Source organism: Bacteroides sp. MSSM.1001136sp1_RTP21357st2_D2_RTP21359_211015, from assembly GCF_040913205.1.
GTDB classification, from domain to species: domain Bacteria; phylum Bacteroidota; class Bacteroidia; order Bacteroidales; family Bacteroidaceae; genus Bacteroides; species Bacteroides ovatus.
This window is the reverse complement of the sequence record NZ_JBDFVF010000002.1, coordinates 288358-346028: the sequence shown is the minus strand read 5'-3', so window position 1 is coordinate 346028 and position 57671 is coordinate 288358. Positions and strand designations below refer to the sequence as shown.

Here is a 57671-nt window from a genome sequence, read left to right as displayed (position 1 = left end):
GCGTAAGAAAGAGGCGCAAATCCGGGTACCATAATCAGTGGCATTACGGGTTCCTACCATATTCAGGATATGAAGGGAATTCAAATCGGTATTTCCTTTAAAGAAAAGGACAATAGGAGCATCTTCACATTCCCGCAAACGAGAAGGATAAGCCTCGTCATGGAAAGTCAGGCAGGAGATCCGGTTCTTCCGGATAAATTCATATTCCTGTTCGGCACGGATCACAGCTTGTGGACAATCCAACGCATCTACCACCCGTTGACTCACTTCAGGAATACGTTCCGGTATTTCTTTACGCAGACGGAAGACATCAACAGCATTATTCATTCCGTCTATCAGATGTTTCGCCCCTATGTGCCCGATACCGGGCACCATTGTCAGGGCGATACTATAAATCTGTTCTTCCTCGGAACTGCTCATTTCAGGTAAGGGGCAAAGACGCTATCGAATAATTCGCTGTCACTCAAACGTCCGTTTACCACACATACCGTTTCAACAGTGGATTTCACTACTACTTTATTATCACTCTTACGGAAAATATCCTGATAGAATACATATTTGATACCTTCCTTCTTCATATAGAGTTTAGAGACAAACTCGTCTCCGCTTTTCAACGGCGTTTTGAATGCCATATTAATGCGTGCCACTACCGGATCGACTCCCTGTTCGTGGAGTGCAGCAAAACTGATGCCTACCGACGTCAGAAACTCATGGCGGGTATGTTCCAAATAATGCTGATAGTTCGCATTATTAACAATCCCTTGAAGGTCGCACTCGTAATCACGCACCTTCATTTCCAATTCATAGATATAGTTCATCAATTAAAAATTGAAGATTAAAAATTAAAAGTTGAGAAATAGCAGTTAGCCTCTTTTTTGCTCAATATCGAGTCCTTTGAACTTCTTCAGTTCTTCGGTTGATACCAGTTTATACAGCTTGTCACTGGGGCGTATCTTATCTGATTTCATGGAGAAGTGCTGGCCTTTCTTCACAGTCTGCACGGATTCCAAGTCAACACGGGCTTCTTCCAAAGTCATGAATAGAGCACCTGTGGTCGGTCCGGTAATGAGAAGTTTATCGCCTACGCTAACTTCCGCAGCCTCTACCAGAAATTCGGAAACTCCAATGTTAGAGAAGTATTTGATACCTTTACCTACATATATCTTACGTTCCGTAGCTGCCGAGCCATAGTTTCTGGTCCATTCGCCTAAACGTTGTCCCAAATAATAGCCATCCCAAAAGCCGCGGTTGAATACTGTTTTCAGACGTTCGTCCCAAGCTGCAATCTTTTCATCGGTAAATGTTCCTTCCAGATAAGCTTTGATAGCCTCTTTGTAACATTCTACCACTGTACGTACATATTCAGGTCCACGGGCACGGCCTTCAATTTTGAATACACGCACACCGGCATCCAACATCTTATTCATAAAGTGGATGGTCTTCAAATCTTTCGGTGACATGATATATTCGTTATCAATATCCAGTTCCACATCCGTCTCTTTGTCACGGACTGTATAGGAACGGCGACACACCTGCATACAAGCGCCGCGATTGGCAGAATGGTTCATCTCATGCAAAGAGAGGTAACATTTACCCGATACAGCCATACAAAGCGCACCGTGACAGAACATCTCAATGCGAATCTGTTCACCGCTCGGACCACAAATATGTTCTTCCTGAATCTGGCGATAGATTTCGGCTACCTGCTCCAGATTCAACTCACGGGCCAATACTACCACATCTGCAAATTGTGCGTAGAATTTTAAAGCCTCTGCATTGGAGATGTTCAGTTGAGTGGAAAGGTGTACCTCCTGCCCTATCTGACGGGCATAGTTCATCACCGCCACATCGGCTGCAATCACCGCAGAGATTCCGGCTTCCTTGGCTGCATCGACAATGGTATGCATCAATGGAATATCTTTATCATAGATAATCGTGTTGACCGTCAAGTAACTTTTCATCCCGTGTTCATCACACGTACGGGCGATCTCCCGCAAATCATCAATCGTAAACGTATTGGCCGAACGGGCACGCATGTTCAGGTTTTCTATACCGAAATAGATAGAATCAGCACCTGCCTGAATAGCCGCAGCAAGAGATTCGCGCGAACCGACAGGAGCCATTATTTCAAAATCTTTCAAACTAAGACTCATAGAATATATACTTATTTGTATCAGTTAAGCAAATGAATGCGTACAAAGGTAGGCTTTTTTCCGTATTTTTGCAGCGAAAACAAGAAGTTACTTCAATCATAAACAGTAAATATCAGATTCATATATGAAGATAGGCCAAATAGATTTGGGTAAATATCCCATCTTACTTGCTCCGATGGAGGATGTGACTGATCCGGCTTTCCGCCTGATGTGCAAGAGGTTCGGAGCAGATATGGTATACACCGAATTTGTGTCGAGCGATGCGCTGATTCGCGCTGTCAGCAAGACTGCGCAGAAACTAAGTATCAGTGATGCCGAACGTCCCGTTGCCATCCAGATATACGGGAAAGATACGGAAACGATGGTGGAAGCTGCCAAGATTGTGGAACAGGCACAACCTGATATTCTGGATATCAATTTCGGATGCCCGGTAAAAAGAGTAGCCGGAAAAGGAGCAGGAGCAGGTATGTTACAGAATATCCCCAAGATGCTGGAGATCACCCGTGCGGTAGTAGATGCGGTGAAAATCCCCGTAACGGTCAAGACCCGCCTGGGATGGGATGCTAACAACAAAGTAATTGTAGAGCTAGCAGAACAGCTACAGGATTGTGGTATTGCTGCACTGACTATACATGGCCGCACCCGTGCACAAATGTATACCGGAGAAGCAGACTGGACATTAATAGGCGAAGTGAAGAATAATCCACGGATGCATATTCCTATTATCGGTAATGGTGACGTGACGACGCCTGAACGCAGCAAAGAGTGTTTTGACCGTTATGGAGTAGATGCTGTCATGATTGGTCGTGCCAGCTTTGGTCGTCCATGGATATTCAAAGAAGTGAAACACTATCTGGAGACTGGTGAAGAATTACCACCGCTAAGTTTCGACTGGTGCATGGAAGTGCTTCGCCAGGAAGTGGTCGACAGCGTAAATCTACTTGATGAGCGCAGAGGTATTCTGCACGTACGTCGTCATCTGGCTGCGAGCCCATTATTCAAAGGAATCCCTAATTTCCGTAATACGCGTATTGCCATGTTACGGGCAGAAACAAAGGAAGAGCTTTTCCGCATATTTGAAGAAATCACTTCCCAACGTAAAGAGAATCCGGAAGTTTAATCTACTATAGATCATAATCTTCATCCGCAAACTCTGATTCCTGCGGATGGAGATTACCTGTTTCAAAATACAGAAGTATATTCCAATTTTCTACTTAAACATCGGTTGTGCAAACCACTTCTTAAACATCCAGGTCACAACCACATACAATAGGAATGCAGAGAAAAACCCTACAATGGCATCAATCACATAATGTGCCTGAATATATACGGTAGCCCCGCAAAGCAACATATAGAAAGGTATCAGACAAGCAAACAATTTCTTGCTGCCACGCCATGCCATAATCATCAAAATAGTAGAAATACCGACGTGTGAACTGGGGAATGCTGCCGTAGGACGTTCGCCTACCTGCTGTGAGCCTTCCACTAAGCTATAAAAGAATCCATGCTGATAACCCGGTCCGGGAAGTAATTCCTGATTATGATTGAAATAGTCACCGATAGCAGGGAAAATACCTTTAGATACATTATCAATCCCGATGGCAGGGAAATAGAATTGAGGCCCCGCGACAGGAACGAATATATAAATCAGATAATAGATAAAGAAGGAAGTGACGAGAACAAAAGACATCTTTTCGAACCACTCAAACTTATAAATGAAATAAAACAATGCCACAATCAGCATCATCGGATAATAAAAGAAATATCCCATATTAAATGCTTCACTGACGATAAGGTGCGGAAACGTATGGCAAAACCAGATAGCAGGCTGACCATTGAAAATAAACTCCTCGGCAGTTGCAAATACATGGTCTAAATTCGGAAAGAAACGATTGAACTCGAAAGTATCCGGATACCAGTAAGACAATAGACTCATCTGGATAACAATGCGCACAAACGCTGAAAACTTACAGGGGGCAAGACGATAAAGATACATCAACAAAAAGGTCATCGCCGCGATCATAGCCCTATCCAGCAACATGTGCCATGGATGATCCATTCGCTGAAACAGGAATAGAATCAATATGGAAGTCAACAGATTATAAATCAGTGTAATCTTTTCCACAGCAAACAACCCTTTCCGGGTTTCTACGCGCTTAAATAAGTCTAAAGCCATCCTTCATTTTTATACCAGGCAATGGTTTCACGAACTCCCTTTTCCAAATCATATTCGGGTACATACCCAAGTTCTTTCATTACCGGGGATATGTCGCATTGCCAGTTGCGTTGTTTCATTATCTTATATTTATCCGAATTCAGGGTACTGCTCCTCCCGGAACGTGTAGCAATGAATTCAGCGAACAAAGATATAACTTTTAGCACAATTAATGGACATTTCAAGTGAAGAACAAACGGATTGCCCAATTCTTTTTGTATCAGATCCGAAAAGGCACGACTTTTATAGATTTTCCCATCTGTCAGGAAATACGCCTTTTGAACCACTTTTTTCTCCATTCCCAGAAAAATCGCCTGCACAATGTCCTTCACATAAACAAAAGTCAAGTCCTGGCGTCGAAAACCGACCGAAAAGTCTACATGCTTCTGAATGGACTTGGCCATCAGGAAATAGTCTGACTCACGGGGACCATAGACTCCCGTAGGACGATAAATGACATAAGGAAAACCGGGAATACTCTGAATATATAATTCCGCTTTCAATTTACTCAATCCATAAGCCGTATTAGGCATCGGAGTATCTTCTCCGCTTATCGGAGTATAATCCTTCTCACGTACAGGTCCGAATACACTCAACGTGCTAATATATATAAACTGCTTCGGAACCATATTCAATTCCTTCAGCGTGTCTATAAAATATTTAGTCTGAAGATAATTCACATAATCAAAGGTCTTTTTATCAGAACACTTTGTCACACCGGCGCAATGGATGATATAATCAAATTTGCTGTAAGTACCTTTATGCCCGGAGAGTTGGGCGCGAAGCTCATTGGGATGTGCAAAGTCCAGTTCCAGAAAGTGAATTTTCCGGTTCTTTAAATACCGCTTGCTACTCGTGGGGCGAATTCCGGCCCACACACCAAACTTTCGTTTCAACGCTTCTTCCACGATGAAACTTCCTATAAAACCACTTGCACCTGTAATTAAAACACTCTCCATTATTACTTCCCTGGTTCTACATGAATATTGATTCAAAAAATATGATGCCACAAAGATACGATAAATATAAAATAAAAGCCATTTTGCTTTTCTCAATTATTATTTGTTTATTTGCAATGCGATTTATTTACTATTCAACACTTTTAAAGCACGTGGAAGATAAGGCCGATTTTGATTTTCTTTTTAAAGAGTACTATCCTCAACTTTATTATTACGCATTTCATTTGATTAATAATATGGAGGCTAGTAAGGATATTGTCAGCGACGCCTTCGAATTTATTTGGGCCAATTATGCTAAAATAGATAAAGCCACAGCTAAATCTTATCTATATGTCTACGTTCGCAACAAAAGCATTGATTTCCTGCGGCATCAGAATACACACGAACAATACGTACAAATCTATTCCGAACTGACCAAAAGTTATGTTGAGACGGAGTATCAGGAGCAGGATGAAAGAATGATGCATATCAGTAAGGCGATGGAAAAACTGACTCCACATACCAGGCATATTTTAGAAGAATGTTATATTCAACGCAAAAAATATCAGGAAGTGGCAGAGGAATTAAATATTAGTGTCAGTGCAGTCAGGAAGCATATTGTGAAAGCATTACAGGTGATACGTGAAGAATGTGCAAAAAAATCATAAAGCAGGTGTCTTTATTTTATGATTAAACGTAATATAAATAAGTATGATACAGTCGAACAGTGATGAATAAAGATATTGACAATATAGATAGTACAGATAAATCTGTAGAGAAGGCACTCGACATTATGGAGAGCTCTTCAGAAATAAACGTCGAACAACTGCAGGAAATGCTTAAAGATGAAGAAACCCTGCAGGCTTGTCGCGACATCATGGATAGCAGCCTCTTCCTACAACAAAAAAGTGGAATGGAACTACCCAATATAGAGATGGAGCTAGAACGATTCAAGAAAAAACAATACACGGCAAGAATGCGTTCCAACTTCTGGAAAGTAAGTATGGGAATAGCCGCCATGATTGCCGTTCTATTTGGAACTTACTATCTTATCAATACCCTGACGACCCCTGCCCTGGAGCCAATCACAGTATTTACTGCGGATGCTGCCCCTCAACATATCACTCTGCAAAAAGATAACGGAGAAAAGATTGTATTAGACGAACCGCAATCAAACAATCAAACCTTACCACAGAAAATGATCTCAAAGTCCGAAAAGAAAGAATTGGATTACAGGCAAGTCATTTCAACGACCACTCAAACACATGTACTCACTGTTCCACGCGGTGAAAGTTTCAAGGTAGTGTTATGTGACGGCACGGAGGTCTGGCTCAATGCCAATAGTAACTTTGTCTATCCAACGGCCTTTATTGGCGACGAACGTATCGTCACTTTAGAAGGTGAGGCTTATTTTAAAGTGGCCAAAGATCCGGAGCGACCTTTCATCGTAAAAACCAAAACTGTGCAAACCCGCGTTCTCGGTACTGAATTTAATATACGCAGCTATACTCCTGAAGATACTCATGTAGTGCTTATTAATGGAAAAGTAGAAGTCAGCAATACCAAAGGAGGATCATATACCAGACTATATCCGGGAGAAGATGCACATCTGCAATCTGATGGCAACTTTATCCTGGCAGAAGTAGATCTAGACTCCTATGTTTATTGGAAAGACGGCTATTTCTACTTTGACAATGTCACATTGAAAGATATTATGCAAAATTTGGGACGTTGGTACAATGTAAACATAGAGTTCAGAAACAAAGAAGCGATGGAGTATAAAATGCACTTTATATCCGATCGTACCAAAGACCTGGAACATACGATCTCATTACTTAATAGAATGAAAAAAGTGACAGTCACCTTGCAAGGCAATACGCTTACTGTAGACTAGATTTTTATTGCATAAGTATAACTAATCTATGCAAAATACAACAAAATATCACTTTTATTAAAAAATAAATCGCAAAAGGGGTATCCATTTTTTCTTCTCATACGCACTAGTTATATAAACATGTTCAAAATAGTGTTATTAAAGACAAACGTATGAGAAATAATTGGAACCTACTTATTGTGTGTTTTCTATGCGTATTATGTTTCCGGCCCTACCAAGTAAATGCTCAGGTGCAATCGCAAAAGAAAATCACGATTGAAATTAGCAACGAACGGTTGCCGTCCGTACTAAAACGTTTAGAAAAACTATCCGGATATAAGATCCTGTTTACGTATGACGATGTCAAGAAATTCACCGTTTCTGGCTCCGTCAAGGATAAGAGTATAGAGCAGACTCTCGATATAATCTTAGCCAATAAGCCACTGGAATATCATATTGAAGACCAATTTATCACAATTACTATCAAAGGTCCTTCCAAACAGGCGAAAGTATTCAATGTGAAAGGAGTGGTTATTTCCGGTGATGACGGACAGCCGCTCATTGGTGCAACCGTTGTCATCAAAGGAAGTAAGTCCGGTGTATTAACAGATATAGATGGAAAATTCTCGATAGAAAATGTATCCAATAAATCCCTGTTACAATTTTCCTATATAGGAATGAAACCGCAAGACCTGACTCCTGCTCCAAATATGAATGTTACATTAATGCCTGATGTACAAACATTATCTGAAGTAGTAGTAACAGGTATGCAGAAAATGGACAAACGTCTGTTTACAGGAGCAACTAAACAATTGTCCGCAGATGAGGTCAAACTAGATGGTTTGCCTGATATCAGCCGGGGACTTGAAGGACGTGCCGCAGGCGTATCTGTACAAAATGTTTCCGGTACATTTGGTACTGCCCCAAAAATCCGGGTACGTGGCGCTACATCTATTTTCGGTAGTTCAAAGCCACTATGGGTGGTAGATGGAGTCATCATGGAAGATGCTATCGACGTAGGTCCGGATGACTTATCCTCAGGAGATGCCGAAACATTGATTAGTTCAGCTATTGCCGGATTGAATTCAGATGATATTGAAAGCTTTCAAATATTGAAAGACGGATCAGCAACCTCTATCTACGGTGCGCGAGCCATGGCAGGGGTTATTGTAGTAACCACCAAAAAGGGAAAAGCCGGTGTCAGCAAAATCAGCTATACCGGTGAATTTACAACTCGTATGATTCCCAGTTATAAAGAATTCAATATCATGAATTCACAGGAACAAATGGGAATCTATAAAGAAATGGAACAAAAAGGATGGCTCAACAATAGCGATACTTACCGTGCAAAAGATAGCGGAGTGTATGGACGTATGTATCAGTTAATCAATCAATACAATCCGGTTACAGGACAATTCGGACTTGCCAACACTCCGGAAGCGCGTAACGCTTACTTGCGTGAAGCGGAAATGAGAAATACCGACTGGTTTGATACTTTATTTTCCAACAATATCACACAAAATCATTCTGTCAGTATCACTTCCGGAACAGAAAAATCTTCATTCTATGCTTCATTAAGTGCCATGTCAGACCCGGGGTGGTACAAGCAAAGTGAAGTAAAACGTTATACAGCTAATTTAAATACAACATATAATATATATAAGAATTTATCTATAAATTTAATATCCAGTGCTTCCTACCGTAAGCAGAAAGCGCCCGGAACACTAAGTTCTGAAGTGAATGCAGCTAGTGGAGAAGTCACCCGTCAATTTGACATCAATCCATATTCGTATGCACTAAACACATCACGCGCATTGGATCCGGCAGTCAACTATACAGCTAACTACGCACCATTCAATATCCTCCATGAATTGGATAACAATTATATGGACTTAAACGTAGTTGACGTTAAATTCCAAGGAGAAGTAAAATGGAAAGCACTTCCAGAATTAGAGCTTAGCGCATTAGGAGCAGTCAGATATCAAGCTTCTTCGCAAGAACATAATATTAAAGACCACTCGAATCAGGCAACAGCATATCGCACAGGAATGGATGACGCCACTATTCGTGACAACAATAATTTACTCTACACCAACCCCGACAATCCTTATGCTTTACCCATCAGCATACTGCCGGAAGGCGGTATTTACCAGCGTAAGGACTATCGCATGCTGGGAGTAGACTTTCGTGCCACAGCATCCTGGAATCATTTATTTGCAGAAAAGCATATAACCAATCTTTTCGCTGGTATGGAGGTGAATGATTTAAAACGCATGCAGAATTATTTTCAAGGATGGGGAATGCAATATACAATGGGCGAAATTCCATCGTACGTATATGAATTTTTCAAGAAAGGTATTGAGTCCGGTGAAAATTATTATGGATTAAACCATACCACAACAAGGAGTGTAGCAGGTTTTGCCAATGCAACCTATTCGTATGATGGCCGTTATACAGTAAACGGAACATTCCGCTATGAAGGCACCAACCGCATGGGAAAAAGCCGTTCTTCCCGCTGGTTACCTACATGGAATATTTCAGGAGCATGGAATGTACATGAAGAAAATTTCTTCGAAACACTCAGCTCCGTGCTGTCACATTTGACATTCAAAGCATCCTACTCTTTAACAGCCGACAGAGGTCCGGAATATGTAACAAATTCACATGCCATAATCACCAGCTATTCACCATTCCGCCCTTTCACCAGCGGACAGGAAACCGGACTTTATGTATCCGACCCCGAAAATAGCGAATTGACTTACGAAAAGAAGCATGAATTAAACATCGGTGCTGATATGGGATTCTTAGACAACCGGATCAATTTCTCAATCGACTGGTATAAACGCAACAACTATGACCTGATTGGTATAACTCCGACACAAGGAGTAGGTGGTTCTATTTATAAATATGCCAATATAGCCTCCATGAAGTCACATGGTATTGAATTCACCATCTCAAGCAAGAATATCCAATCGAAAGACTTCTCATGGAATACAGATTTCATCTTTTCCAAAGCAAAAAATGAAGTGACCGAGCTTAACGCCCGTTCCAGCGTGATGGATCTGGTTTCAGGCTATGGTTTTGCGCGTCAGGGCTACCCGGTGCGTGGTTTGTTCTCTATCCCATTTGTCGGCCTAAGTTCAAATGGTATCCCAATGTATAATATCAATGGAAAAATAACCAATACTGATATTGATTTCCAAACACGTGACAATATAGACTATCTAAAATATGAAGGTCCCACTGATCCTACTATAACAGGTAGCTTTGGTAATATCTTCACCTATAAAGCATTCAAGCTAAATGTATTTATCACCTATTCATTTGGTAATGTAGTACGTTTAAATCCGTGCTTCAATTATCAATACAGTGACTTATCCTCTATGCCCCGTGAATTCAAAAATCGCTGGACAGTTCCGGGTGATGAGAAACATACCAATATCCCTGCCATCATTTCCAAACGTCAATATGAAGATAATAAAGATTTGATGTATGCATATAATGCCTATAATTACTCTACAGAACGAATTGCCAAAGGAGACTTTATTCGTATGAAAGAAATTTCCTTGTCCTATGATTTTCCAAAATCATGGATTACATCAGCAAAGATATCCAATTTATCTTTGAAACTTCAGGCTACCAATTTATTCCTAATCTACGCAGATAAGAAGCTAAACGGACAGGACCCGGAATTCTTCAATACCGGTGGAGTTGCCTCCCCTGTACCCCGTCAGTTCACATTAACTCTTAGATTAGGATTTTAACCATTCAGATAATTATAAAAATGATGAAATATAAAAACGTATTATATACAGCAGTCATTTCAACCTTATGCCTGGGAATAACCTCCTGTAGCGATTTTTTGGATGAAATGCCGGACAACCGAACTGAACTAACTACCGAAGAGAGCATTACCAAAGTATTGGTATCTGCATACCCAATGACCACCAACTGTCATATAGGCGAATTCTACAGTGACAACATTGATGAAAATAGTAAAGCATACAGCTATCTTTTCCGGTTAAACGAGCACTTGTATCGCTGGCAGCAAACCACTGAAGAGAATCAAGACTCACCTCATGCCTTATGGAATGATTGTTATAACTCGATTGCATCGGCCAACCAAGCCCTGGCAGCCATCGAGCAAATGGGAAACCCTCAATCATTGTCAGCACAAAGAGGTGAAGCTCTAATATGTCGCGCATATAATCATTTCGTACTAGCTACCACATTCTGCAAAGCGTATGGTACAAATGCAGATAAAGACCTAGGTATACCTTACATAAAGGAACCGGAAACATCTGTAAATCCACAATACTCACGCGGAACTGTTGCTGAAGTCTATCAAAATATCGCAGCCGATTTAGAAGAAGGATTGCCTCTAATCGACGACAATATTTACTCACGAGTGAAATATCATTTTAATAAAAAGGCTGCCTATGCATTTGCTGCCCGCTTTTATCTATATTACACACAGCCGGATTTTTCTAACTGCCAGAAGGTTATCAATTATGCCAATATAGTACTCGGCACGAATGCTTCCCAATATTTACGTGACTGGGCTGCATTAGGAGCTTTATCTCCCAACAAGAACATACAGCCGAACGCTTATGTAGATGCAGATAATCGGGCAAATCTACTGGTAATATCAGCAGCTTCATATTGGCCATTGGTTTCCGATCCGGGTTATGCCAACTGTGAAAGATACTGCATGAATAATATTACTGCCTCGGAAAGTTGTAAATCCGAAGGTCCATGGGGAGACCAGTCAAGCTACCACCAAATCCCATTTGCGCCTGGTGGCTCTATCAAGAACGGATTCCGCCGTTTAGTCATCTATCAGCAGTTCACATCGGGCAACAGCTGGGTCGGTTATATGCTGTATCCTGCTTTCACTACCGATGAAGCATTACTTTGCCGGGCTGAAGCTTACACATTACTAAAACGTTACGACGAAGCTGCAGCCGATATAGACGCCTGGCAGAAAGCCTTTACGAAAAATACACAAACCTTGTCCAAAGAGACAATCAATGATTTTTATGCTCAATTAAAATATTACACACCGGAAGCCCCGACAGTAAAAAAGGAATTGCATCCGGATTTTATAATAGAAAAAGGAATGCAAGAGAATCTGATACACTGTATTCTACATGCGAGACGCCTGTTAACTTTAGAAGAGGGACTTAGATGGCAAGATATAAAGCGCTATGGCATTGTAATCTACCGCCGCTATTATGAAGGTTATACCTTGGTGAATATCACCGACAAGATGGACACGAATGACCCCAGACGTGCAATTCAGCTACCGGCCAGTGTCATTACGGCAGGTATGCAACCAAATCCAAGAAATGACTAACTAACTTAAGGAGGGAAAAATATGAAGAAATACATCATATATAGTTTAATCATAACATTAACCTGCGGACTGGGAGCTTGCAACAACGACGAGGGCGTGGACAAAGCAAACAGCATCTTCTCTACAGAAGAAGTAGAACGCAGCCCATTCGACAACTGGATATTGGGTAATTACACCCATCCGTACAACATTGCATTGAAATATCGCATGGAAGATAACGAGAGCGATATGACACATGTATTAGCTCCTGCCGACTATAAAAAATCCGTAGTACTGGCTAAAATTATCAAACATGTATGGCTGGAAGCATACGATGAAGCGACCGGTAATCCGGACTTCTTACGTCAATACATCCCCAAGACCATTCACTTTATCGGCTCTCCTGCCTATGAAGACAATGGCACCATGGTATTGGGAACGGCAGAAGGTGGTATGAAAATTACATTATACAATGTAAATGACATCAATCCTGATAAAATAGATATCAATCTGCTAAACGAATACTATTTCCAGACAATGCATCATGAGTTCGCCCACATCCTGCATCAAACCAAAAACTATGATCCGGCATTTGATCGTATCACAGAAAATGCCTATATCGGCAGCGACTGGTATATGGTGGGAGCTAACCGCAATGCATGGCAACAAGGATTTGTCACTTCCTACGCAATGAGTGAATCACGTGAAGATTTTGTGGAAAACATCGCAGTGTATGTCACAAATACCAAAGACTACTGGAATAACATGCTGCAGAATGCCGGTGAAAACGGCCGTGCACTCATAAAGCAAAAATTCGAAATAGTCTATAGTTACATGGAACAAACCTGGGGAATCAATCTGGACGAATTACGCGACATCGTTCTACGCCGCCAAGATGATATAGCAAACGGCAATGTAGACTTAAGTATTATTGAATAAACTATGAAAATTATGAAGAAATATCTATCAATATACACACTTCTGGCATTGATTTGCATTGTATTACAATCTTGTCTTTTCTCTGAAGAAGAAATATTCGACGAATCATCCGCCAACAGAGCTACAGCCGATGTAATAAAATGTCAGGAGATTCTTAAAGATGTTCCGAACGGATGGAAACTGGAATATTACATAGGAAGCAACTATTCTGCAGGTGCAGTCACCCTACTAATGAAATTTGATGGAAAACAGGTAGAAATGGCGTCGGAAGCAGGAGCAGAAGGTTACAAGCCGGGTACCATAATAACCTCCCTGTATCAAGTTAAATCGGAACAAAGCACTATGCTCACTTTCGACTCATACAACCAGCTGATCCACATGTTTTCAGGTCCTTTAGGCCTGAACATGAACGTGGGAGGAGATTATGAGTTTATTATCATGAGCGCAACTCCCGACAAGGTTATTCTACAAGGAAAAAAATATAAAAATATAATGGAAATGACGCCTATGCCCAAAGATATACCATGGCGTATCCAGCTTGAGGATATCATTAACATCGAGAAAGATGCTTTTCTGAATACATATCGCATGGAGAAAGGGGGCCAAGTACTGAACTACTTTATACGTGACAATGGCACAATGTCTACATTCTCCGTTTACAGTACCGATTATAGCAGTGCAGAAAGTTTACCATATATTTATACAGAAAAAGGGCTGAAGTTACAGTCTCCATATAATGTCAACGGAGTTGAAGTCCAGCACTTCAAATGGGATAAAAAGTTCAGGCTATTTGTTTGTACCGATGCAGATGCAACGGATATTGTATTAAAAGAGTATTATCCCGAAAACTATCTGCAATATGAAGACTATATCGGTACCTACACTGCAACGGTTGACGATTACGATGAAGGTCCAACTTCACAATCTGTAACCATCACTCCTAAAGTCAGAGGAGAAAGTTATACTCTGAAAAGTATTGGCGGATTCAACTTCACTCTTCTGTATGACAAAGCCAGCGGAAAACTGATCTTAGATTCACAAAGTATAAGTCCGGTTTCTTCATCGTCTTACTACTTTGCGTGTGCGGCAGGTGTAGAAGGATATGCTCACACAGAATTAAGTTTGCCTTCACGCTTACGCAGCGGATTAGTAAATGTTACGGTGAAAATCAATCCTTTCACTTTCTACTTCGCGGATAAAGCAAGCCAAGAAAATACGTCATTGATAATCTGGGCTTATTCATCCGATGAATATTCAACTTCAGGACTAATGGGTTACTGGAGTTGGTATAACTCAATCTTAATGGAAAAAGAAAACGAAGGTAATTAATACAATTATGAGAAAGCTTTTTAATATATTCTTATTTGTACTTTGCACCATAGCAATAGCGGGATGCAATGATACGGAAAGCAGCGAATCCAGGTTAGAGATCAAAGCTGTAAATACTAATTTCCAAGCGACTGGAGGAAAAGGCTACATACAACTTCAGGCAACAGGCAATATAACAGCAGATGTTAATGCCGACTGGTGTGTGCTGAAAGAAGTAAACCCCAATGAAGTAGTATTCGAAGTAAAAGAAAACACCGGATACTCTGGTAGAAATGCTTTATTGACAATCAGTAACGGAGTAGAAAAAAAGGCGTTCAATATCAATCAATCCGGAGCTGTTTTCATCTTCGGTAAAGACGAGTGGATGCTCCGCACCGACAATAAAGCAGCTACGCTACCTATAAAATTACAAAGTTCTTTCGATTATACAATAGACATACCCGCAGAAGCTCAAGAATGGTTGTCATTTGAACAGAATGCGAAGGGAATAAATTTCAAGGTAAAAGAAAATACCTCCGGAAAAATGAGAGGAGCTATTGTCAATGTGGCAGCAAAAGACAGATCGGCTTCTTATCAGGTAATACAATATGATGTTGACGAACTTACCGGAACATGGCAAGGCATGTTTTCAGACGGGCAAATGAATTACGGCTTGAAAGATGTCATCATTGAAAAACAGGAAGACGGAACATACCTGCTTTCAAACATTCTAACCGGATTGCCTTACAAACTGAAAGCAAAAGCCATAGACAATTGCCTGGCTTTTGGGGCCGGTCAAAACCTAGGAGTCTTCGAGGACAATTTATATCTCTCATTCGAAATTCTTAGCTCTGACCTATATTATGTAAAAGATCCTTCTGTAACAATCTCATTAGGCCCCGTAATGTTAACAGACGGAACATTCGTTTTCGCTTTTTCCGGAATAAAAGAGAGTGATCCTTTCGGTTTTGTTTTCCGGGTATATGAAGATGCAAAACTACAGAAGGTTATAGACAATCTGTCCATTTTTATTAATTGTATTCTATTTAAAGAAGACATAATCCAATAACATATGAAAAAGATACTATTAACTAGCTTTATCGTGGCATTAGGATTACTTGGTGCAAGCTGTAAAGATGACAACAGCACCGCAGGCGGAGGAGGAGAAATACTTCCAGACCAACAGGTAAGCTGTGAGATATTTATGCCGACTAACGGAGAAACCGTTATAATATCAGACAAACTGATTATCAGAGGAGAAGGAACGACTAACTATGGTAAAATTATCTCCGCTGAACTTAAAGTAGGAGGAGAAGTTATTACCGACATAAGTTCGGTTCCATTCTATTATGAATATACTTTCCCCAAGGAAGCTGAACCAGGAGAGTTGAAAATTGAATTAGCAGTCAAAGGAGATCATGAAGGCAGTGCTTTGGCAACTATTACTGTCACAACAGAACTCGGTGACAGGCCTGCACCACCTCAATATGGAGAAGACCTCACAGATACACGTGATGGAAATGTATACAAGACGATACAACTTGCAGAACAAATCTGGATGGCAGAGAATTTACGTTATTTACCGGAACAGAATTTTGATATATCTTCAACAGCGCCCAAATATTATGTTATGTTCGACAGTGATATCAAAACAGACTTGGGAAAAGCTTATTTAAAAGCTTATGGAGCCTACTATAACTTACCTGCAGCACTTCAAGGTGAAACAGCATTAGGAGAAGATGAAACACGGAATATAAAAGGTGTTTGTCCTGACGGATGGCATATTCCTTCACAAAAAGAATGGCAGACATTATCTAAATATGTTTTAGACTCCGGCATGGCCGCTATCATGAATGATGGTCAGGTAGACGAAACAGCAATAGCAAAAGCTTTAGCTTCAACAACAATGTGGATGCTGCCGGAATATACAGAAATAGAACCTCAACCAACTTGGGTTGGCGTAGAAATGGAAAAGAATAATGCAACCTTATTCAACGGTCTACCCATCGGATTCCGTGCATGTGCAGGTGACGAAGACTGGATGCATTCCTGCTACAGTGCCGGCTGGTGGAGTTCGACAGCTGGAGTACAAATGGGACCTGAATTCGGTATCACCGTACGTTTATGGTCAGACCTCCACACATTTGTAACCAATGCAGAATTCAATCCGGGAGTAGGTCTTCCTGTCCGTTGCATCAAAGATTAACGATTATATTATTACTCACTAAATATAAATACATTTATGAAAAAATTTGGATTCTTTTTATTCGCAGTCTTAGGACTAATTGCTTGTGGTGACGACAACAATGATCCCGCTCCAGAACAACATGTAACATGTGCCATATCTTCTCCTACCGAAGGGGCAATGATAGACATAGCTGAAAAGATGACAATCAAAGGAGAAGCAACTGTTGACATTGGTCAAATATCGAATGTTACTCTTAAAATCGGAGACAAACAAATTTCAGAAGTAACTTCTGTTCCATTTAGTTATGAATACACATTCGAAGCCAGTCAAGCCGTAGGAGCACTAAAAATTGAACTGACCGTCAAAGGCAATCAAGGTGCCATGGCGACAAGTGAAGTAAATGTCACACTAAAAAAGACCGAACCAACCCCAGAACCGGAAGAAGGAAAGATGATTGACCCACGGGATAATCATGAATACAAAATTGTTACAATTGGTGAACAAATATGGATGGCAGAGAACTTGGCTTATTTACCATCAGTTAGCAAACCGGAAGATGCCGCTACCAGTGATGGAGATCCGCTCTATTTTGTTTTCAACTATGATGGCAAAGATGTAAATGCAGCTAAAGCTACGAAAGAATACAAGACATACGGAGTCTTGTATAATTGGTATGCCGCTATGAACCAAAAGAACGCAACCGGTGGAAATGCGGATGCCATACCAAGTGGCATTCAAGGAATCTGTCCTAACGGATGGCATCTACCCAGCAAAGCAGAGTGGAAAAAACTAGAAAGTTTTGTTGCAGATGAATTAGCACCAGTTGAAGGTAATGTATGGACAGATGATGAAGGAAATAAATACTCCGATAAAGACTGTAAAAACGTCTGGTCAGCATTGACAGGAAAACTGGATGCTGACGGTTGGGGAGAATCCGGCATGATAGATGAAAATCCTGATCTCGCTAAAGGTCCACGTGACACCTATGGCTTTAATGTTATACCTGCCGGACAATGTTATCAGAGCGGAAGTTTTGAAACGCCTAAGTCACAGAGTAGAACAGACTTTTGGAGCACAGACCAAGCTACTTATGGAGCAGGAACTGTATATTTCAGTAATATGAGTTATGGGTTAGGTTATTCTTCTGATAAAGGAGGAATACAAGTAAAACGTGGCCTTTCAGTACGTTGCGTAAAAGATTAACTATATTGTAGATAAACATTTATCAATTAGTTCATTACAGAATTAATAAATTCTCTCTTAAAGATAAGGGAAGTATGTCGGGAGATATGCCTCCCTTTTAATATATCTTTTTACACCTAGTTATCAACTCACTCAAACATATAATTAGTCGATATCCAATATCACGAAATAAAACAAATTCTGAATGTTCTTCCATTTTATTATATATCTTTGTAACTAGATATTTTAAAAGACTACATTATGGCAAAAAAGAAAGAAAAGAAAGAGAAAAAGGCCGGCAAGAGAATGAGTAAGAAAGAGCTGGCAGCGTTATTAATAGACTTTTTCCATGCCAAATCCAGCGAGACCTTAAGTATGAAATATATTTTTTCAGAACTGCGTCTCACTACCCATCCGCAAAAAATGTTATGCGTCGATATATTACATGACCTTTTAGCTGACGATTATATTTCTGAAATAGAAAAAGGAAAATTCCGTCTCACCAATCATGGAACAGAGATGGTAGGCACTTTCCAACGGAAAAGCAATGGCAAGAATTCCTTTATTCCTGAAGGAGGAGGCGAGCCGATATTTGTAGCCGAACGCAATTCGGCACATGCCATGAACAATGACAAAGTAAAGATCACCTTCTATGCCAAACGGAAAAACAGAGAGGCAGAAGGAGAAGTGATAGAAATACTGGAGCGTGCAAACGATACTTTCGTCGGCACACTGGAAGTAGCTAAGTCATACGCATTTCTGGTGACAGAGAATCGTACATTAGCCAATGATATCTTCATCCCGAAAGATAAGCTGAAAGGCGGAAAGACCGGAGATAAAGCCATTGTGAAAGTAACCGAATGGCCGGACAAAGCAAAGAATCCTATCGGACAAGTAATAGATATATTAGGTCAGGCTGGCGACAATACCACAGAGATGCACGCAATTCTTGCGGAGTTCGGTCTGCCGTATGTATATCCGAAAGCAGTAGAGACAGCAGCGGATAAGATTCCTGCCGAAATTTCAGCAGAAGAGATTGCCAAACGCGAAGATTTTCGTAAAGTAACAACTTTCACCATCGACCCGAAAGACGCCAAAGATTTTGACGACGCACTTTCCATCCGCAAGCTAAAGGACGGATTGTGGGAAGTAGGTGTACACATTGCCGACGTGACACATTACGTAAAAGAAGGCAGCATCATCGACAAGGAAGCAGAAAAGCGGGCAACTTCCGTTTATCTGGTAGACCGTACCATCCCGATGCTTCCCGAACGGCTGTGTAACTTCATTTGTTCACTCCGCCCGAACGAAGAAAAACTAGCTTTCTCCGTTATCTTCGATATTACGGAAAAAGGAGAAGTCAGAGACTCACGTATCGTACATACGGTTATCAACTCCGACCGTCGCTTCACCTACGAGGAGGCACAACAAATCATAGAAACAAAAGAAGGAGACTTCAAAGAAGAAGTACTCACATTAGATACGATTGCCAAAGCACTGCGCGAAAAACGCTTCTCTGCAGGAGCCATCAACTTCGACCGCTACGAAGTGAAGTTCGAAATTGACGAAAAAGGAAAACCAATCAGCGTTTACTTCAAAGAGTCAAAAGATGCCAATAAACTGGTGGAAGAATTCATGTTGCTCGCTAACAAGACCGTAGCAGAAAAGATAGGATGTGTGCCGAAGAACAAGAAAGCCAAAGTGCTTCCTTACCGTATCCACGACCTGCCCGATCCGGAGAAGTTGGAGAACTTGTCACAGTTCATCGCCCGCTTCGGCTACAAAGTGCGTACAAGCGGAACGAAGACTGATATTTCAAAATCCATCAACCATTTATTGGACGACATACACGGAAAGAAAGAAGAGAACCTGATAGAAACCGTATCCATCCGCGCCATGCAGAAAGCACGTTACTCAACCCATAACATCGGTCACTACGGACTAGCTTTCGAATATTACACTCACTTTACTTCTCCCATCCGCCGTTTCCCGGACATGATGGTACACCGTTTGGTGACGAAGTATATGGACGGAGGACGTAGCGTATCCGAAGCCAAGTACGAAGACCTCTGCGACCACAGCTCGAACATGGAACAAATTGCAGCCAATGCCGAGCGTGCTTCCATCAAATATAAACAGGTGGAATTTATGAGCGAACGTCTGGGGCAGATTTACGACGGTGTAATCTCCGGCGTAACCGAGTGGGGACTTTATGTAGAACTGAACGAAAACAAATGTGAAGGTCTGGTCCCTGTTCGTGATCTGGATGATGACTACTACGAATTCGACGAGAAGAACTATTGTCTTCGTGGACGCCGCAAAAACAAAATATACAGTTTGGGAGACGCTATTACTGTTCGGGTAGCTCGTGCCAATCTGGAAAAGAAACAATTGGATTTTGAATTAATAGAAAAGTAATATTCACCACAGAGGACACGGAGTACGCAGAGGAAAATTAATTTGAAGACTCTGTGTCCTCTGCGTCCTCTGTGGTAAAACCATGAAAACTACAACATCACCATGAAAACCCTTATTATCGAAGACAAACAACAAATCGAGTCTATTATCCTCCATTGCGATGCCTGTTTTGTAGGCATTACTGATTTGGAAGGTAATCCCTACGTAGTTCCGATGAACTTCGGTTATGAGAATGGCATCATATATCTTCATTCGGGTCCTGAAGGCAGCAAGTTGGAGATGCTGGAACATAATAATAATGTATGCATCACTTTCAGCGTTGGACATAAACTTGTCTACCAACACGAAAAGGTAGCCTGCAGTTACAGTATGCGTTCGGAAAGCGCGATGTGTCGGGGGCAAGTAGAATTCATCGAAGAGATAAACGAAAAACGCCGTGCATTGGATATTATCATGCGTCATTACACGGATAGTGAGTTCAACTATTCCGATCCTGCCGTGCGCAATGTAAAAGTATGGAAAGTAGCTGTCAGACAGACGACAGGAAAAGTCTTCGGTTTGCGAGCCAACGAAAAGCCATAAACCGGTTTCCGGCTTTCTGCCTATTCGCTTTCTTCCTCCTGTTGCCTGCTTTTTCTATTTTCGCACAATCAGAAAAGCAGGTAAACAGTAAATGTAACAAACTACAGCCTCTTCGGAGAAGATATCATTGTAGACGGAGCCAGACGCATGATTTACCTGGTCAAGCTCAAATCAATCCAAAAGTGATACATTGTAAAAACTCCTTCATGATTTACATAAGTATGTACAGATGTATATTCATTCGTATTATCTGTTAAAATCAATGGGGAATCCTGTGGAAATTCTTTCGTTATCTTATTATTAACAATCTGAAGCCACTCCTTGACAGACTTATTTTCAATATATGCAAGCATTCCGTTGTTTCGCAAATTCTTATTGCCATGTATCCCTAGTTTATAGCGTTCAATGCCACCTGAAGGATTGTTCGTTGAACTTTTACCAACCACATATTCTTCTTCACTTTCCGTTTTATACTTCGGCAATCTTTTAGCCTCTGCAAAGAATATACGTGTATAACTGTCGTCATTCAGATAGAAATAGATATCTTCCTTCCCTCTGCCGTCTTCGCGTTCGTGTTCCTTCTGAGCCCCAATCAAAGTTTCACACATAGTAACGCCAATCATATTGAACGTGTCTACTAATGATTGAGTATTCAACACTTCACGCTTATTCCTGCACAACTTATTCCGTTTCTGGATACCCAGCCGGATGATATAAAGAATCTCTTGTATATATTTATTTGAATAATCTATATGGTCAAAATGCATAGCTTTTAATATCCGTTTTTAAACATGTCGCTTTTAACATTTTCCGCATCCCGGTAAGCAATGGTACGCATCCAATATTTAAGTTTATTCGGTTTGATAAAATTTATTTGATTGTCTATTTTATAGTATGTGATAATTCTATTTATTGTTAATGCATTATTGGAAATATTATCATACAAGATTTCCGACAATATAGTTTCATTACGTCCTGTAACATCATTTTCTACAGTCACAGCAGACTGGTTTGTATGTTCAAAAGTAACCCAAACATAATCGTCAGTAATAATTTGACGAACAGATTTAAATCCGTATCCCTCTTTTCCGTATGTACGATTAAGAATATCACAAAACACATCACAGTATTTGTCCAATAGTCCGGCATCAATTCCTTTAAATATAACCGGATCGGAATTATTCAGATTATTAGCCAAAAGCATAGTGTCTTCTATTATCATGCAATCCAAACGATCCATCCGTCCAAAGGAAACAGGATAACCTTTTTCATCCGTATTTATCGGTAACCTTAAGATATCCTGCGCATCAACGGTATATGCATCACTCTGTTGCACAAATGCTTTCGCCGACATAACCTTTATTAAAAAAGCATATAACCATCTGTTTTCCTTAAATACAGACACAAATTTCTTCATTAATTCTTCACTTTCATCTTTCAAACCTAATATTCCTTTTGGAAATAGTATATTCTGCTCATTATAAATAATAGGCAGATTAAGATTTAAGTTCAAACGCAGTAGAACATTTGGAGGGGTACTTATATATTCGGGAATCCTCACCCAATCTTTTTTTGATATGATTTTAGTCATCCCATCTGTATAAATATCACAGTTAAAGAGTTTAGAATCCATCACTCTCCTCCCATTCAAGTCAACAACTCTTTTGCCTTCTTCCCTTAATTTTATATCATCAATAGTCGATTTATCCCTTTGATAACCGCCCCCGTTTCCTTTTCCCTTAAAAATTTGTGCTATTTTAGGATATTGAATCTCATATTTCTCCATCAGTTGTTTTAAATATCCTCCACCGAGCAAGTTTGTTTTCCAAGTATAATCTTTGGAAAATGCCACATCAACAGGAACGCGATACCTATCATATTGATCAATCTGAAAACGAATAGCTCCTTTCTCGTTGGCGGATGAGTTACGGATGACAATATGCTCGATGACAGAGTTACGGACGAAACATCCATTAGATATCTTAACAGCAATGGTTGCTATATTTATGTTCCCCCATAAACGGTCCATTAAAGGAGTAAAATCATATATTTTTTCAATATTCCAATAATGGATCAGACTTTTTCTATATCGGATAGAAGAAGGCATATATAAGAAAGTGGATGAGGGCATGATCATAAATACCACGCCTTCATTCTCAAGTAAAAGATTATTCAAACACCGATATAAAAATATCAGAGCCGGATTCTTGTTGGGAAATGGGCATAGCTTTCCAACGTAGTCATTATATTTTTCTGAAAAGAATTCATCATCTATTCCAGCCTCTATGTTCTTTAATTGCTCTTTTTTCGAAATATTAAAAGGGGGATTCCCTGCTATAATATCAAATCGCAAAGACGTTCTTTTATACCATTTGAAGAAACCTTGATTAACAAGATTACCATGCTCCACTAAATTATCAAAAGTCAGTTTCTCCCAAATTTCTTTTGGACGGATATGGCTCGACAGTTCTATTTGCAAAGAAGTAGCAGTTATAGACAGTGCATCTTTGTTTATATCAACGCCATAAATACATTTGGACAATATTTTTTTTATTTCCTTTATATCTTCCTCCCCTTCTATAATCTGCTTATTATTGTTCAGCATCCATAAGGTTATTAATCTTTTGTATGCCAAAACCAAAAAAATACCCGAGCCACACGAAGGATCCAGAATTTTGAAATTCTCGAAATCAATTTCTTTATTAAAAGGAAGTAATTCATCAATTAGCAATCGTGCCAAATGAGGAGGAGTATAAAACGCTCCGGTACTCTTCTGCTTTCCGTCAACAGATGTGACAAAACGTTCGTATAACCGACTAATAAACTCAATAGGTAATAAATTGAAGTCATAGTAGCGCCAAATAGATATCTGTCCATCAAAATCCTTGTTTCCATCAAGAGCATCGGCTATAATATGAAAATCGATTGCCTTAATTTCCATTTCCTCCTTTGGAGATATTTTGAATATTCCTCCATTGAACTTGACATTAAGAGCTGATAGAAGCCCAACAATATCATTCCCCCTAAGCACATCACAGAATGTATATTCTTTATCAAAAAGAGTAGTATTGCTTTCTTTGTCAACTATGAATTTTTTGAAGAATCCGGAATCAAAAACACTGTTACCATTATGATCTACCTGTTCTTCCAGATATTTTATCAGGATGAATTTAACAAGAAGTTTCTTCAGAAGCTCCAACTCACAACCGATCTGCTTATTTTTGTTTAATACATATTTCTCTATATGATCTAAAAGTTTCTGATAAGGAGATACACTAATATAGTCTGCAGGAGATTCCTCTAATATACGACCTTCAAAAATTCGTTTTTTGAGGCATGAGTCGATTTCCCGAATTACTGATATTCCGTCCAAGAAAGAAGGTTCCGGTTTCTTTTTGACGCTTTTTATTGGATTTCTTGTATCTAATATTTTGAAACCATCTTCATATATAATAACTGCTAATGCGATTTCCCCTAGAGTCCACAATTGCTTGTTTATCTCTACCAAATTAATAGTATCTTTATTATTGCACTCGTGCCTATCGTATATATAGATATATGGAACAGGTCGATTTTCTATCAAATTATTGAAACAATAAAAATAATCAGCATTGACTCTATTTGCTTGCATTCTGTAGTATTCCAGCAGCTTGTCCGCATAAGAATCTTTGACTGAATACAGATTATGTTTATATCCAGCCAAGTCTAATGCTTGCAATACTGATTCTTTCCTTGTACTCATACTCAAAAATAACACAGATCTTTTTCGTTGGCAAAGATAACTTTTTTTTCGAGAACCTGTTTGTCATCTGAATGATTTTGATATGATGAATTACCCAATCATCGCATTTTTGACTAACAACCATCGGAAATTAGTCTATAAATCACCGTCGCTCTCGCCCAAATAGGAATTAAGTTTAGACTCAAAATCGTACTGTTAGTATCTGTCGAAGGTATCGTTGCGACTCCCAAGCATTTTGCCGTGTATAGTATTCCGGTTGGTGGACGTGACGGAGATACAATAAATAAATCCAGGATAATCGCTAAAAGCAATGTGAGGCAGCCTCTTACTATTTAAGCTACCTCACATTCTTTTTTATTTCTCTTTCATCAATTAGGATAGAGCTATAAGTTATACTTAATAAAACAAATAAAACCGGCATCTTTATAAGTTATGCTTAATAAAATTGCTATATTTGTTTTACATATCAACTATAACTTATAAAAAGATGAAACTTATCAATAGGCCTATTTATACAGAGCGTATTCGTCCGTTCATAGGAAAGGGAATCATTAAAGTACTTACAGGGCAACGAAGAGTAGGGAAAAGCTGTATCCTTATGCAGTTAATGGAAGATATAAAAAGAGACGATTCAGAAGCCAATATTATCTATATCAACATGGAGCATGAAGAATTTCGAATGATTCATGACGACTCCGATTTGTTTCAGTATCTTAAAGGAACAATGCCCCCGGATAAAAACAATTATTTGTTTATTGACGAAATACAGGATATCCAGGGATTCGAAAATGTTCTCCGCAGTCTACAATCTAAAGATAGTTGCGATATCTTCATAACAGGAAGTAATGCCAAGATGTTATCCGGAGAATTAGCAACCTATTTATCTGGACGCTACATCGAATTCCATATTCATAGTCTCGGTTATACCGAATTTCTTGAATTTCACCAACTGGATGACAATAATCAAAGCCTGATGCTTTATCTAACATACGGGGGACTTCCTTACCTTTCCCGACTCCAACTGACTGATGAATTAGCATTTGAGTATTTAAGGAATATATATGCCACTATCCTATTAAAAGACGTAGTGAAGAGAGAAGGTATACGCAATGTCGATTTTCTTGAGACATTAGCTCACTACACCGCAGATAATATTGGCAGCCTCTTTTCCGCCAATAATATTAGTAAATATTTGAAATCCCAACGTATCGATATATCTACAACCCAAGTTATTAACTACCTGAAAGCACTTTGCAACGCCTATTTAATAAACAAAATAGGACGTATTGATATTAAAGGGCTAAAGAAATTCGAGGTCGGAGATAAATATTTCTTTGAAGATTTGGGACTAAGAAACTGTCATATAGGGTTCAATCTCCAACGGGATATACACAAATTACTAGAGAATGCTGTGTATCTACATCTTAGTTTACTGCAATATGAGATTTATATCGGACAGAACGAACAACAAGAAATAGATTTCATTGGGATAAAGCAGGGAAAAAAGGTATATGTACAGGTTACTTATTTAGTCATCGACGAGAAAACCCGGGAACGCGAATTTGGCAATTTAATGAACATTCAGGATAATTACCCTAAATATGTCGTCAGTCTTGATGAGTTCAATAAAGGAAGTAATGTGGAAGGTATTCATCATTTGCATCTTGCGGATTTTCTAAAAATGAAGCAATTATAAGATCCTACTGTCAATAGGAGGAAGAAAGCGACTTCTACTTTCGACTGGATTAATTGGCTATCAGATCTAACAATGTTGTAATAAAAGCACTTGGTATTCCAGAACTTCAGACTATTTATATACTGTAGGGACAATGTCAGTTGCCCCTACAGTAAACTAATAATCCAACAAGCTTTTTACACTCTCTCTAAAAACTAAGAACAAATAAAAAAGACACAGTTATTTTATACATACCTATTACAAACTGAATTTCTTTGTTTGTACATCGCGGCTATTTCCACCAACCATCACTTCAAATTCTCCCGGTTCACATACCCAATTCAGCGCACTGTTATAGAATTTCAGTTGTTCTGCTGTGATATCGAAAGAGACAGTGCGGCTTTCCCCTTTCTTCAAATGGATACGTTCGAAGCCTTTCAATTCTTTCACCGGACGTGCTACACTCCCTACCATATCACGGATATACATTTGTACGATTTCGTCAGCATCATAGTTGCCCGTATTGGTGACAGTGACAGAGGCGGTTATCTTCCCCTTTTCATTCATTGAGTTATTGCTAAGTTGAAGATCACCGTAACGGAATGTGGTGTATGACAATCCATATCCAAATGGATAAAGAGGATCATTGTCTATATCAAGATAGTTGCTACGGAATTTACTGAACCACTTTCCTGCCTCTAAAGGACGACCTGTATTCAAATGGTTGTAATACAAAGGAATTTGTCCTACGTTCTTCGGGAAGGTCGTAGTCAGTTTTCCACTCGGAGAAACATCTCCGAATACTACATCACAAATCGCGTCGGCTGCTTCACTGCCTCCGAACCATACATTCAGTATAGCCGGGAAATTTTCCTGTTCCCAAGTCATCACAGTGCTGCGACCTGCAAAATAGACCAGTACAATCGGTTTGCCTGTCTTTTTCAATGCTGTCAGAAGATCACGCTGCGCATCCGGCATTTCAAGATTAGTACGGCTGCTGGATTCACCACTCATTTCAGACGATTCACCAACTGCCGCCACAATCACATCTGCTTGGGAAGCGACATTCAAAGCCTCATCAAGCAACTCCTGCGCACTACGCGAATCACGCATTTCACGACCGAACATTGTAGCTTCCGCCTCTCTTTGAGCATCATACATCAGATTTGAACCTTTGGCATAAAGCACTTCCGCTTTACCTGCCAATGATTGCTTCATGCTTTCATACAGGGAATTGTATTTGTCAGAAGCAGCTGCCACACTCCATGTACCCGGCATATTGGCCTTTGTATTGGCTAGCGGGCCAACAAGAGCTATTTTGCCTTTACGCTGTAATGGAAGCAGGTTGTTTTCATTCTTCAAAAGCACAAATGTTTCAGTAGCTATTTTACGGGCTACGGCACGGTTTTCTGCCGTAAAGATGTCTTTCTTCACACGGCTTGCATCACAATATTTATAAGGATCATCAAACAATCCGAGCTTGTATTTCGCTTCAAGAATACGACGGCAGGCTTTGTCTATTTCAGCCATTGTCACTTTCCCTTCTTTGAGAGATTTCTCCAAAGTAGTAAGGAAACCGTCTGCAACCATATCCATATCGGTTCCGGCACTAAGTGACATGGCAGATACCTGTTGAAGATCTCCCATTCCGTGAGCAATCATCTCGGAAATAGCTGTGTAGTCTGTCACAACAAAACCATCAAATCCCCAACGGTCACGCAAGACATCGGTCATCAGCCATTTGTTGCCGGTAGCAGGAATACCGTCAACCACATTGAAAGAAGTCATCACACTACCCACACCAGCATCAATAGCTGCTTTATAAGGAGGGAAATAATTGTTGAACATACTTAGGTGACTCATGTCTACTGTGTTATAATCACGGCCGGCTTCGGGTGCACCATACAGGGCAAAGTGTTTCACACAAGCCATAATGGTGTTCTTATCTGTCAGATCATCACCTTGATAACCTTTTACCATGGCTGCCGAAATCTCCGAACCTAAATAAGGATCTTCGCCTCCGCCTTCAGCCATACGTCCCCAGCGGGGATCGCGACAAATATCGACCATAGGACTGAAAGTCCAGCAAATACCATCGGCACTGGATTCTTTTGCCGCTATACGGGCGGATTCTTTGATAGCCTCCATATCCCAACTACAGGAAAGTGCCAAAGGAATAGGAAAAACAGTCTCATATCCGTGGATGACATCCATACCAAACAACAAAGGAATTTTCAAACGGCTCTGCTCTACGGCAATCTTTTGGACTTCCCGAATATTCTCCACTCCTTTTACATTGAAAAGACCACCGACCTGACCTTTCCTTATCTTCCCGGCCACATCACTGCTCTTAGCTTGTCCGGTGACAATCTCACCCGACACAGGAAGATTGAGCTGACCGATCTTTTCCTGCAAAGTCATCTTCCCCATCAGGTTGTCAATAAACTGATCCATTTTACCTTTATCGGCTTGCGGTGTAGCCATAGCAGTGACAGCAGACGCCGTAATCACTGCAGTTAGCAAAAATCTACCTATTCTCATATTCTGTTTTGTATTTATATTATTCTTTCTTCTGTTTTTATTCGGCTGTTGTAGAAGTGAAACCTAGCTTTTTCAGTCCGTCCTGAATTTCCGGACAACTCATAAATAACCGCCAAAGTAGTCCTGTACGGTGGTTCTCTATCATTGGCGCAATCGTACACTGGTCGATGGCGAGATAATGCGGAACAGTCCACTTTTCGTTCGGTGAGAATGCATCGTAAAATCCATATTTCCCCCAAATCCACGATCCTTGTTTATAGAAACCTTTCAAGGCGGCCATCGACTCTTCCGGTGTGTAAGGGAAAGAGGATAAAGCGGCAGTAGGAGTTATCACACCGAGATCATTGTCGGGCATGTGGGCTGAATAGCCATTTATGGAGTAACTCGCTGTAAGTCCCCAGCAATCAGGCCCATATCCTTTGTAGCCTTTCGGATTAGTGACACAATATTGATAATCACTCATCGCATGATTGCGTACCACATTCCAGTAGTTGGCATATTGATCGGTCAAGTTACGCGGGTCGAGGCCGATGTAAGAGTAGTGTGCCCAGAATAAGGGACCGCCTTTCTCTTCTGCGCCATTATGCTTCAGTTCGAGCGGGTAACCGTAAGGTTTGGAAGCGCTTTTGATGCCACCGCTACGCGCCCACCCTTCATGGTAACAGGCTGCCGGAACGGAATGTGTAGGGGATGAGGCTGCAAGGATATAGGTAATCAGACATTCATTATAGCCTTCGAGCGGGAAGTTCATTTCCCAGCCATAGTTAGGAGACCAATGCCAGTATAATACATTCTGGTCGCCGTTGCGATACCAGTCGAATTCCATCCCGTGCCACAGTTCGTCTATTTTAGCTGCCAGTGCTTTTTCTTTCTCGTTGCCATCCTTTACGTATTGCCGTACACACAGCAGACTTTGCATAAGGAAGCTACTTTCTACCAGGTCGCCACCGTCATCTTTTGTTCCGAACGGTTTCACTTTGCCCGTAGGACCATGGAGCCAATGCGGCCACACTCCATGAAAACGATCGGCTTTTGCCAGATAGTCTACAATCTTTGTCAACCGGGCTACACCTTCTTCCCGGTTGATAAAGTTTCGTTCGATAGCCACCAACAAGCCGGCAATTCCAAATCCGCTACCTCCAATCGTAATTACATCCTGGTCCTGTTGTGGATAAACGTTATCAAGATGTATACGTTCGCAGGCCAGTCCGGAAGTCTTTTCCGCACCTTCCCACATATAGTTGAAATGCGTCTTTTGAATATAGTCGAGTAGTTCATCGTCGTTCGCAAATGCCTCGGGACGATCAGGCTCCGCATCGGTCACTGTCTTGTTCTTTTGTGTACATGCGCATACCACTACGAGTAGAGTAATAAATATGCCGGTTCTTGTCCATTCCATCATCATATAAAGTATTTCTTCTGATTAATAATTATTGTTTCACGACTTTCGACAACGCCGACCGTCCCGATTCATTCAAAGCTTCAATGGCAAAGTAGTAAGTCGTACCAAGGTCAAGTCCCCGGAAGTCATAATGATCCGCACCGTTCACGGTGATGCAGTTATATAGCTTTTCGGGAGCAATGCCATAATAAATATTATAGCCGTAGGCATCGGATGAAGGATTCCACGAAATCATCGCATTGCGCTTATCCTGTTTGTCACGTGCTACCTTGAAGTTTCGTACAGGCAGAGGTTTCTCTCCATCAGCAAAACCAAACACCCGGAATTCCGAAAGGCAAAAGTTGCCGGATGGAACATGAATGTTTTCCAGTTTCAGATAACGGGCATCCAGCGTCTCACCCAATTCGATATAGTCATGAGGTACATCTTTATCGTTATCACTTTTATCTACCGCCAGTGTCCAGTCTGTCCCGTTATCACTGGAGTAGATACGATATTGATAGTATAAATCGTTTGCACGATTATGCTGCACACTTTTATGGTCATAGTAGTTGAGTTGGATCGCCTTGATGTGTTTCATGGCGCCAAGATCAATTTCTATCCACTCACCCGGTTCCCCGGTTTTAGCAGCCCAATACGTACGCATATTTTCATCGGTAAGATTGGAAGAGGAATAGATGCTGTCGGTACTGGATACTTTTACCGGTTTCTCATAAGAAAGGAGCATCCAGCCGGTAAACCGGTCAACCGGATTTTTAATATCGTAGTCAGCATTCCAGCAAGGATAATCGCCGAATGCTGTGGTAGAGTACATCACTCCATCCGGATCGAATGCCGTAGGATATAATCCGATACGCCTTTCAAACTTATATTTGAGAGATAACATACAGGTACCCACATGCCAGTAATTCCCTTTCAAATCTTGAAAAGTGCCACTGTGTCCTACTCCCTGTACAAATCCGCCGGGCTTATAGCTCATCGGATTATGCTGCTGGTAAGTGAACGGCCCCAATGGCGAATCGCTGACATATACCCCGTCGGCATATACCTTGAACTCCGTTCCCGGAGCACCGTACTGAAAATAATATTTTCCGTTATGCTTCGTCATATAAGCCCCTTCGGTAAACGGACGCAACGTTACTTCATCATCATTATTCATGCCAAACCGTTCCCAGCCATGTTCTTCCGGACGAAGCATCATGATATCATAAATCTTACTGACCGGACGAAAATCATCACGACTGACCTGTACGCCTTTAAGAGGGTACTCATTACTCGAACCGTAATAAAGATAGAGTTTACCGTCATCATCCAAAAACAAGCAAGGGTCCCATGAAGGTAACGTATTACGTTCGATAGCACGCTTGAAACGCCCGGATTTGGGAGATGTGCTATACCATACGGGCAATCCTTCATAAGTAGAACCGGTATAGAACAACGTATCTCCGCTTACAAATGCTGCCGGAGCGCACATATCGTCATCCGTAGGACGACGCTGGAAAGAGGCCGGAGCAAATTCCCAGTCACTTAGATTCTTCGAATAATGGAAGCCTCCTTGGTTCGTGGAAAACAGGAAATACTCATCTTTATAAGTTAATCCCATCGGATCGGCAGAAGATCTGAACGATCCGTTAGACTGAACATTGTTGTTATAAGGTTCATAGTTATAACTAATATTCATAGGATTACAATAGGTACGAGTGACAGGATGCGCAGGGTCATACCACCTTGTAGCTTGAGCAGGCTGACGCTGCACAGACTTATGCTTCCCTGATTGCATAACGATTTTCACTTGCCGGTCGTCAACAGCACGTTTTACATTGGCAAAAGATTTTCCCGGATAATAGGCATAAAGATGCACATCGTTATCAGTAGCCTTCAACGTATAACGGCCTTCTATGTTCGTGTTACAATGAACCGGACTCGAGAAAAATATAACGGTAGCCCCTTCAAGCGGATTACCCTGTTCATCTACAACCGTTCCGGTTATTTCGTATTGATTTACTACCGGGATATAGTAGTCACTTACCTGTCCTTTTACTACTTTTATAGAATCTTCCGGTGGTAGTGCGTTCCCTGCCAAGGCAGAGAACGCTATCCCAGAACTTAGTAATATCTTTTTTACTATTCCTGTCATTTCCTAATTTTATTTAGACATAATTACTCGTCAATCGGTTCGTTCGTCAGACTTGGGATATTAGATACCTGATCGAAAGGAAGCGGATAATAGGTTTTATCTTCAGTCCATCCTTTGGAACCAAGCACAGAAGCAGCCTTACCGGTACGAATCAAGTCGTTGTAACGCTCTCCCCACTCACAAACAAGTTCCATACGGCGTTCATCAAGGATTTGGTCTACTGTCGCATTATCAATCTCGGACATCTTGGCGCGGTCACGCACAAGCTTCAACGGTGCATCACCATCCTTACCCAAACGTACCTTAGCTTCTGCATTCATCAATAGTACATCTGCGTAACGGAATATACGTACATTGTTATTTGCACCATATTTAGTACGACCTGGTGTCAACTGATCTGTCGGAGTATAGGCTTTTCCATTCCAGCAATCTGTTTGAGTAGAGTTCTGCAATTCACGAATCACATCACCGCTTGGAGTAGTTGTACCAGCCAATAGGAACGAAGTCGTAGCACGGATAGTCTCACCACGAGCCGCTGCCCAATCACGGAAATCTTTATATATACCGATAAATCCCCAGCCTGAAATATTTCCGTCGTTCGCCGGTCCTTGGAATACAAACCAGTTATCAGCATCTACCATATCACCTGACCCAAGACCAAAGTCAGTACACTGACATTCGAATAACGATTCATCACAAACCTTACCCGGAATCTTGAATAAATTATAGTAATCATCATAAAGCTTAAATTTCTTGCTACCGATAATATCATCTGTCAATGTTTCAACTTCTCCATAATTACCCTGATTCAGATGTATCTTTGCTGCAAGCATCTCTGCCGAGAAAGCAGTGACAGCACCATAATGAGCCATTTCATTCGGACGTAATCTCGGAGTATGGTCCATCGTATACTGTAGATCTTCAAGAACATATTTATATACAGCATTGATCGTTGAACGGGTCATGTCGGTTTGAGTATTACTACGCAAAATAGTTACCGGACCAAAAGCCTGTACAAGTCGGTAATAGGCATAAGCACGAAGGAACCTCACTTCACCACAGTAAGAGCGGTAATTAGTCATATCATCGTCCGACGTGATATTTTCTGCGTAGGAATCCAGCGATTCAAGAGCAGCATTGGCCACTTTTATGATACCATAATACTGATTCCACATCTCGTTGAGTCCCCAGAAAGAACTGTCGTAGTTGTAGTTACCCATATCAATAAGGGTTGCCTGGTCATCTATACGTCCGGACCAAACATCATCATCACGCACGACAGACAATGGCCATATCACCCAGTGCATACCACCTGTTCTAACTTTAGCATATACTCCGGAAACCGCTTGATACATATTCTCAATTTGAGTAAAGTCTACATTCTCTTCCGGAACCTTATTTTCGGGCTCTTTATCAAGATAATCACATGATGTATTGCATAACATTAATGCTGGCAACGCATATATTAAGATATTCTTTAGTATTCTCATTTTCTTGTTCTTTTGTTAGATTAAAATTAATTTTTCCATTCCGGCTTAGAAATCAATCTGGATTCCAAAGCTATAAGTAGATGTCAAAGGATAAACTTCTGTATCCCATCCTTCAGCATCGCTCAACTCCGGAGTGAATGAATTCGCCTTAAATGTCGTGAACGGACGGTCTGCCGTCAGTGAGAAACGGATACCCGGCAATGTGTAATTTCCCATCTTGATATTACGCAAACTATAACCGAGAGTTATGTTCTGAATACGGAAGAAATCCGCACTTTCTACAAAATAAGAGTTCACTCTTTGGTCAGATACATTCCAGCCCTTTACCAATGCTGCAGCAGACGGATGCGAGTTAGTAGAACCCGGTCCGGTCCAACGATTCTCATACTGTGCTTTATCAAAGTTATAATTAGACTGTGCATAACGCAAAGCACGTTTACGGTTGTATATCTGTCCACCTGTTTGACCATACGTAGTCAATTCAAAATCCAGATTCTTCCAGTTCAAACCAAGATTAATGCCGTATGTAAAATTAGGTATGTAAGAGCCAAGTACTTGGCGGTCATCACCATCAATCACGTTATCACCGTTTACATCTTCATACTTGAAGTCACCCGGTACAAGATTGTTGGCTACGGCAATCGGATCTTCCGCACATTCTTCCAAAGTCTGATAAACTCCTACAACCTTATATCCATAGTATGAATTCATTTCTTTGCCTACCATATTAATGGTCTTTCCTCCCTTGATAGAGCTCAATCCTCCAAGGTCTTTCACCTTATTCTTCAAATATGAAAGGTTCACTCCCAAATTATATTTGAAGTCTCTTCCGATATTATCATTCCAGTTAAGTGATAAATCAAAACCCGAATTCAGAATCTTACCATAGTTTCCGGCAAGTACGTCATTGCTGAACGGTAAACGCGGAGATATAACAGCTCTTTTTGTCAGGCGATAGAAATAGTCCAAATCTACATTCAAACGGTTCTTAAAAGTAGAGAAGTTCAAACCGACGTTTGTTTCATCTACCAGCTCCCACTTCAAATAACTGAAATAAGTTGTATTTTGATAGCCTGGGAAAGTAGAGTTTCCAAATACACCGGATGCAGAATTACCTGTGGTAATTGAAGCAAAACCGTCACTTGCAGCTACGTGGTCATTACCCAAACGTCCCCAGCTGGCACGCAGTTTCAGGTAATCGAAGAACTTTTGATCTTTCATAAAATCTTCTTCACTGATAACCCATGCAGCACCAACGGATGGGAAATATCCCCAATGTTCCTGATATTTGGAAGAACCGTCCGCACGCATAGTGAATGTCAACAGATATTTCCCTGCATAGTCATAACTTAAACGGGTGAAATAAGACTGACCGCGATAGCAGTAACCATCATCTCCAAGAGTTACACCTTCAGCATTTCCCTGACTCAAATAAAGCCATTCGTCCTTTCCTTCTGGTACATTATTAGCTTTTCCCCACATATATCTGTACTGTTGTTGCCGCATAGAGTAACCCAACATGGCTCCAAAGTTATGTTTTCCCCACTGATTATTATAGGTCAATATATTATCCCAAATGTAATTGTAATAGTTCGTATCTTTCTTTGTCAATTCTGAAACGGCCTGTTGTTGCCAGCTACTTACATAGTAGGGAGCTATATATTCACGACCACGAATGGCTGAATAATCATAACTATAACTCGTTCTGAAATTTAACTTCTCCGGCAAGAGTTGGAACTGTGCATAGAAGTTAGTCAATACCTGATAGTTCTCATTTTGTGAATCATAATAGTTGGCTGTTGCCACAGGATTGTAGAAGTTAGCAGTGAAACCAACTGCATCAGGTGATGCATACTTGTCGGGGAAAGTATTGTCATTTGCCGGATCATAAACCGGATAAATGCCCGGAGCATTAAATGCCTGCTGCCAAGCTTTATTTTGTGGCAACACTTGGGTAGAGTTACTAAATACACCATTGAAACCGACCTTCAGCCAGTTGGTTGCTTCATAATCGAGTGCTGCACGGAAATTGAGACGTTTATAGTTATTCTCTACATCCATTACACCATCCTGATACAAATAACTCATACCTACGGAATAAGTGCTTTTCTCTGTTCCACCACTAATTCCCAAACTGTGGTTAGTGATAAGCGCACTCCGCAGTAACTCCTTATACCAGTCTGTGTCTGAATCGAATTTCCAGTTATGAAAATCCGGATCGGAATAGTCACCGCCGAATTTATCAATAGAGGCCTTCATGGTAGATACATATGCATCATAATTAGCTTCGAGAAGCATAGTAGAATACTCTTGAGAGTTAGCCATTTCTAAAACGTTTGTAGCTTTCTGTACACCTATATATCCGTTATAGGTAATTTTAGCTTTCTGATTACGTTGGCCTTTTTTGGTAGTGATAATAACAACACCATTAGCGGCACGCACACCATAAATGGCAGCAGCCGAAGCATCCTTCAACACGGACATATCCTGAATGTCATTACTATTGAGGAAATTGATATCATCATAGAACATACCGTCTACAACATAAAGAGGCGAACTGTTGGAAAATGATCCTTTACCACGAATAGCTACCTTCGGCCCTTCTCCCGGAGTACCGCTATTGGTAACGTTTACTCCGGCCACTTTCCCTTGCATAGCAGCCATAGGTGAAGAGGCGGGAGTAGAAAGTAACGCTTCCCCCTTGACTACCGTAATGGGAGAAGTCAAGTCCTTGGCTTTGGCTGAACCGTAACCGATCACGACCACTTCTTCCAGCTTCTGAACATCATCTTTTAATTGAACATTGATTACATTCTTCCCTTTTACAGCAATTTCTTGAGGTATCATTCCTATATAAGAGAAGGTAATAATAGCATCTTCGGGAACGTTTTCCAAAGTATAGTTACCATTAAGGTCCGAGATAGTACCAGTATAGGTACCTTTTACATGAGCAGACGCACCAATGATCGGTTCACTAAAGGAATCAACAATAGTACCTCTGATTGTTTTGTTTTGAGCAAGCAGTGTCTGTAAACACAACACTGCAACTACAAGAAAAGTAATCTTTCTCTTCATTTTTTTACGTATTAGTTGATAATAAGGTTGCTAAAAAATCGATGCAACAAAGGAATGGAGTTTTTAAAATTCTTGCAAAATAACGCATACTACGCTACTACTTTTATGCTGTACAACACTACGTTTTTAGTACGTTTATCGCTTGTAGACACTTATTTTGGCATGTTTTTTCGCTGATTTGGGATTTTTTAATTATTTGATATTATATTTGAAATTATTTTCCATCACTATAATAGAGAGAGTATTCTATGAGACGCACTGATTTTATCTATTTATTATTTATTTTCATAGGAGGATGTTTATCCCCAGTAATAAGTCATGCATCTACATTTATGCCCATTGTGACCAACTATACAGCCAAAGACTACCAAGCGGGATTACAAAACTGGGCTTTAGCTCAAGGAAAGAACGGAGAGATGTACATTGGAAATAATACAGGACTATTATGTTTCGATGGCTATACGTGGAGTAAATATCAAATGCCCGGTAATCAGCTTGTGCGATCCATACTCATTGATGGTGACCGTATTTATGTGGGAACATACGAGGATTTCGGCTATTTCAGCCGCAACTCTCTTGGTATACTTGAATACACTTCCTTATGGAGCCAACTCAAGAATATCGAAACACACAATGATGAAATATGGAATATACTCAAAATAGGTGAATGCATTTATTTCCAATCATTCAGTTCTTGGTTTAAATATGACGGAAAGAAAGTAACCGCACACTATAACTCTCAACATTTGCCATTGTATTTTCATAAAGCGCATGGACAAATCTATGTACAGATGGTCAACGGTGATTTTTATCTTCTGGAAAATGATGAATATAAACTATTGATTAAACGTAAAGCATTAAAAGATGACTCTGTGGTTGCGGTCATTCCCACAGCAGGAGGAAAAATGATTCTATGTACCGAGTGGAACGGACTTTTTGACTATGACGGAAAGACACTTTCTCCCCACCCTACCGCTATCGATCAGGAATTAAAAAGTCAGCAGATGAATCGTGCCGTAATGATTCCATCAGATTCGACAATCGTACTCGGAACGATCCGTAATGGTATTTATGCCATTGACAAAGAAGGAAAAGAGAAGTGGCATTATGATATGGAAAATCGTTTATATAACAATTCTGTATTACGGCTTTTCTGTGATCGGGATAATAATGTATGGGCGGCACTTGATATCGGCATTGCATTAATCCATACCGGTTCTCCCTATTCCATTCTGATACCTGACCGCAATTCACAGTCATTCGGAATGGTATATGGGGTCAATGCATTTAATAATAGTCTATATATTGCTACTAACCAGTCTGCCTGGTTGTACTCTTTTGCCGACCAAACAATTGTTCCTATCCAGGGTACCGAAGGACAGAACTGGCATATCAGTACATTTGATTCACAAATTCTGCTGGGAAACAATTTCGGAACTAAAATTATAACGGGAACTGTAGCCAGTAACATCCCTGAAACAGAAACTAGTAGCACGTGTCTGCGCAAATGTATAATTAATGGGCAGGAAGTTCTCATTGAGTCGTCTTATTATAACCTCCGAGTCTATCGTAAATATAATGGTAAATGGAGTTTTTCTCATTCCATTGATGGCTTCTGGAATCCGGTACGCCAGTTCGAGGTCGATCATAGTGGAAATATATGGGCTGCACATATGAGTCTCGGTATCTACAGGATAGAGCTTTCAAGGGATTTAAAAAAGGTGGAAAAGTGCACGTATATCAAATCATTGTCAGACGAAGAGAATAATGCAAGCCTAATGCATGTTATGAAGATACGTGGAAGAGTGGTATTGTCGGACAGCAAAAGAACGTATACTTATGATGATATTAACCAACGTATCATACCTTTCGTACAACTTAACTCCATTCTCAAAAATGGGATTAATATGGCTATACCGGTAGATGATAACCTCTATTGGCTTACCGACTATCGTGGATACACCCTGATAAGATATGATAATGACAATTTCAGGATGGAACGCTTCATCCCTTCCTCTTTTTTCGGACTTGAATGCAATGAAAACAATAATAATGTATATGTAAACAATAACATTACTTATTTCTGTCTCAACAATGGTATAGGGCGTTTGGATATGAATCTGAAAAAAGACACTTTGCTGCAAAGGAATTCTTTACTCATTAGAAAAGCTACTTCTTTGTCGCAGGATTATCAATTGCATCTAATGCCTGTATCTGCCAAAAAGAAAGACAACAAGAAAATATGGGGGGATATAACTTTCCATTTGTCTTATCCTAATTTTAACTGCGAACCGCTCCGTTTTTGCTATCATCTCACGGGAAGTAGCTTGGACCTGATGTCAGAATCAGCCGATCCGGTAGTCACATTTGGTAGCTTAGGGTATGGAGATTATCATTTTACGGCTTCAGTGAAAAATGTCGATGGTCAGGTACTTAGTTCCGTAGAATATTATTTCAATAAACCACGCCCATTTTATCTGTCCATATATGCTTGGATAATATATGTGCTTCTTGCGAGTGTAATAGTATACTTCTACTCTCGTTGGCATGCTGCCAAAATGCTAAGAAAACGTAATAGGGAGTTTGAAAAAGAGAAAATGAAACAGGACTTCAAGATGTTGGAGCAGGAACATATCATTGCGCAACAACGCGAACAATTACTTGAAGCAGAATTACAGGTCAAAAGTAAGGAATTAGCCAGCCTGGCTCTCGATGCCGTAGTCCAGCGTAAAGCAGTTGAAAGCTTGAAAGAGGTTATGTCTGAACAAGAGCATAAAGGAATTATCAATCAACATGATATAGACACCATACTGAAGCAGATTAACGGAAACCTGAATGAGGAGGAATTCTGGGATATTTACCACAAGAATTTTGATATGATCCATAAGAATTTCTTCCGTAACCTGCGTAAACAATATCCCAGTCTCACAGCCAGTGACTTGAGATTTTGTGCACTGTTACGGCTAAATCTATCGACCAAAGATATTGCGCAGTTCACCAATCTTACTATTCGTGGGGTAGAAACAGCCCGTTATCGAATAAGAAAGAAACTTGCCATTCCCGGAAATATTAATCTTGTTGATTTTCTAATTGACTTTACATAGAAACATTTACTGAATATTCCTTCTAATTTCACACCCCTATTCTGTTGGGATTTTCTAAAGAAACTTTATCTTTGTAATGTCAACAATTAAAAGAATATGGTTCGTTTTAATCTTGTTATCACCTTACTACTAATGATAAGCATAGCTGTCAAAGCCGAACTGACCAACCGGATGTTCGATGTCAGGCATGTAGGCTATGCAGAAGGCCTTAGTAGCCAACGCGTTTTTTCGATTGTCGAGGATGGAGACGGTGCTATGTGGATTGCTACAAAAACCGGAATAGACAGATACAACGGTCATACGGTAAAGAACTATGATTTGCCGGGCAGTTTCTATTATGGTGATCTTGCCGGACGCAGGCTTTACTTATTGTACGACGCACAACAAGGACTGTTCGCCTACGACCACACCGGACGAATCTACCGATATTCCACCATCCTGGATCATTTTGAACAAGTCCTCCACCTGGGACAATTGATTCAGGAAGAAGTCATCTTGAACAAACTCTGTTTGGATAGTGACGGAACCTGGTGGATGGGAGCGGATAAAGGACTATACAAGCAAGAAGCAGACCATCGTATAGTTGCCGTGCTGAAAGGACAATATGTCAACGACATCGCATTTGCCGGCGAGTCGCTTTTTGTGGGCACTTCTAACGGAGTCTGGCAACTGTCACACGCCCTGCCGGATAAGAAACGCCAGCTGCTGGAAGGGTGGAATGTACAAACATTGTTCTGCGACAAACCGAAAAAAGAACTCTGGATAGGCACATTTGGCAGCGGTTTGTCTGTGATGAACCTCGACACTTCCAAAGTGCTTGCGCTGGAGGGACAAGGGAGCACGTTCCTTCATCCGATACGGGCAATTACAGACTATGATGTACATACCATACTCATAGGCGTGGACGGTGGCGGTGTGTATGCGATAGACAAGGACACCAAGAAAGCCCGTTTACTGATGAATACCAGAGATGACACAGATACTTATCTGCGCGGAAACGGCGTATATGCCGTAACCAGAGACGACCAGGGCAACATCTGGATAGGTAGTTATACGGGAGGCGTATCCGTGGCTATCCTGCTGAAACATCCCATTTCGATATTAGCACACGAAAAGGGAAATACCCATTCTCTCATCAGCAACAACGTAAATGATATCGAAGAAAACCCGGATGGCAACCAATGGTTCGCTACCGATGATGGAATCAGCATCCGAAACACCCTGTCAGGCACTTGGAAACACGTGCTGAAAGAAATCGTAACCATTTCTCTTTGCACATCCGGAAATGGGAACGTATGGGTAGGAACGTACGGAGACGGAGTGTATCTACTGGATAACAACGGACGCGTGTTACGCCATCTCACCAAGCAACAAGGGCAATTGACCACCAATTATATTTTCTCCGTCAGACAAGACATGGAGGGAGACTTATGGATAGGAGGTCTGGACGGATGCCTGATCATGTTTGAAAAAGAAAAAGGCAGCAGACGGTCTTTCGACGTGAATTGGGTACAGTCCATCGAACCTATCGACCGAAACCGGGTAGCGGTGGCTACGGTCAACGGTTTTTTCCTAGTGGACAAACATACAGGGAATATACAGCACTATGCCAATTCCCAAGAATTTCACAATCAGAATGTCAGTGCCTATATCATCTCTATGCTGTTCAATGACGACGGAACCGTGTGGCTGGGAACCGAAGGGGGAGGATTGAATCTATATGACATGAAAAACCGGACGGTAAAGACTTTCACTGTTCAAGAGGGATTGCCGTCCAACGATATATATAGTTTGCAGCGGGACGACAAGAAACGCTTGTGGGTCAGCACCGGAAAAGGAATTGCCTTGATAGACAGCCTGCGCGTGTCAAACCTCAACTATGCAGGCAATATAGACAAGGAATATAACAAATCCTCATTTGCCCGGTTGATGAACGGCGAGTTCGTGTATGGCAGCACGGATGGCGCTGTCTTTATCATGCCACTCGACATCTCAACCGTAGACTACTGGACGCTCCTGCGTTTCACTGGGCTGACAGTTGATTATCAAAACGCCCAGGAAGAAGAATCGTTGAGACCCGCCATCCATGATATGCTTGCCGACCGTGCGGTACGGCTCGGCTATAAATACAACTCGTTTACCGTTTCTTTTGAATCTATCAACTATCGTTTCCAGCGCGATATTGTCTATCAGCATATTTTAGAGGGGTATGACAATGACTGGAGCAAACCGTCTGCCGAGGGCAAGGCATCCTACACCAAGGTATCGCCGGGCACTTATCTTTTTAAGGTGCGCAGCCTGCGGCGCAGCGACGGAAAGACTATCTCCGAAAGCACCTTAGAAGTGAAAGTGAGCCAACCATGGTGGAACTCGTGGTGGGCTTGGACTATTTACCTATTTATAATAGGCTTCGTTTTCTATTTCATCCTGCGCTATAAGAGCAACCAGCTCCAAAAGAAATACGACGAAGACAAAATACGTTTCTTCATCGACACGGCACACGACATTCGCACGCCGGTGACGCTTATCATGGCACCTCTGGAGGATTTGAACCGGGAACAGGATCTCTCGGACAAAGCCCGTTATTACCTGAATCTGGCCCATGAAAGTACCCGGAAACTCCATTCGCTCATCACACAGTTGCTCGAATTTGAAAAGGTAGACGCCCACAAACCATCCTCTTCATCGGTTCCGCTTTGTCTGAATGAAGTTTTGCTGAAAGAAGTCTCCGTCTTCCGGTCTTTTTGCGAGAAGAAGCAGTTGACACTGAATCTGACCCAACCCGACGAATCCGTTTTCGTTTCGGCCGACAAACACCTGATAGAGATGTTACTCGACAATCTTCTTTCCAATGCCTGCAAATACACCATGCCCCAGGGAGAAATCAGTCTGGATTTGAAAGCCACGAAACGCAAAGCCATCCTTTCGTTGAAAGATAACGGAATAGGCATACCGAAGAAAGCGAAGAAGCATATCTTCTCCGATATTTACAGAGCCGAGAATGCCCGGCAGTCACAGGAAGAAGGAACCGGATTCGGACTGTTGCAGGTGCAACGCATTGTAAAGATGCTGCATGGAAAAATCACTTTCTGTTCCGAGGAGAGCAAGGGAACTACTTTCATCGTAACATTGCCGCGAACCACCACCGTAACCGAACCCGTGTCGCACGAATCATCCCTCGAACACCTTGCCGGCACATCGGATAATAACAGCCACGAAACGGACAAAATGAAAGATCCGGACGACCGGAATACATTGCTCATTGTAGAAGACCACGAAACTCTCCGTCACTACCTCCGCCAGACCTTTGAACACCTCTATCGGGTGATTGATGTTGCCGACGGACACGAAGCTATCGCCTGTCTTGCCAATGAATATCCGGACATCATCCTCTCCGACGTCATGATGCCCGGCATACGGGGTGACGAGCTTTGCAGAATGGTCAAGGAAAATCCTGACACATCGGGTATTCCCGTCGTTCTGCTGACGGCAAAGGCTAACCACGAAGCAATAGTGGAAGGATTGAAGAAAGGCGCGGATGATTACATCCCCAAACCATTCAGTACAGAGATACTGAAATTGAAAGTACAAGGATTGATTGACAATCGAAACAGGCAACGGCAGTTTTTCATGCGGCAAGCCATCGCTCAAGTAGAGGCGGGCGGCAAACGTGACGACAATGAAAGCAATGAAAGTATCGACAACAAAAACGTAACGACAGCAAGCGAAACAATGGCCGAGGGCGACCGCCGGTTTATCATGCAAGCTACCCGGTTTGTTCTTGAACATTTGGATGAACCCGATTTCAACATCAATCTCTTGTGCCATGAAATGGCAATGAGCCGGACACTATTCTACAGTCGCCTTAAATCACTGACGGGAAAAGGGCCGCAAGAGTTTATCCGTATCATCCGGCTACAAAAAGCTGCCGAACTGCTGAAAGAAGGTAAAAGCGTAACCGATGTCGCCGCCGAAACCGGATTTGTCAACACGAAGTATTTCAGTTCATTGTTCAAGAAACAATTCGGGATGCAGCCAAGTAAATATAGTGGGAAGTAGACAAGCATTCATGTTCGGTTTTGAATTAAAATTAGCTCGTTTCCGGTACAGTAATGAACTGTTTCAGCCTATTCTGACAAGGGTATATTCTCACTGCAATGAGAAAAAGTTCTCATTATAATGAGTATTTCTTCTCATACCTATGAGTATTTTTTCTCATAGTGATAAGTATACTTGAGAATGTTTACGGAAGTTTTTTTGAATTATAATTGTATGAGTTTACCTCATTTCCGTACCGTTCTTAATTAAATGGGAATTTAGCAGTTAGGCTGAAAGCCTTACAATTATATATTTATTGGAGTGCCCTGAAAGGGCTTAATTATATAGCGTAGGGCAACGCCCTACGTAAAAACGACAATCTGAATTTGCGCCCTGAAAGGGCATAATTGTATACAGTTCCGCCCTTTCAGGGCTTGTGGCTGGTGTGTTTTTTTTCGTAGGGCGTTGCCCTACGCTATATAATTAACCCCTTTCAGGGCACTCCGCAAAATTATCATTTACCTCATTCTTGTATAGCAACAATCTTCGAAAAAGAATGGGTAAGATAACGTCCGTTCGATAAAAATCAGCAGATTTGTCAGCAATCAAACCTAATATGTCAGCAATCTAACCATCGTTTCAGCCGGATATTAGCATCTTTGCACCAAGCTTTACAAGTATAAAGCACATATTACGTTTAACCTTTAAAATGCTAAAACGATGAAAAAAGTAGCACTATTCCTATTTTTATCCGTTTGCTTCGCGCAACAATCCTGTTCGTCGGATTCTGTTGGAACGGAACCGGAAGAAAATCCACAAGACATTCTTTTTAAAGACGATTTCAACTTTTTCGACGAAAAAGTATGGACGAAAGAAACTCATGAACCCGGCTGGACCAATCAAGAGCTACAGGCATACGATGCCGCTCATGTATCGGTAGGAAAGGACGGGGATAAATCGGTTCTGATTCTTACCGCCGAACGCAAAGGGAATAAAATCTATTCAGGCAGAATCAATTCAAAAGGGAAAAAGAGTTTCAAGTATCGCAAGATAGAAGCAAGCATCAAGCTTCCCAAGACTAACGGCGGACTGTGGCCTGCGTTCTGGATGATGGGAGATAACGACAAAGAATGGCCGGCATGCGGGGAGATTGATATTATGGAAATGGGAGAACAGAGCGGAATGGCTGCGGGCGATTCGGAAAAACAAGTGAACACCGCCATTCACTATGGCCCCAGCGCAGCGGCTCACGAACAGCAATACTACAAAGCCAATGTGGCCAACAGCCTGCAAGACGGCAATTATCACACCTACTCTCTGGATTGGGATGAAAACAGCCTGACAATATCCATCGACAACGTCAAGTTTCATACGTTCGACATTAGCTCGAACACATACTTTCATGACAACTTCTACATTCTGTTCAACCTTGCCGTGGGAGGTGCGTTTACAGGGATTACCGACATTCATAAACTGACGGGCCTGAAAGACGGTCAGAAAGTGAAGATGTACATCGACTGGGTGAAAATATTATAGGAATCTTAAATATACATGCTATGAATATGGAAAAATGTAAGTATCTATTGTTTTGCGGAACACTCGCCCTTTGGATGGCGGGAGGTTTCCAGCAAGTGTATGCAGCAACGGAACCAAGTTCCCAGGCTATTCAACAACAAAGTAACAAGGTAACCGGAAAAGTGAGCGATGCCACAGGCCCTATCATTGGGGCTTCCGTAGTGGAGAAAGGAACTGCCAACGGAACGATTACCGATCTGGATGGAAGTTTCAGTTTGAATGTAAAAGCGGGAGCTACGCTCGTTGTCAGCTACGTGGGTTATAAATCCGAGGAAGTGAAAGCGGGAAGAGGTCCTTTGAACATCACCTTGAAAGAGGATGCCAAAGCATTGGATGAAGTGGTAGTTACCGCCCTTGGTATCAAGAGAGAGCGCAAAGCGTTGGGCTACGGCATTGACGAAGTGAAAGGTGAAGCCTTGACCAAAGCCAAAGAAACGAATCTTATCAACTCCATGGCAGGACGTGTGCCGGGATTGGTAGTCAGCCAGACCGCTGGTGGTCCTTCCGGTTCTACGCGCGTTATTCTGCGAGGCAGTACCGAAATGACCGGAAACAACCAGCCTCTTTATGTAGTGGACGGTGTACCTTTGGACAATACCAATTTCGGCAGTGCCGGTACAAACGGCGGCTTCGACTTGGGCGACGGTATTTCGAGCATCAATGCCGATGACGTAGAAAATATGTCGGTATTGAAAGGCCCTGCAGCATCTGCACTTTATGGTAGCCGTGCCAGCCACGGTGTTATCTTGATTACAACCAAGCGAGCCAACAAGGATAAAGTCAGCGTGGAATATAACGGAACACTGACTTTCGACACCCAACTTGCCAAATGGGACGAAGTGCAACAGATATACGGTATGGGAAGCAACGGTACTTATAGCTATGATGCCATATCCAACACAAACAAAAGTTGGGGCCCAAAAGCGGACGGTTCAAACATGTTGAAGTATTTCGACGGCGTAGAACGCCCTTTCCTCATTGTCCCCGACAATACGTCCAACTTCTTCCGCACGGGTATCACCGCCACCAACTCCGCCATCATAGGTGTGAACAGCGGAAAAACCGGAATTCGCTTTACCTATACGGACATGCGCAATAAAGACATTGTTCCCCAGACTCACATGAGCCGTGACATTTTCAACCTGCGCGCCAATACGTCTGCAGGAAAGGTAGACTTGGATTTCAGCGTCAACTATACACGGGAAGACGTGAAGAACCGTCCGGCACTGGGCGACAGCAAGTCCAATATCGGTAAAAACCTGATGACCCTTGCCACCACCTACGACCAGGAATGGTTGCAAACCTATCAGACTGCCGATGGCGAATACTCCAACTGGAACGGTATGGATCCCTACAACGTGAATCCGTATTGGGATATCTATAAGAACTTCAATAAATCCAAGAAAGACTTGTTCCGCATGAACGGCAAGGCCGTATGGAACATCGACCCACATCTGAAACTTCAGGCAACGCTGGGTGCCGAACTCAACTGGTTCACGTTCGATGATTACAAAGCGCCTACCACTCCCGGATTCGAAGCCGGAAGACTTCAAAACAGCGCTTTCCGCAACCGCATGTACAACTTTGAAGTGTTGGCTCTCTACAACAACCATTGGGGTGATTTCGATTTCAACGCTACGTTAGGCGGTAATGTATATAAGGTGAACAACCAGACCACCGTTACCACCGCTCAAGACATGAAGATACGCGATGTCCCTTCATTGACGAGCTTCAACGAGATCAGTGTAGTGCCCGGCAGTTACCGCAAGCAGATTAATTCGGTTTACGGAGCAGTGAACGTGGGCTGGAAACACATGCTTTACCTCGATGCTACGTTGCGTGGCGACCAATCGTCTACCCTTCCCACTGGCAACAACATGTATATGTATCCTTCTTTCTCCGGCAGCTTTGTATTCTCCGAGCTGACAAAACTGGGCGACCTCCTGCCTTACGGAAAGGTGCGTATGTCATGGGCGCAAGTAGGTAGCGATACCGATCCTTACCAATTGGGACTCGTCTATACGAAATCCAAATATGCTTATCCCGGATATACCATCGGATATATCGATAACGGAACCATCCCCAACAAAGACTTGAAACCAACCAAAACAAACTCCGTGGAAATGGGATTGGAATTGAAATTCCTGAAGAACCGTATCGGACTGGATTTCACCTACTATTCTCAAATCAGTAAAAACCAGATTATGGGAATGGCAAGTTCCTGGACAACCGGTTATAACTATCGCTTGATTAATGCCGGCAAGATAGAAAATAAAGGTATTGAGATTGCCCTTAGCACACGACCGATTCAAACACGCGATTTTTCCTGGGACATTAATCTGAACTTCTCCAAGAACAGCAACAAGGTAAAAGAACTGGATGGCGAATCGGATATGTTTGAACTGGAAAAAGCATCTTGGCTCGACGTTCAGGTAGCCGCTAAGGTAGGCGAGAACTTTGGTTCTATTGTAGGCCCGGACTTCCAACGGAACGAAAAGGGAGATATTCTGATTGACCCGCAAACCGGTCTGCCACAATATGACAAGAGCAACCACGTATTAGGTAATGCCTCTTGGGACTGGACAGGTGGATTACTCACCAACTTTACCTACAAGAATCTTTCGCTGGTAGCGGTATTCGATGTGAAAGTAGGCGCCGACCTCTATTCTATGTCTGCCCGTGCTGCTTACGAATCGGGTAAAAGTCCGGAAACACTGGCAGGACGCGACGCCTGGTATCGCTCGGAAGAAGAAAGATTGGCAGCCGGCATTGCAAAAGGAGCCGATAACTGGAAGCCGACAGGCGGATTCGTTGCTCCGGGTGTCATCGACAACGGTGATGGAACATATCGTCCCAACGACATCTACATCAATCCGGAAGACTACTGGATGAGCGTTTGCCGTAATGCACCTTCTATGTTTATTTACGACAACTCATACGTGAAATGCCGTGAACTGACGTTGAGTTATAATGTACCCAAATCCTGGCTGAAGAATGTAGTAAGCGGACTGACCGTTTCGTTCGTTGCCCGCAATCCGTTCATCGTATGGAAGAATATCCCGAATATCGACCCGGATTCCAACTACAACAATACCACCGGTATGGGACTTGAATACGGTTCGTTGCCTTCACGCAGAAGCTATGGTTTTAATGTAAATGTGAAATTCTAAAAAGATATATCATGAGACAATCTAAATACATCACAATCATCACGATGGCATGTGCCCTGTTTTTCGCTTCTTGCAGCGATGAATACATGGAAAACATGAATACCGACCCTTCCAAGGCCGCTACCATCGACCCGAATGCGCAGCTCACCACTGCCCAACTGCAAACGTACGGAGACCTTAGTATGATGGAAATCTACCGTAACTACCATTATGCATTCACCCAACAACTGATGGGATGTTGGAACACCACCAACTACGGCGGACGCCATACGCTAGACAATAATGAAATGAGCCGTATCTGGACATCGTTCTACACTCAATCCCTGAAGAATATCATTGATGCTCAATATCGCACAGCCGAAGATGCAGAGAAAGTGAATATCAACTCTGTACTCCGCATTTATCGGGTTTATCTTATGTCTATCATCACCGACACTTACGGAGACGCTCCTTTCAGTGAAGCCGGACTGGGATTCCTCGAAGGAAAGTTCAATCCAAAGTATGACAAACAGGAAGATATTTACAACGCTTTCTTTCTGGAGCTGGAAGATGCCGTCAATAAAATCGATCCGACCAAAGATAAAGTGACAGGTGACCTCATCTATGCCGGTGATGTAACTAAATGGCAACAACTGGCAAACTCGCTTCGCCTACGTTTTGCCATGCGAATCTCCAATGTCAATCCTACAAAGGCACAAACGGAATTTGAAAACGCTTTGGCTGCCAATGGGGGTGTGATAACGGACGCCTCAAGCGATGCGCTCATCAAATACATGACAATCGCATTTAGTTTCGGACAAGAAGCTTACTCTGATTATCGCGGAAATTCATTGTCACAGTTGTTGTTCGGCAACGACCCCGCTAATAATCCAAGTTACCTCTGCTCCACTTTCTTTAATCAGTTATACAATTCCGGTGACCCTCGTACATTCAAAATTTCCCGTTGTTATTATGACGGGCTGATGAGTGCCACCAGTCCCGACAATCGTGTCGACATCACCCAGGAGATGATTGAAAAAGGGATTGATTTCAGTCCGCGCGACCCGGGTGCCTACTCGTGGGAGCCATGGCCTACAGGATACGACAGCGATATTTGTGCGGAATTAGCCGTTAACAACCCTTCTGTTACAGCAACCATGGCTCGTGAAGTGGAACCCAAACTTGCCAATAATTTCCTAAAAAGCGACAATCCGGGCGTAGTGATGACCTCTGCAGAAGTGAAGTTCCTGATGGCAGAAGCTACTGTGAAAAAATGGAACGTTGGCAGTGCTTTGGCAGAAGATCTTTACAAACAAGGAGTGCGTGCGGCTATGGATTTCCTGACAGACAACTACGGTTGCACGGCTACTACTGATGCAGAGTTTGATGCATTCATTCAAGATAAAGGGGCGTTCGGACATACGGACAATCAGAAACTTGAAGCTATCAATACACAGGCCTGGATTCTTCACTTCACCAATCCTGCCGAATGTTGGGCAAACGTGCGTCGTTCCGGTTATCCGAAGTTGAAATCACCGGCAGAATATGGGTTCGGACAATACCTCACCGGTGGAACGGAAATTCCGGTACGTCTATGCTATCCTGTATTGGAATCTTCCTATAATAAAAAGAGCTACAATGAAGCCATCGAGCGCATGGGAGGAACAGACAATTGGCACAGCCTTCTGTGGTGGGATACTGAAAACTAACTATTAAACAATCATCCATTATGAAAAAGATATATATTGCACTATTTGCCCTACTCGCTGTAGGCTCCACATTTACTGCATGCACCGAGGAAGAACCGTTCGCTACGGTGACGGAAAATGATGATCCGCATATCCTTGCCCCGGTATTCCCTGACAGAACGAACGGGCAATTGGCTACATTCGCCAACATCAGCCGGGATGCGAACTTATCCATCGCGCTGACCGTGACTCCGAAAGATTACACCACAGTAACCTGGTTCATTGATGGACAGGAAGTAGAATCGGGTACCGACTCCGACAAAGAAATCAACCGTAGTCTGAAAGCCGGTACGTATAATTTGAAAATAGAAGTGGAAACTGTGAAAGGGAAGAAGACTTCCCGTGAAGGATTAGTGGTGGTCAATCCGTTGGCTGATGACCCTCAATCTAAAGAAGTAGCTTTTGAGAGAATTGTATCTCCCGGTAAGACTGCCCGTTTATATGGCAGTAATTTACAGAACGTAACAGCCATCCTCTTGGGAGGAAACACGATCACCGATCCTACTTATGTTGAATCGGAAGACGAGAACTATCTGGAATACATCGTTCCGACAGGCGTAAGCGAAGGCGATTACCGTATCGTTCTGCAAGATGCCGACGGCAATCAATATGGAGCCGACATGGTGAAAGTAACCAATGCTTCCCTTGTCATTTCGGGTGCTAACCGGGCTACTGCCAACGTGGACTGGACCATTTCCGGTATCAATCTTGAAAACATCGCTTCTCTAACTATCGGCGGACAGACGGTGTCTCAATTCAGCAATCAATCTTCTACGGAAGTTACGCTGACTTGTCCGGATTTGTCTGATGGAAGCTATACGCTGACAGGCAAAACCCGTAGCGGAGAGGCTGTGCAGTTCTTGAACGATAATATTACGACTACCGAACAGACTGTGACCGTATCTACCGAAATAACGCTTTGGGCAGGACACCATTACGTTTCGTGGGATAAGCCGGACGGTGACCCCAACAAAACTTTTGGTTTGATTCCAATGGATGTATTTGCTGGTATCACAGCCGGGTCGACACTGAAAGTAGTCTACTCCATAGAACCTACTGCCGAATATCATAAAATGCAGCTTGCCACAGGCTATTGGACAGGCTTGGCGGGTGAGATGGAATTTACGGAAAACGGTGAATATACACTGATACTAACACAAGACATGTTGAATAAGATTCAAGCTGAAGCCGGATTCTTATGTGTAGGACATGGCTATTATGTAGATTTGGTAACCGTGAAATAATGTTCCTAAGTAAGTTTAAAAATCATTCATACCATAAGTATCTGTCATTCTTCGGGTTAAAGCCCTCTGAATGACAGATTACATAAACGATGCTACTTAAAAACAAATCATAATGAAACTAAGAAATATTATATTAATGACCGCATCTATCGCAATGACTGCCTGTTCCAAACAGGCAGTTCCCACTGCCATTCCTGAAGACGCTAAAATAGAACAACAAGTGGAAGAGCTTCTATCAAAGATGGATCTTGACGCCAAGATAGGGCAAATGACCGAGCTTGCTATTGATGTATTAGGAGAGACGATAAATGGAGAATTCCAATTGGACGAGGCAAAACTCCACAAAGCGATTGCTGAATACAAGGTAGGTTCGTTTCTCAATGCTCCCGGCCCGGTAGCACAAAGCCCTGAAAAGTGGAACGAGATTATCGGTCGAATACAAGAACTGTCGATGGCGGAGATTGGTATTCCATGTATCTACGGCCTGGATCAGAATCATGGTACTACCTATACATTGGGCGGCACGCTCTTTCCTCAAAATATCAATATGGGTGCTGCCTTCAATCCGGATTTGACCTACGAAGCGGCACGTGTAACGGCTTATGAAACAAGGGCTAGCAATTGTCCCTGGACATACTCCCCCACTGTCGATATGGCACGTGATCCCCGTTGGCCGCGTGTATGGGAAAATTATGGAGAAGACTGTTTAGTCAATGCCATTATGGGCAGCACTGCTGTCCGAGGCTTCCAAGGAGATGATCCTAACCATATTCCCGCCGACCGAATCGCCACCTCCGTGAAACATTACATGGGATACAGCATGCCACGTACCGGCAAGGACCGCACACCGGCTTATATATCTGTTTCCGAACTGCGTGAAAAATGTTTTGCACCGTTCAAGGCTTGTGTGGAAGCAGGTGCACTGACTATAATGGTCAACAGTGGTTCCATCAACGGAAAGCCTGTGCACGCCGACCGCGAACTCCTTACACAATGGCTGAAAGAAGACTTAGGATGGGACGGAATGTTAATCACCGACTGGGCGGACATCAACAATCTTTATACCCGCGAACATGTGGCAGCAAACAAAAAAGAAGCCATCGAAATGGCAATCAATGCAGGTATAGACATGGCTATGGAACCGTATGATCTCAATTATTGTACACTACTAAAAGAGTTAGTGCAAGAGAAGAAAATACCCATGAACCGTATTGACGATGCCGTCCGCCGGGTGCTTAGACTTAAATTCCGTCTGGGTCTGTTCGATCATCCGAACACTTTATTGAAAGATTATCCTCTCTTCGGCAGCAAGGAGCATGCACTTATCGCACTTCATGCAGCTGAAGAATCGGAAGTATTGCTAAAAAATAAAGATAATATTCTTCCGCTTCCTCAAGGGAAAAAGCTACTGGTAACCGGTCCGAACGCCAACTCTATGCGTTGCTTGAACGGCGGTTGGAGCTATTCGTGGCAAGGACATCTGACCGATAGATTTGCCGACAAATATAATACCATTTACGAAGCAATCTGCAACAAATTCGGAGCCGATCATGTCCGTCTGGAACAGGGCGTAACCTACAAACCCGAAGGTGCTTACATGGAAGAAAATGAACCGGAAATTGAGAAAGCTGTGGCCGCCGCCCGCAACGTGGATATTATTATCGCCTGCATCGGTGAAAATTCATATTGCGAAACACCCGGTAATCTTTCCGAGCTTGCCATCTCTGCCAACCAAAGCAAACTGGTAAAGGCACTTGCCGCTACGGGAAAACCGATCATCCTGATACTTAATGAGGGTCGTCCCCGCATTATCAACGACCTAGAGCCATTGGCTGATGCTGTTATTGACATTCTATTACCCGGAAACTATGGTGGCGACGCATTGGCGAACATTCTGGCAGGAGACGTGAACCCCAGTGCCAAGATGCCTTACACATATCCGCGACACGAAGCAGCACTGACTACCTACGATTATCGGGTGAGTGAAGAGATGGACAAAATGGAAGGAGCTTATGACTACAATGCAGTAGTCTCAGTTCAATGGCCTTTCGGATACGGATTGAGCTACACCACTTTCGAATACAGCAACTTCCAAACGGACAAATCTTCGTTTACCGCAGGAGATGATTTGCACTTTTCCATAGACGTAACCAATACCGGTAAATATGCCGGAAAAGAAGTTGTCATGCTATTCAGCAGTGATCTTGTGGCTTCGCTTACTCCCGAAAACCGCCGGTTACGAGCCTTCAAAAAGGTGGAACTGCAACCGGGCGAAACCCAGACTATCACTCTATCCATCAAAGGCAGCGACTTGGCTTTTGTCAATTCCGACGGGCAATGGGTACTGGAACAAGGGGATTTCCGTATGCAATGCGGAAATCAAGTATTGACTATTACCTATAAGTAGGCATTTATAAGTAGGTATTTATAAGTAAATGTGCATTATTAATGTATACACTCCCGACAATAACTCTATGAGACACTGCGTTACTTTGCGGTGAACTCAAATTATCATCTAACCAGTTGAACAGTCTCAAACGGCTGTTCAACCAAATTTAAACAACCGCTCCTCTTGATCCAAACGACCGTATGTCTACAACAAAAAGACAATCGTTTGAGCCCAAAGGAGCGGTTGTTTTTATCTGAAGGAAAGCGGTATTATTACAAAGGATATTCCTCAAAAGCATACAAAATGGTAGATAAATAACGTTCGCCTGTATCGGGTAATAATGCAACAATCATTTTCCCGGCATTTTCCGGTCGCTTCGCCAGTTCCGTAGCAGCATATACGGCTGCGCCTGAAGATATGCCTACCAACAAACCTTCCTGTTTGGCTAATTCACGACTCGTACGAATGGCATCGTCATTCTGCACCTGAATAATCTCATCTACGATAGAAGCCTTGTACGTTTTAGGAACAAACCCTGCACCGATTCCCTGAATCTTATGCGGACCTGGTTTACCTCCCGAGAGTACCGGAGAATCAGAAGGTTCTACTGCCACGATCTTTATACTCGGATCACGCATCTTCAGCGCTTCACCTACACCGCTAACCGTCCCGCCAGTACCTACTCCGGCCACAAAGATATCGACTTTCCCCTCGGTATCTCTCCATATTTCCAGACCAGTAGTTCGTAAATGCATGGCGGGGTTAGCAGGATTCTCAAATTGTTGTAAAATGACAGCTCCCGGAGTGACCGCCTTCAGTTCTTCAGCTTTGGCAATGGCTCCTTTCATGCCATCCGCACCAGGAGTCAATACTAATTCCGCCCCTAAAGCTTTCAGAAGATTACGCCGTTCGATACTCATGGTATCGGGCATCGTCAGAATCAGTTTATAGCCTTTAGCAGCTGAAACAAAAGCCAATCCCACACCGGTATTCCCACTGGTCGGTTCAATGATAGTTGCTCCGGGATGCAAAATTCCTTTCGTTTCTGCATCCTCAATCATAGCCAATGCTATGCGGTCCTTCACGCTTCCTGCGGGATTGAAAGATTCAATCTTTACAATCAGACGAGCTTTCAGGTCGTTACTTGTATTATAGTTACTAAGTTCCAATAACGGAGTGTTACCTACCAAATCCGTCAATTTTCTTGCTATCTTTTCCATATATATCTGTTTTAAATTTCTCTTGTTTTAATATATGACAAAGATAGTGCGGATTCTGTTCAGGGTAAATACCATATATGTGGTAAATTCATACCACATATATCTGACTTCCTACCAGATATTATATTAAGAAATCAGCTCTCATAGGGCTGAATGTATCAATCAATACACCTGCTTCCAGGCAAACACATCCATGAGGTTGGTCAGGTTCCACATAATAACCGTCACCTGTAGAAAGAATTTCTTTCCGATCTCCAATGGTCAATTCAAACTTACCGCTTGCAACATAAGTAGCCTGGCTATGATAATGTTGGTGCATAGAGCCGACGGCACCTTTCTCAAATTCCACTTTCACCATCATCAGTTGCCCGTCATACCCCATTATCTGGCGGCGGATTCCCGGAGCCGGTTTCTCCCAATCCAATTCTTTCCCAAACTGAAAAGCATCACTGCGTGTTTTCATCTTCCAATCTATTCTTATTTATAACTACATTATTTGAATCTCTTCACATAATCTGCAATCAGATAACATGCCGGGCCGAGTACCTGACCATGATCGAATCCTTGCATTTCATACAAAGTCACCTTCTTGTTACCTATACTTTTCAAGACAGCTTCCAGCAGCGCATTTTCTTCATATCTTGCCGCCATCTCCAGATGCTTGTCCCCCGTAATCAACACGAGAGGAGCTGTTTCCTTACGAGCCTTATTTACCGGAGCATACTCATCAACCACCGGAATACCGTCAGGCAAACCGCGTTCCTTACGAATAGTGAAATGTGTCACCGTCTGACCACTCACCGGAAGATAAGCAGCTACACTATCGGCATCTGCTCCGTATGCTGCCATGTATTTTTTATCCATTGCCAGAATCAACGAAAGATAACCTCCCGCAGAATGACCAGAAACAAAAATATGATCCTTACGACCGCCATACTTCTCAATATTCTTGAAAACCCATGCCACAGCTTCAGCCGCATCTTCGATGTAAGCCGGATTCTTTACTTTCGGACTCAAACGGTAATTCACCGCCACTACTGCAAACCCTTGTTCTCTCAATTCTTTGGGAATAAATTTATTTCCACCTTCCATACCACCACCGTGAAACCAGACAATAGTTGAGAAATCCTTCTTGTTTTCAGGATAATAAATATCCAGTTTACAACGTTCCAGACGATAGGTGTCCGTTTCGGAGCCAGAGACATAAGATATATCTTTGTTTGTGCGATAAGCATTTTGTGCTTGAGCAATGCAAGCACAAAGCAAAAAGAGAAGAAGGCAAATCTTTTTCATGACTTTATTTATTTTCAATGGTTCAATATTATATTAACTATCAGCCTAAACAGTTCGTTCTTTTCTTCAGACGGGAACAAAGATAAGACCTTATTCCAAAAACATAAGCAAAAAAGACTAAGAAAAGAAAGTTGTATTACCTGAAGCACTAACTATTGATTAAAAAGGAAAGTTCTTCCAACTTGAACAAACGCTATTCAATCTGCCACTTCAAAATGAAAAATCACTTATTGATATTGTTTATATAATTGCATTTCATCCATACTACATTATAAGCACCCACCGTCTTTAGCCGAACATTCAGCACCGAACGCCCTTCCATCAATAAGCGTCTTTTAAATAATTATACACTTGATAATATATACTTTCAATGTTCTATTTTTAATATTATACAAGGAAATGGCCAATTAGAAAATAACGAACCGGAAAATAAACTGCATAAATAAATGCATGAGCATACAAAAAGATGCCTAATATTGCATGAAAGCAAACAGGATATGCATCTTTCTCTATTCAGAAACCGCTCATTGCTTTAAAACCAACGAAGTGTTCCTCGGTGTGCATCGACTTGTTCCTCACCGGGGAAGCTATCGCTCCTCGGTGAAGAAGATAAAAATGGACTATTAAGAAACATTTTTATCTCTAGTTTACCATAATATATCGGAAAGGAAAAAACAATAAAATGATTAGTTATTCGGGCATCTGTTCTCCAAATAAC

Annotated in this window: 35 protein-coding genes (1 of these 35 running past the window's edge); 20 read left to right on the top strand and 15 right to left on the bottom strand. The window is 41.9% G+C overall.

Annotation, left to right across the window (positions count from 1 at the left end):
- The 3 genes in view from dprA to AB5217_RS03075 are tightly spaced (at most 45 nt apart) and all read right to left on the bottom strand, a layout consistent with a single transcriptional unit that may run on beyond the window.
- Positions 1–420, bottom strand: the 5' end (the start) of a protein-coding gene (dprA, locus tag AB5217_RS03085) for a DNA-processing protein DprA (RefSeq protein ID WP_032845594.1). 705 nt of this gene lie to the left of the window's left edge; 420 of the gene's 1125 nt are visible here — the first part of the coding sequence; it begins with the start codon at positions 418–420; its stop codon lies off the left edge, out of view.
- Positions 417–818, bottom strand: a complete 402-nt coding sequence (locus AB5217_RS03080; protein WP_004302689.1) for an acyl-CoA thioesterase — start codon at positions 816–818, stop codon at positions 417–419. The genes dprA and AB5217_RS03080 overlap by 4 nt, the downstream gene beginning before the upstream one ends.
- A 45-nt stretch (positions 819–863) precedes the next feature.
- Complete coding sequence (locus tag AB5217_RS03075) at positions 864–2153, bottom strand: peptidase U32 family protein (protein WP_004302691.1); 1290 nt, start codon at positions 2151–2153, stop codon at positions 864–866.
- A gap of 124 nt (positions 2154–2277) precedes the next feature.
- Between AB5217_RS03075 and dusB the strand changes: the two genes are divergently transcribed.
- Entirely contained in the window at positions 2278–3273 is a 996-nt protein-coding gene (gene dusB / locus AB5217_RS03070; RefSeq protein WP_004322952.1) for a tRNA dihydrouridine synthase DusB, read from the top strand.
- A gap of 90 nt (positions 3274–3363) precedes the next feature.
- On the opposite strand, the gene AB5217_RS03065 is transcribed toward dusB, so the two are convergent.
- Both AB5217_RS03065 and AB5217_RS03060 read right to left on the bottom strand, forming a co-directional pair.
- On the bottom strand, positions 3364–4329 hold the full coding sequence (locus AB5217_RS03065) for a phosphatase PAP2 family protein (RefSeq protein WP_004312256.1): 966 nt from the start codon (positions 4327–4329) through the stop codon (positions 3364–3366).
- Positions 4320–5327, bottom strand: a complete 1008-nt coding sequence (locus AB5217_RS03060) for an NAD-dependent epimerase/dehydratase family protein (protein ID WP_004322948.1) — start codon at positions 5325–5327, stop codon at positions 4320–4322. The genes AB5217_RS03065 and AB5217_RS03060 overlap by 10 nt, the downstream gene beginning before the upstream one ends.
- A 44-nt stretch (positions 5328–5371) precedes the next feature.
- On the opposite strand from AB5217_RS03060, the gene AB5217_RS03055 reads away from it, so the two are divergent.
- The 11 genes from AB5217_RS03055 to AB5217_RS03005 all read left to right on the top strand — a co-directional run bounded on the left by AB5217_RS03055 (position 5372) and on the right by AB5217_RS03005 (position 21131).
- Positions 5372–5974, top strand: a complete 603-nt coding sequence (locus tag AB5217_RS03055; protein ID WP_004302699.1) for an RNA polymerase sigma-70 factor — start codon at positions 5372–5374, stop codon at positions 5972–5974.
- Positions 5975–6036: 62 nt separating this feature from the next.
- Positions 6037–7200: a FecR family protein gene (locus tag AB5217_RS03050; protein WP_004322945.1), complete on the top strand. Its 1164-nt coding sequence runs from the start codon at positions 6037–6039 to the stop codon at positions 7198–7200.
- Between the two features lie 152 nt (positions 7201–7352).
- Complete coding sequence (locus AB5217_RS03045) at positions 7353–10943, top strand: SusC/RagA family TonB-linked outer membrane protein (RefSeq protein ID WP_032845591.1); 3591 nt, start codon at positions 7353–7355, stop codon at positions 10941–10943.
- Positions 10944–10966: 23 nt separating this feature from the next.
- Positions 10967–12535, top strand: coding sequence for a RagB/SusD family nutrient uptake outer membrane protein (locus tag AB5217_RS03040; protein ID WP_004312250.1), 1569 nt, complete (start codon positions 10967–10969; stop codon positions 12533–12535).
- 21 nt (positions 12536–12556) lie between these two features.
- On the top strand, positions 12557–13453 hold the full coding sequence (locus tag AB5217_RS03035) for a putative zinc-binding metallopeptidase (RefSeq protein WP_004322942.1): 897 nt from the start codon (positions 12557–12559) through the stop codon (positions 13451–13453).
- A gap of 12 nt (positions 13454–13465) precedes the next feature.
- Positions 13466–14782 (top strand): DUF4302 domain-containing protein, encoded by a 1317-nt coding sequence (locus AB5217_RS03030; protein ID WP_004322940.1) that lies wholly within the window; start codon positions 13466–13468, stop codon positions 14780–14782.
- Between the two features lie 7 nt (positions 14783–14789).
- A complete protein-coding gene (locus AB5217_RS03025; protein ID WP_004322939.1) occupies positions 14790–15830 on the top strand; it encodes a BACON domain-containing protein in 1041 nt (346 codons plus the stop codon).
- A gap of 3 nt (positions 15831–15833) precedes the next feature.
- Entirely contained in the window at positions 15834–16967 is a 1134-nt protein-coding gene (locus tag AB5217_RS03020) for a fibrobacter succinogenes major paralogous domain-containing protein (RefSeq protein WP_004298550.1), read from the top strand.
- A gap of 36 nt (positions 16968–17003) precedes the next feature.
- Positions 17004–18152 (top strand): FISUMP domain-containing protein, encoded by a 1149-nt coding sequence (locus tag AB5217_RS03015; RefSeq protein ID WP_032845590.1) that lies wholly within the window; start codon positions 17004–17006, stop codon positions 18150–18152.
- A gap of 240 nt (positions 18153–18392) precedes the next feature.
- Complete coding sequence (gene rnr / locus AB5217_RS03010; RefSeq protein ID WP_004298552.1) at positions 18393–20549, top strand: ribonuclease R; 2157 nt, start codon at positions 18393–18395, stop codon at positions 20547–20549.
- A 102-nt stretch (positions 20550–20651) separates the two neighbouring features.
- Positions 20652–21131, top strand: coding sequence for a pyridoxamine 5'-phosphate oxidase family protein (locus AB5217_RS03005; RefSeq protein WP_032845589.1), 480 nt, complete (start codon positions 20652–20654; stop codon positions 21129–21131).
- A 152-nt stretch (positions 21132–21283) separates the two neighbouring features.
- Here the strand turns inward: AB5217_RS03005 and AB5217_RS03000 are convergent, their stop codons facing one another.
- Entirely contained in the window at positions 21284–21898 is a 615-nt protein-coding gene (locus tag AB5217_RS03000; protein WP_032845588.1) for a hypothetical protein, read from the bottom strand.
- 5 nt (positions 21899–21903) lie between these two features.
- A complete protein-coding gene (locus AB5217_RS02995; protein ID WP_032845586.1) occupies positions 21904–24873 on the bottom strand; it encodes a class I SAM-dependent DNA methyltransferase in 2970 nt (989 codons plus the stop codon).
- A 487-nt stretch (positions 24874–25360) separates the two neighbouring features.
- Between AB5217_RS02995 and AB5217_RS02990 the strand changes: the two genes are divergently transcribed.
- Complete coding sequence (locus AB5217_RS02990; protein WP_032845584.1) at positions 25361–26569, top strand: ATP-binding protein; 1209 nt, start codon at positions 25361–25363, stop codon at positions 26567–26569.
- Between the two features lie 237 nt (positions 26570–26806).
- Here the strand turns inward: AB5217_RS02990 and bglX are convergent, their stop codons facing one another.
- From bglX to AB5217_RS02965, 5 genes are read right to left on the bottom strand one after another with little or no spacing between them, the layout of a single operon-like run.
- Positions 26807–29089: a beta-glucosidase BglX gene (gene bglX, locus AB5217_RS02985; RefSeq protein ID WP_070782690.1), complete on the bottom strand. Its 2283-nt coding sequence runs from the start codon at positions 29087–29089 to the stop codon at positions 26807–26809.
- 37 nt (positions 29090–29126) lie between these two features.
- Complete coding sequence (locus AB5217_RS02980; protein ID WP_004324055.1) at positions 29127–30491, bottom strand: glucoamylase family protein; 1365 nt, start codon at positions 30489–30491, stop codon at positions 29127–29129.
- 28 nt (positions 30492–30519) lie between these two features.
- The gene (locus AB5217_RS02975) at positions 30520–32628 is read right to left on the bottom strand and encodes a family 43 glycosylhydrolase (RefSeq protein ID WP_032845581.1); all 2109 of its coding nucleotides are present in this window, start codon (positions 32626–32628) and stop codon (positions 30520–30522) included.
- 23 nt (positions 32629–32651) lie between these two features.
- Complete coding sequence (locus tag AB5217_RS02970) at positions 32652–34118, bottom strand: RagB/SusD family nutrient uptake outer membrane protein (RefSeq protein ID WP_032845580.1); 1467 nt, start codon at positions 34116–34118, stop codon at positions 32652–32654.
- A gap of 45 nt (positions 34119–34163) precedes the next feature.
- On the bottom strand, positions 34164–37193 hold the full coding sequence (locus tag AB5217_RS02965; RefSeq protein ID WP_032845579.1) for a SusC/RagA family TonB-linked outer membrane protein: 3030 nt from the start codon (positions 37191–37193) through the stop codon (positions 34164–34166).
- Between the two features lie 332 nt (positions 37194–37525).
- Between AB5217_RS02965 and AB5217_RS02960 the strand changes: the two genes are divergently transcribed.
- The 7 genes from AB5217_RS02960 (at position 37526) to AB5217_RS02930 (ending at position 54458) form a co-directional block, all read left to right on the top strand.
- A complete protein-coding gene (locus tag AB5217_RS02960; RefSeq protein WP_347020514.1) occupies positions 37526–40297 on the top strand; it encodes a hypothetical protein in 2772 nt (923 codons plus the stop codon).
- 96 nt (positions 40298–40393) lie between these two features.
- Complete coding sequence (locus tag AB5217_RS02955; RefSeq protein ID WP_032845577.1) at positions 40394–44356, top strand: two-component regulator propeller domain-containing protein; 3963 nt, start codon at positions 40394–40396, stop codon at positions 44354–44356.
- A gap of 699 nt (positions 44357–45055) precedes the next feature.
- Positions 45056–45871, top strand: a complete 816-nt coding sequence (locus tag AB5217_RS02950) for a family 16 glycosylhydrolase (protein ID WP_032845576.1) — start codon at positions 45056–45058, stop codon at positions 45869–45871.
- Between the two features lie 20 nt (positions 45872–45891).
- Positions 45892–49080: a SusC/RagA family TonB-linked outer membrane protein gene (locus tag AB5217_RS02945; protein ID WP_032845575.1), complete on the top strand. Its 3189-nt coding sequence runs from the start codon at positions 45892–45894 to the stop codon at positions 49078–49080.
- 11 nt (positions 49081–49091) lie between these two features.
- Positions 49092–50768, top strand: a complete 1677-nt coding sequence (locus tag AB5217_RS02940) for a SusD/RagB family nutrient-binding outer membrane lipoprotein (RefSeq protein ID WP_032845574.1) — start codon at positions 49092–49094, stop codon at positions 50766–50768.
- Between the two features lie 20 nt (positions 50769–50788).
- Positions 50789–52051, top strand: a complete 1263-nt coding sequence (locus AB5217_RS02935) for a hypothetical protein (protein ID WP_032845573.1) — start codon at positions 50789–50791, stop codon at positions 52049–52051.
- Positions 52052–52163: 112 nt separating this feature from the next.
- On the top strand, positions 52164–54458 hold the full coding sequence (locus AB5217_RS02930; protein ID WP_032845572.1) for a glycoside hydrolase family 3 N-terminal domain-containing protein: 2295 nt from the start codon (positions 52164–52166) through the stop codon (positions 54456–54458).
- A gap of 254 nt (positions 54459–54712) precedes the next feature.
- On the opposite strand, the gene cysK is transcribed toward AB5217_RS02930, so the two are convergent.
- The 3 genes from cysK to AB5217_RS02915 all read right to left on the bottom strand — a co-directional run bounded on the left by cysK (position 54713) and on the right by AB5217_RS02915 (position 56953).
- The gene (gene cysK, locus AB5217_RS02925; RefSeq protein ID WP_004317446.1) at positions 54713–55660 is read right to left on the bottom strand and encodes a cysteine synthase A; all 948 of its coding nucleotides are present in this window, start codon (positions 55658–55660) and stop codon (positions 54713–54715) included.
- A gap of 121 nt (positions 55661–55781) precedes the next feature.
- On the bottom strand, positions 55782–56123 hold the full coding sequence (locus AB5217_RS02920; RefSeq protein ID WP_032845570.1) for a cupin domain-containing protein: 342 nt from the start codon (positions 56121–56123) through the stop codon (positions 55782–55784).
- A gap of 29 nt (positions 56124–56152) precedes the next feature.
- Entirely contained in the window at positions 56153–56953 is an 801-nt protein-coding gene (locus AB5217_RS02915) for an alpha/beta hydrolase (RefSeq protein ID WP_070782777.1), read from the bottom strand.
- Positions 56954–57671: the final 718 nt, after the last annotated feature.

Bases quoted from the DNA above. Each gene is read 5' to 3' on its own strand.
- AB5217_RS03080 (WP_004302689.1), bottom strand. From the start codon at position 818: ATGAACTATATCTATGAATTGGAAATGAAGGTGCGTGATTACGAGTGC.
- AB5217_RS03075 (WP_004302691.1), bottom strand. From the start codon at position 2,153: ATGAGTCTTAGTTTGAAAGATTTTGAAATAATGGCTCCTGTCGGTTCG.
- dusB (WP_004322952.1), top strand. From the start codon at position 2,278: ATGAAGATAGGCCAAATAGATTTGGGTAAATATCCCATCTTACTTGCT.
- AB5217_RS03065 (WP_004312256.1), bottom strand. From the start codon at position 4,329: ATGGCTTTAGACTTATTTAAGCGCGTAGAAACCCGGAAAGGGTTGTTT.
- AB5217_RS03060 (WP_004322948.1), bottom strand. From the start codon at position 5,327: ATGGAGAGTGTTTTAATTACAGGTGCAAGTGGTTTTATAGGAAGTTTC.
- AB5217_RS03055 (WP_004302699.1), top strand. From the start codon at position 5,372: ATGCCACAAAGATACGATAAATATAAAATAAAAGCCATTTTGCTTTTC.
- AB5217_RS03050 (WP_004322945.1), top strand. From the start codon at position 6,037: ATGAATAAAGATATTGACAATATAGATAGTACAGATAAATCTGTAGAG.
- AB5217_RS03045 (WP_032845591.1), top strand. From the start codon at position 7,353: ATGAGAAATAATTGGAACCTACTTATTGTGTGTTTTCTATGCGTATTA.
- AB5217_RS03040 (WP_004312250.1), top strand. From the start codon at position 10,967: ATGAAATATAAAAACGTATTATATACAGCAGTCATTTCAACCTTATGC.
- AB5217_RS03035 (WP_004322942.1), top strand. From the start codon at position 12,557: ATGAAGAAATACATCATATATAGTTTAATCATAACATTAACCTGCGGA.
- AB5217_RS03030 (WP_004322940.1), top strand. From the start codon at position 13,466: ATGAAGAAATATCTATCAATATACACACTTCTGGCATTGATTTGCATT.
- AB5217_RS03025 (WP_004322939.1), top strand. From the start codon at position 14,790: ATGAGAAAGCTTTTTAATATATTCTTATTTGTACTTTGCACCATAGCA.
- AB5217_RS03020 (WP_004298550.1), top strand. From the start codon at position 15,834: ATGAAAAAGATACTATTAACTAGCTTTATCGTGGCATTAGGATTACTT.
- AB5217_RS03015 (WP_032845590.1), top strand. From the start codon at position 17,004: ATGAAAAAATTTGGATTCTTTTTATTCGCAGTCTTAGGACTAATTGCT.
- rnr (WP_004298552.1), top strand. From the start codon at position 18,393: ATGGCAAAAAAGAAAGAAAAGAAAGAGAAAAAGGCCGGCAAGAGAATG.
- AB5217_RS03005 (WP_032845589.1), top strand. From the start codon at position 20,652: ATGAAAACCCTTATTATCGAAGACAAACAACAAATCGAGTCTATTATC.
- AB5217_RS03000 (WP_032845588.1), bottom strand. From the start codon at position 21,898: ATGCATTTTGACCATATAGATTATTCAAATAAATATATACAAGAGATT.
- AB5217_RS02995 (WP_032845586.1), bottom strand. From the start codon at position 24,873: ATGAGTACAAGGAAAGAATCAGTATTGCAAGCATTAGACTTGGCTGGA.
- AB5217_RS02990 (WP_032845584.1), top strand. From the start codon at position 25,361: ATGAAACTTATCAATAGGCCTATTTATACAGAGCGTATTCGTCCGTTC.
- bglX (WP_070782690.1), bottom strand. From the start codon at position 29,089: ATGAGAATAGGTAGATTTTTGCTAACTGCAGTGATTACGGCGTCTGCT.
- AB5217_RS02980 (WP_004324055.1), bottom strand. From the start codon at position 30,491: ATGATGGAATGGACAAGAACCGGCATATTTATTACTCTACTCGTAGTG.
- AB5217_RS02975 (WP_032845581.1), bottom strand. From the start codon at position 32,628: ATGACAGGAATAGTAAAAAAGATATTACTAAGTTCTGGGATAGCGTTC.
- AB5217_RS02970 (WP_032845580.1), bottom strand. From the start codon at position 34,118: ATGAGAATACTAAAGAATATCTTAATATATGCGTTGCCAGCATTAATG.
- AB5217_RS02965 (WP_032845579.1), bottom strand. From the start codon at position 37,193: ATGAAGAGAAAGATTACTTTTCTTGTAGTTGCAGTGTTGTGTTTACAG.
- AB5217_RS02960 (WP_347020514.1), top strand. From the start codon at position 37,526: ATGCCCATTGTGACCAACTATACAGCCAAAGACTACCAAGCGGGATTA.
- AB5217_RS02955 (WP_032845577.1), top strand. From the start codon at position 40,394: ATGGTTCGTTTTAATCTTGTTATCACCTTACTACTAATGATAAGCATA.
- AB5217_RS02950 (WP_032845576.1), top strand. From the start codon at position 45,056: ATGAAAAAAGTAGCACTATTCCTATTTTTATCCGTTTGCTTCGCGCAA.
- AB5217_RS02945 (WP_032845575.1), top strand. From the start codon at position 45,892: ATGAATATGGAAAAATGTAAGTATCTATTGTTTTGCGGAACACTCGCC.
- AB5217_RS02940 (WP_032845574.1), top strand. From the start codon at position 49,092: ATGAGACAATCTAAATACATCACAATCATCACGATGGCATGTGCCCTG.
- AB5217_RS02935 (WP_032845573.1), top strand. From the start codon at position 50,789: ATGAAAAAGATATATATTGCACTATTTGCCCTACTCGCTGTAGGCTCC.
- AB5217_RS02930 (WP_032845572.1), top strand. From the start codon at position 52,164: ATGAAACTAAGAAATATTATATTAATGACCGCATCTATCGCAATGACT.
- cysK (WP_004317446.1), bottom strand. From the start codon at position 55,660: ATGGAAAAGATAGCAAGAAAATTGACGGATTTGGTAGGTAACACTCCG.
- AB5217_RS02920 (WP_032845570.1), bottom strand. From the start codon at position 56,123: ATGAAAACACGCAGTGATGCTTTTCAGTTTGGGAAAGAATTGGATTGG.
- AB5217_RS02915 (WP_070782777.1), bottom strand. From the start codon at position 56,953: ATGAAAAAGATTTGCCTTCTTCTCTTTTTGCTTTGTGCTTGCATTGCT.